Raw genomic sequence first — 57,045 nt, forward strand, 5'->3', positions numbered from 1 at the left:
TGGCGCTTCATCAACCCGCTGATGAAGGCGCAGTATGGCGTCGATGCGATGCCGGAGACCGGCGAGAATGTCGCACAGGATTTCCAGATCTCGCGCGCCGACCAGGACGCCTTCGCCATCAACTCGCAGCAGCGCGCCGGCAAGGCGATCGCTACCGGCTACTTCGCCGAAGAAATCATCGCGGTGCAGGCGCCGGGCGGCAAGGCCGGTCCGATCACCGTGGACAAGGACGAGCATCCGCGCCCGGAAACCACGCTGGAAGGTCTGTCCAAGCTGAAGCCGATCGTGCGCAAGGACGGCACCGTCACCGCCGGCAATGCTTCGGGTGTTAATGACGGAGCCGCCGCGATGATCCTCGCCTCCGCCAAGGCCGTCGCGAAATATGGCCTCACCCCGCGTGCCCGCATTCTCGGCCTCGCTTCGGCGGGCGTCGCCCCGCGCATCATGGGCATCGGCCCGGTGCCGGCGACGCAGAAGCTGATGGAGCGCCTCGGTCTCAAGATCAGCGACTTCGATCTCATCGAGCTCAACGAAGCTTTTGCCTCGCAGGGCATCGCGGTGCTGCGCCAGCTCGGCGTCAAGGAAGATGCTGATTTCGTGAACCCGCATGGCGGCGCCATCGCGCTCGGCCATCCGCTCGGCATGAGCGGCGCCCGCCTCGCGCTGACCGCTGTGCACGGCATGGAGAAACGCGGTGGCAAGCTCGCGCTCGCCACCATGTGCGTCGGCGTCGGCCAGGGCGTCGCCATGGCGATCGAGAAGCTGAACTGAGACCTCATCCTGAGGAGCGGCCTTAGGCCGCGTCTCGAAGGATGAGTACCACATGCCCTCATGGTTCGAGACGCGCGAAGACGCGCTCCTCACCATGAGGGGACTTGTCCTTGGAGGAGACAAATGACGCTGATCTATCCCGTCGAGAGCAATGCGGCGCACGCGCCGCGCCTCTCACCCGGCTACAAGAGCACCATCAAGCGCGCGCCGCAGAAGCAGCGCATCCTGATGCCGCACACGATGTCGGAGCTGACCGGTCCGGTTTACGGTCATGAAACCGTGCGCCCCGGCGACCATGACCTCACCACCATGCATGCCGGCGAGCCGCTCGGCGAGCGCATCATCGTACATGGGACCGTGATGGATGAAGATGGCCGCGGCGTACCGAACACGCTGGTGGAACTCTGGCAGGCCAATGCCTGCGGGCGTTATGTCCATGTCTGGGACCAGCATCCCGCCCCGCTCGATCCGAATTTCACCGGCGCCGGCCGCGCCGTGACCGATGCGCAAGGCAATTACAAATTCATCACCATCAAGCCAGGCGCTTATCCGTGGGGCAATCACCACAATGCGTGGCGCCCGGCGCATATCCACTTCTCGGTGTTCGGGCATTCCTTCATCTCGCGCCTGGTGACGCAGATGTATTTCCCGAACGATCCGCTGTTCCCGTTCGATCCGATCTTCAATTCGGTGACGGACGAAAAGGCACGCCTGCGCATGGTGTCGGAGTTCGATCTCGACACCACCGAGCCCGGCTGGGCGCTGGCCTATCGCTTCAACATCGTCTTGCGTGGCCGCAACGCGACCCCGACGGAGAATCACTGATGCCTGGAATTACCCCGTCGCAGACCGTTGGCCCGTTCTACGCCTATGGCCTGACGCCAAACGGCAAATACGCCTGGAACGACGCCTTCACCAACAATCTGCTCACCCCCGACGTCACCGGGGACAAAATCCGCATCGAAGGCGTAATCTATGACGGCGACGGCAAGGTAGTGCCCGATGCCGTGCTGGAAATCTGGCAGGCCGACGCCCAGGGCCGCTTCGCCGATCCGCAAGACACACGAGGCCTGCCGAATTCGAGCTTCCGCGGTTTCGGCCGTTCCGGTACGACGGACGCCGGCGAGTATTCGTTCGACACCGTGAAGCCGGGCAGCGTACCGGGTATCGACGGCAAACCGCAGGCGCCGCATATCGTGATGGCCGTGTTCGGCCGCGGCATGACCATGCAGTCGATGACACGCATCTATTTCGACGACGAAGCGGCAACAGCGAACGATGCCGTCATGCAGCTGGTTCCTGCGGATCGACGAAGCACGCTGATCGCGAAGAAAACGGCTGCAGGCGTGTATCGGTTCGACATCCACCTGCAGGGGGATAACGAGACGGTGTTCTTCGACGTGTGATCTTGCTTCTCCCTCCCCGGAGCGAAGCGACTGGGGAGGGTGGATCGAAGCGAGCGTTCAGCGCGCTTCGAGATGCTTTCCCAAACCCATCCTGCTGTGGGGAGAGACCCCACCCGGCGCTACGCCCCCCAACGACGCGGCTGAGCAGCTTGGGGGAGGGAAATCATAGCCACCTGCTCGCTCATATCACTCCATCACCGCCGGATGCTCATCGCCGCCCGGCTTCGCAGCCTGCGCCCGGAGCTGCGCTTTCGACGATCCGATGATCAACGCCATCGGGATCGCCAGCAGCGTTACAAACATGATCAGCTGATAGTCCAGTCCGAAGGCGATGATCGACGCCTGCAACGTCACGATCGCATCCATCATCGCGCGGCCGCTCTCCGTCGCCATGTTGATGACGCCTGTCACATTCGGCATCTGCAACGCATTGTTGAACGGCGTCACATGCTCGACCAGCACCGCATGGGCCATTCGCGTGCCCGAAGTCAGGTTCGCGATCACGATGGAAATGCCCACCGAACTCGCGACGTTGCGCAGTAGCGTCAGCATCGCCGTGCCGTCCGTGCGCAGGTGGTTGGGCAATGTCAGAAACGCCACCGTCGAGAGCGGCACGAATACCAGCCCCAGCCCGAAGCCCTGTGCCACACTGACAATGATGAATTCCGGCACGCCGGTCTGATCGGTCCATTTGGCGGTGAAATACATCGACACCGTGAGCAGCGTCATGCCGGACATGATCAACGTCCGCGCCTCGATATACTTCATCATGCGACCGACCAGCATCATCGCGACAAAGGTACCGGAGCCGCGCGTGGCCAGCAACAGGCCGGCGGTGAGGATCGGATAGCCGATCACATTCTGCAGGAATGGCGACGACAGCGACATGGTGGAATAGAGCACGAGCCCCATCACGCACATGAAGATGCAGCCGCCGACGAAATTCTTGTCCTTGAAGATGGCGAACTGGATGAACGGCCTGGGAGTCGTGAAGGAATGCGCGAAGAAGTAATAGAAGCCGATCACGGCAACGATCGCCTCAACGATGATCTCGTTCGATTCCAGCCAGCCGAGCTGCTCGCCGCGGTCAAGGGCAAGCTGCATCGAGCCGATGCCGATGGCGAGCGCGAGGAAGCCGAACCAGTCGAACTTCATCTTCAGATTTAGCTCGGTCTCGTCCATGAAGACGATCAGGCCGGCCACCGTAACGATGCCGAAAGGCAGATTGACGAAGAACACCCAATGCCAGGAATAGGTTTCGGTGAGCCAGGCGCCGAGCGACGGCCCCATGATAGGACCGAGCATCACGCCCATGCCCCAGATCGACATCGCCTTGGCGCGCTCATGCAGCGCGTAGCTGTCGAGCATCACGGCCTGCGAGAGCGGCACCAGTGCCGCACCAAAAACGCCCTGCAGCAGACGAAAGCCGACCATCTGGGTGATGTCCTGCGCGAGGCCGCACAGAACCGAAGCGATGGTGAAGCCGGCCGAGCAGATGATGAACACCTTCTTGCGGCCGAACCGGTTGGCGATGAAGCCCACCGGCGCCGTCATGATGGCCGCGGCGACGATATAGGAGGTCAGCACCCAGTTGACCTGATCCTGCGATGCAGACAGCGAACCCTGCATATAGGGCAGCGCCACATTGGCGATCGTGGTATCGAGCGCCTGCATGATAGTCGCGGTCATGGCGCATACCGTCACCATGTTGCGGCGGAAGCCGGGGACCGCGCTCGAGTATGGCGCTGACGTCGTCATGGGGATCGGCCTCTGTCGGTCAGTCCTGAGCCGCCTTTGCCGATGACAGACCGAATAGACCTGCCAGCGTGCGACGATGCTCGGTGTCGATGGTCGTATAGGTGCTCATGCCAGCCTTGAGTTTCTTCACGGCAGGATCGTCATAGTCGAGATAGACGCGCACCGGCACGCGCTGCACGACCTTCACGAAATTGCCGGTGGCGTTCTGCGGCGGCAGGATCGCAAACTGCGCGCCGGTGCCGGGGCTGAGCGAGCCGACAGTTCCATGAAAAGCGTGGTTCGGAAAAGCATCGACCTCGATATCCACCTTCTGACCGACGGCCACATAGGTCAGATCCGATTCCTTCAGATTGGCGTCGACCCACGGACGTGCGTCATCGATCACCGTAAGGATCGGTGTCGAAGCCGCGACGAAGCGGCCGAGCTGGATGTTGTCGACTTGCGTCGCAACACCGTCGATCGGCGCCTTCAATACGGTGTGATCGAGATTGCGCTGCGCATCGCCGAGCGCCGCCTTGGCTTGTGCATAGGCAGGGAACTGCTCGAGGGGCAAATCGGGATTGCCGAGCAGCTTGTCTTTGGCATTGGCAAGTTGCTGCTGCAGCAATTCGAGCTGCGCCCGCGCCACCACATAGTTGGTCGTCGCCGTATCGAGATCGAGCTGCGAGCCGGAATTCGACTTCACCAACGTCGTCTTGCGCTCGACATCGCGCTGCTTGAGCTCCACGCCCTGGCGCGCGAGTTCAAGCATATCGTTATAGGAAGTGATGTTCGACTTCAGCGTCGCGAACGAGACCTTGGCATCGTCGAGCTTCGCCTTCGCCTGCTGCAGAGCAAGTTCGAACGGCACGGGATCGATCTCGAACAGCGTATCGCCGGCCTTCACATGCTGCCCTTCGCGCACAACCACGCGCGAGACCTTGCCGGCGATTTCCGGCGTGATCAGCACCTTCTGGGCGCCGACATAGGCATCGTCGGTGCCGACATAACGGCCGCCGGAGAGATAGAAGGTGAAACCGCCGATGAGAACGATGGCCGGCAGAACGACCAGCAACAGCGGACGCCGGTAGCGCGTCAAAAAGCCTTTCACGCCCTGGCGCGGCGCCGTTGCGGTGCCTCCTGGCTCGCCCTCGGACGGATCCTTGTCCGGAAATTTCAGTACGGGGTCAGCCGCTGACTTGTTCATAGACTCTTTCCTTGGTCTTGGCGGCCGCGGGATTCAGTGCAGCACGGATGTTGTCTTTGATGGTTTCGAGGCGATCGACGAGGCGGTGCATCTCGGCTTCGCTCAGCCCCGCGAACGCGACCTGCATCAGATCGCTGCGCAGTACGGCGAGCTTCGCCATCAGCGGGCGCGCAGCCTCGGTGAGATATAGCCGCTTGATGCGGCGGTCGGTGTCGTCATTGCGACGTTCGATCAGCCCGTTGTCGCACAGCTTGTCGATCAGCCGCGTCAGGCTGATCGGCGCCATCTCCATGGCGTCGGCGAGCTCGGTCTGTTTCTGTCCTTCATTACGCTCGACCTTGGCCAACACTGCCCACTGGGCGCGGGTCATGCCCAAATGGCGCGCTTCCTTGTCGGCAAGCTGCCGCAGCATGCGCTGGGTTTCGAACAGGGCGGACAGGAAATCTGTGCCCGTATCGGGCTGGCAAGACATCGATATGCTCCCTAAGCTGGCATAAAATAAGCTAGCTTATATTTTCGGCCACCCTGTGCGAAAGTGTCGCAGGCATGCGCTGAACGCATGGATTTGAACGTCTTCTTGGGGAGCTTCGCGTGGCTGCCATGGGCGAACCGCGGCAAAGCGACTACATTGCAGCGATGAACGCGCCAAGGCCGACATTCCCCGCTCCGGACCATGATCACGACCGCTGCACCGCGGACGCACTTCGTCATGCGGAGCAGGTTTGTGCCAGACGATCCCAGAAGCTCACCCCCATCCGTCGCCAGGTGTTCGAGGCGCTGCTGGCCAGCCACCGGCCGCTCGGCGCCTATGAGATCATCGAGGAACTGGCCAAGACCGTCGCCCGGCCGGCACCGATCACGATCTATCGCGCGCTCGATTTCCTGATGGCCAACGACCTCGTGCATCGCATCGAGAGCCGCAATGCCTTCCTCGCCTGCGTGCACGATCACGGCACAACATCGATGGTCGCCTTCCTGATCTGCGACAAATGCGGGTCGGTCGGTGAAGTGCCTGCGATACAAGTCGCGCAAAGCCTCAATGACGCCGCGCGCTTGACAGGCTTCACCCCGAAACTGTCTGTTGTCGAAATCACAGGCACCTGCGCTCACTGCCAGCACTGAGCGTCACATAACAACACGGCGACAAGCCGGCCCGAGGTTCAATGTCCGCAGAGCCAAGTCCCATCCCGCCCGGCGGTCGCCCGCTGACCGTCGGTGCCATTGCTCTGGTGCTGATGCTCTGCCTTACCTGGGGCTTCAACCAGATCGCCATCAAACTGGTGCTGCGCGAGATCCCGCCCTACACACAGGCCGCGCTCCGCTCCGCCGGCGCACTACTGGTGATCTTCGCCATCGCCAGGTTTCGCGGCGTGAAACTGTTCGAGCGCGACGGCACGCTGGGTGCTGGCCTGTTTGTCGGCGCAATCTTCGGCTTCGAATTCCTGCTGATCTATCACGGCCTCGAGCTCACATCGGCGAGCCGCGCCGTCGTCTTCCTTTATACGATGCCGTTCTTCGTTGCCTTCGGCGCCTATCAGCTCCTCGGCGAACGACTTGGCACCATGCAATGGACGGGACTGGCGGTCAGCTTTGCCGGCGTCGCCGTCGCCATCGGCGTCCCGCAGCCGAATGTCACCGCAAGCGTCCTGCTCGGCGATCTCCTGATGATCGCCGGCGCGGCCATGTGGGCGGCCACCACGCTGATCGTGAAACGCACCAGGCTTATTGGGGTCCCGCCCGAGAAGGCATTGGGATACCAGGTCGGCCTGTCAGTCCCGATCCTCGGTATCGGCGCGCTGGTCGCGGGCGAACGAATCCCCGCGGTTCCCGGCGCCCTGACCATCTCGCTGCTGGCATTTCAGGCCTTCTGGGTGGTCGGACTCACCTTTTTGCTCTGGTTCAGTCTGATCAGGACATACTCTGCCAGCAAATTGGCGGCTTTCACCTTCATCACCCCTTTATTCGGCGTCGTGGGGGGCTATTTGATTCTGGACGATCATCTCACACCTGCCTTCGGCTTGGCTGCGTTATTGGTCATCGCCGGGCTCATTCTCGTTAACCGCCCGGCCAAGGCTGCAGCCACTAACGCATTGCTGAATGTCACTAAAACCTGATATTCGAGACCCCATGAACAAGCTTGAAATTCCGCAGGATGTCGCTGGCCCGGCGCCGCGACACCACACCACCCAGGTCATGGTCGGCAATGTCGCCGTCGGCGGCGGCGCCCCGATTGTCGTGCAGTCGATGACCAACACCGACACCGCCGACATCCAGGGCACCGTCGAGCAGGTCGCAGCGCTGTCGCGCGCCGGCTCGGAAATGGTCCGCATCACCGTCGATCGCGACGAAGCCGCTGCCGCCGTTCCGCACATCCGCGAACAGCTCGACAAGCGCGGCATCACTACCCCCCTCGTCGGCGACTTCCACTATATCGGCCACAAGCTGCTCGCCGAACATCCGGCCTGTGCCGCTGCGCTCGACAAGTATCGCATCAATCCCGGCAATGTCGGTTTCAAGAGCAAGCGCGACAGCCAGTTCGCCGACATCATCGAGATCGCGAACAAGAACAACAAGGCCGTCCGCATCGGCGCCAATTGGGGCTCGCTCGATCAGGAACTGCTCACCAAGCTGATGGACGAGAACGCGCTTTCGGCCAATCCGAAAGACGTGCGCGCGGTGACGCGCGAGGCCATGGTGCAATCGGCGCTGCTGTCAGCGGCCCGCGCACAAGAACTCGGCATGCCGAAGAACAAGATGATCCTCTCCGCAAAAGTCTCGGCGGTGCAGGACCTCATCGCGGTTTATCAGACACTGGCCTCGCGCTCCGACTATGCGATCCATTTGGGTCTGACCGAAGCCGGTATGGGCTCGAAAGGCATCGTCGCCTCCTCGGCCGCGCTCGGCATCCTGCTGCAGCAGGGCATCGGCGACACCATCCGCATCTCGCTCACTCCCGAGCCCGGCGGCGATCGAACGCTGGAAGTGCAGGTCGCGCAGGAACTGCTGCAGACCATGGGCTTCCGCACATTTGTGCCGCTGGTCGCTGCGTGCCCCGGTTGCGGCCGTACCACCTCGACCACGTTCCAGGAACTGGCGCGCTCGATCCAGGATTTCATCCGCGACGAGATGCCGGTCTGGAAGACCCGGTATCCGGGCGTCGAGAATCTCAATGTCGCCGTCATGGGCTGCATCGTCAACGGCCCCGGCGAATCCAAGCATGCCAATATCGGTATCTCGCTCCCCGGCACCGGCGAAAGCCCGGCCGCTCCGGTGTTCGTCGATGGCGAGAAATTCCGCACCCTGCGCGGCCCGACCATCGCTGCCGACTTCAAGGCGCTGGTGATCGACTATATCGACCAGCGCTACGGCGGCGGCACCAAGACGCCGGAGATCGTGACCGCGGCGGAGTAAGCCCGGTCATCGAACGTCAATTGAAACGGCCGGGCATTGCCCGGCCGTTTTCTTTTCGCCGCTGACGGCAACTAAAGCGGTATCCGCCGATACTCCCGATTGATCAGCCCCGCTTCTTCCAGATCCAGATCGCGCTCGATCCGTCTGCGGCTTTCATCGGTGATCTTGCCGTCGCGCAATTGCATATGGATGAACTTGCGCTCTTCCTTGATCAGCTCGCGCACCAGATCGGTTCCGAGTGCCGAGACATCAACCTCGGGATCGAATTCATCGGGCAACTGGTTCGACCGGCTCTCATGCCGCGCGCGCAGGATCTTCACCACCTCGTCCGATAACTCGCGGTCGTCGGTCATGGCGTCGAGCGAGGCCAGTGCCTTCGCCAACGCCTCGCGGCGTGCGCGCAGCTCGGCCTCATGCTCGGCAATGTGCTCCCGGCGTCCGATCTTGCCGATCTTCATCCACTTCACCACCAGCGGCAGGCCGAGGCCGAAGCCGACCAGCGTGATCAGGATGACGTTGAACGACACGAACAGGATCAGGTCACGCGCCGGAAACGCCGCGCCCGACATCATCGTGAAGGGCAGCGCCAGCGCGGCGGCGAGGGATACCGCCCCGCGCACGCCGGTGAAAGCGACCACGAACGTCCATTGCCAGTTCGGCGCGGGATCGCGCTTGCGCAAACCGGCGCTCAGCATCCGCGGGACATAGATGGCGGCATAGACCCAGACGAACCGCGCGGCGATGATAACGGCCATCACCAGCGCCGTGGCCGCCACGATCTCGGCGAGGGGAAAAGCCTTCGACTTTTCCAGGATCGCCCGCATCTGGAAGCCGGTCATCAGGAACAGCAAACCTTCGACGAGATAGATGATCAGATCCCAGAAGAAGATTCCTTGCAGGCGCGTCGCCGCCGAGATCAGCAGCGGGCCGTTCCACGAGATGTAGAGGCCGCAGGCGACGGTGGCGATGACACCGGAACCGCCGAAATGCGCGGGAATGAGATAGGCCACATAGGGCGTCAGCAGTGACAGCGTGATCTCGACCTGCGGGTCGCGTGTCCATTGGCGCAAACGCAGGCTGAGCCAGCCGATGGCAAGGCCGAAAGCGAGCTCGCAGGCAAGGATGGCGACGAAGGTACCGGCGGCTTTCGGAAACGAGAACGCGCCGGTGGTGATCGCGGCGACGGCGAAGCGATACAGGATCAGCGTGGTCGCATCATTGGCGAGCCCTTCGCCTTCCAGCACGACGAGCAACCGCCGCGGCAGACCCAGCTTTCGTGCCACCGCGAGCGGTGCCACCACATCCGGCGGCGCGACGATCGCGCCGAGCAGGAAGCCGACGCCCCAAGGGAGACCGATCAGATAATGCGTGGCGGTCGCGACCAGACAGGCGGTGAAGATCACGCAGCCGACGGCAAGCAATGTGATCAGCCGCAGGCTGAAACGGAACTCCCGCCAGCTCATGGCGACCGATGCCGAGTAGATCAGCGGCGGCAGCACGCCGAGCAGCACCACTTCGGGCGGCAATTCGAGGGCCGGCATGCCCGGCACGAAAGCGAGCGCGATACCGGCGAGCAGCAGCAAAATAGCCGGCGCGATGTTGATCCGCTTGGCCAGCAGTACGGTGGCGGCCAGCACTGCGATCAAGGTCAGGAATATAGAGAAGCTGGCTTCCACGCGGGCGGCACCTGTTGCTGCGACACTTTGCCCGGATGCGGCGAGAGGTCAATGTCGCGATCTCCCTTGTCGTCACCGGGCTCGACCGGGTGACCCAGTACACGCCGCCGCGTCGGTGTTTACCGGATCGCCCGGTCGAGCCGGGCAACCACAGTAGGGGCAGGCCTATATCGCACTCGCCGCGATGTTCACCATCAGTGCCACCAGCGCCGTGTTGAAGATAAACGATACGATGCCATGTGCCGTCGTGGTGCGCCGGATGCTCTTATCGGTGATGCCGACATCGGAGGTCTGCGCCGTCATGCCGATGACGAAGGCGAAATAGACAAAATCCCAATAATCGGGATGCTCGGGCGTGTCGCCTGCAGGAAAAGCAAGCCCGCCGGGCTTTGGCCCGCGATAGAACTGATGGGCGTAATGCAGCGAAAAGGTCGTATGCACCGCGGCCCAGGATGCCGCGATGGTGATCACCGCGAGCGCAAGCTCCGCAGTATTCTTGCTGGCACCGAGCTCGAACACGATCGCCGCGATGCTGGCAAAGGCGCCAAAGGCCGCCACCATCAGGATGACGAAACTGCCGTCGTCCTGAAGAGCGGCGTTGCGACGGATATGCTTGCTGCCGCCCCGCATCATCATGCCATAAACCAGCAACAGATAGATCGCGATGAACGTATCCCAGCCGATCAGGAGCCGCGTCACCATCCGCAGCGAAGACGGCAACAGCAGACACACGACGATGCCGACGGCGAGCGCCGCGAAGGTACGAGGCCGCCCATAGACGAGGCGATAAGCCAACGGCATCGTGCGGAAGCGGGCAAGGAGGTCGTCAAGGTCCCTGCCCGTTTCCGCCATGTCATTGCGCCTAGTTCTTGCGCTCGGCCACGAAGCGGGCGGCAGCGCGAAGCACATCGCCCTTGTTGCCGAAGATCGACAACGAACTATCAGCCGTCGCGATCAGATCGGCGACACGCTTCTTGGCGCCATCGACGCCAAGCTGGGTGACGAAGGTGGTCTTGTTGAGCGCGGCATCGGCGCCGGCCGGCTTCCCGAGGGTCGCGGCATCGGCCTCGACATCGAGCAGGTCGTCGGCGATCTGGAAGGCTTCGCCAAGCGCGCGACCGTAATCGTCCAGCGCCTTGTATTCCTTCGGCGTCGCCTGGCCGAGCAATGCGCCGGCGATGCAGCCATAGCGCAGGAGCGCACCGGTCTTCATTTGCTGCACGCGGGCCACGTCCACCGGGCCGGTGTCGCCGAAGCGACCCTCGCCGGCGAGGTCGAGCATCTGGCCGCCGACCATGCCGCCGAGGCCGGCGCAGCGCGCCAGCGCGCGGGTGAGCAGCAGACGCACATTGGCGTCGGAATGGATTTCGTCGCGGGTGACGATGTCGAAAGCCAGCGTCAGCAGCGCATCGCCGGCAAGGATCGCGGTGGCGTCGTCGGTCGCCTTGTGCAGGGTCGGCCGTCCGCGGCGCAGGTCGCTATTGTCCATGGCCGGCAGATCGTCATGGATCAGCGAATAGCAATGAATGCATTCGAGGGCCGCGCCGACCAGCAGCGCCGGCTCGCGATGCACGCCGAATACGGCGGCGCTTTCCACCACCAGGAACGGGCGTAGCCGCTTGCCGCCGCCGAGCGACGAATAGCGCATGGCGTCCATGAGGCGCTTCGGCCGCGCGATCTCGTCCGGCAGCACGCCGTCACCAAGCACCTTGGTCAGGACGGCTTCGGTATCGTCTGCGGTCTGGTCCAGGCGGGAGGCAAAATCTTTGGTGGAAGCACCGGTCGACATTAAGAATAGCTCCAGATCAATTTGGCGGGACAATCCTCCATGGCAGTGTCCACGTCAATTGCGCCCGCGGCGTCCCGCCACGATTGGTCGCGGCAAGCTTAACTGGCTTGAAAACAGTGCGAAAACTCCGCTTTATCAGCGGGATAGCTGTGAGCAGGGAACCCGCCTTTGCGACTCGTCCGCCGCCTCATCCTGATCGGGCTCCTGCTCCTCCTGATCCCCTATCTGCTCACCCCGCTCTATGCGACCGGCCAGCCGGTCTCGACCCTGATGGTCTGGCGCTGGATCACCGGTGCCCCGGTGGAGCGGACCTGGGTGGATCTGAAAGCCATGTCCCCGGCCCTGCCGCGCAGCGTGGTAGGTTCCGAGGACGCCAGATTCTGCAGCCATCAGGGCATCGACTGGGCCTCGCTCCAGAGCGCCATTGACGATGCGCAGGAAGGCGAGATTTCCGGCGGCGGCTCAACCATCACCCAGCAGGTGGCGAAGAACCTGTTCCTGTGGCCGGGCCGCAGCTTCATCCGGAAGGGCTTGGAGATCCCGCTGGCCATGTGGATCGACTTCGTTCTTAGTAAACAACGAATTCTGGAACTCTATCTCAATATCGCCGAGATGGGACCGACCGGCCAGTTTGGCGCAGAGGCCGGTTCCCGGTTCGCTTTCGGGCGGTCCGTTTCGGCGATTTCGGCCCGGGAAGCCGCTCTTTTGGCCGCGATTCTGCCCAATCCGGTTACCAGAAGCGCAAAAACGCCGGGACCAGGCGTCCGCCGGCTGGCCTCGCGCTATATGGCGAGGGCCCAGTCGGCAGAACTCGGACGATGCTGGTGACCAAAACTCGTCGTTCCGGGGCGGCGAAGCCGAGCCCGGAACCTTATTGATAGAACCGCACGAGGCTCTGGGTTCGCGCCTTTGGCGCGTCCCGGAACGACGAGTTTCGGATTCCCCGAAATTTCCACCTTTCCCGCCCTAGCAATGGCGTCACGCATCCGTTATAAGCCCGGCCTTATCAGCGATTTTGCCCGCGCGCTTTGTGCTGGCCGCCCGATACCGGGCGCCGATCGAAACCATCTGCCATCTGTTTTGCAAGGACTAACCAATGGCCGTTCCGAGAAGAAAGACATCGCCGTCGCGGCGTGGCATGCGTCGTTCGGCTGACGCGATCAAGAGCACTGCTTATGTCGAGGACAAGGATTCCGGCGAACTGCGCCGTCCGCATCACCTCGACCTGAAGACCGGCATGTATAAGGGCCGCCAGGTTCTCAAGGTGAAGAAGGACGCCTGATTTCAGGCTGGCAGGCGGCCGCGCTACGGCATCGCCTCCATCGTCCGGCAACGGACTGGTCCAACTACGGATACGCTGACCCCGCCTCTGGCGGGGTTTGTCTTTTCCGGGATTGGACATCGCGTCAGGCTTATCCAGTCCGAATTGCCGCCCTGGTGCCACGCGAAGCGCCCAAGGGGCCTGCACGCTTTCGCCAGGCATGCTTGTCGCACACGAAGTTTATTTCTGAACTGTACTTCCGCCCGATTTCGCTCCAACACTAGCTGCGACGCGTTCCCTGGTACGATGCGCCCGCATCGGCATGCGCGTTCTGGTTCTCTCGCGCGAAGAAGGCTTCCCCGATGATCGGTTTTCCGCTGCTGCTGATTCCGGTGGCGATCTGCAACATCATCGTTTTCCTGATGCCCGACCTGTCACTCGCAGGCCCGGTGCAGCTTTTCTCCATTACCCTGCCGTCGCAGGACGTCCTCTACATCTCGCTGAAGGACGTGCTGGTCTCGCTGTCGATCCTGCTGCTGCTGCTCGAAGTGATGCGCGCAGCGAAGCCGGCGTCGAAATATTTCACCGATCACCTGCTGTCGCTGCTGGTGTTTGCCGGCGCCGCCTATGAATTCGCGATGCTGCCGAAATTCGGCAATGCCACCTTCTTCACCATCACCCTGGTCGCACTCGTGGATTTCCTGGCAGGCGTGTCGCTGCGCGCGCGCCGTCCGCGCCGGGTCGCCACCCCCGTCTATGCGCCGGAGCCGGCCGCGCAATATCATCCGCCCGCGCCGCCGCCCGCCGCTCCGGCGCCCGCACCAGCTCCGATCCCCGTGCCCGCCGCAACCTCGGTCGCTGAATCCGTGCTGACCGAGAAGGTCGAGCCGAAGCTCGAGCGCATCGACCCCAAATTTGAGCCGAAGATCGAAACGAAAACCGAGCCGCAGATCGATACCAAGGCCGTGCCGCCTGAGATCGTCGCGCATACGTCGCCGCAGATCACCTCGCCCGATCTGCAGCCGGATGGATCGACGGAAAAGCCGAAGAACTGAGGTCCTGTCCCTTCCCCAAGCGGCGAAGCCGCGCAGCGGGGAGGGACAAGATCAGGCCACCCGCATCATGCGGCTCGCCGGCGATCCCGTCCCATAGACATCGGCGGCCTTCCGATACGCCGCCTCCACATCGACGATCTCCGCACGCCGCAGCGCACGGGTCTGTGGTACCTGCTCCGCCGTCGCGATCAGATGCGTGATGAAGGATGGATCGGGCCGCGCGATGCGCAGCGAAGCCGGAATGGCGCGTGACACCGGCTCGGTCGAGGCGACCGCATGACTTTGCTGCTGCGGCTCCCGTTCGATGACGATATCGCCCGCCCGCCGCATCGGATGCGGCGTGGTGGGGGATACTCGGCTGGTCGCCGTGATCGACATGGTCAAGCGCGCTCGCGTCTCAAATCAGGACAGAGGGTGGTCCCTCCGGTAGCATTGTCGCAAGTCCCGTGCCTGATCTCTCCACAGTTGTATCGGCTTACGCGGGCCTTGCCTAAATGCGCCACACCGCTACGATTTCTTCGTCCGATGGGAACTTCGACTCACTTTCTTGAGCAGTCAGGCCGTATTGTCGTGGCACGAATCACCGCAAGCGGCGTCCCGAAACGAGGCGACATTTGACATCCGCCCCACCCGATCAGACTCCTGCCCAACTGCCCGCCATTTCCGAAGCGGACATCCTGGCGCGGCTCGGCCAGGCCGCCTTCGTCTGGGACATTGCCAGCGACGCCATCAGCTGGACCGCGGCCGCAGCGGCGATCTTCACCGACATTCCCGGCGAAACGCTCCAGCGCGGCAGCGACTTCGCCGCGCTGATCGAGCCGCACCGCGCCGTGCGCAGCGAGGCGCTGGTCTCGGCGCTGCAATCCGGCGGTACCTATCGCATCGACTATGGCCTGCGTGCCTCCACCACCGCGCCGCTGCTGTGGATCGAGGAGAGCGGCAACGTCCGCACCGGCGCCGACGGCCGGCCGCTGCGTGTCGAAGGCATCGTGCGCATCAACAACGAGCGCCACGCCCATGACCAGCAGCTCCTGAAGCTCTCGCAGCGCGATCCTGTCACCGGCGAACTCAATCGCACGCATCTGCTTGCAGCGCTCGCCGAGTCCATCGAGGAAGCCTCGCGCTTCCGCGCCAGTTTCGCCTTCATGCTGATCGCCATCGATCATCTTGGCCGCATCAACGATGCGTTCGGCTTCGACGTCGCCGACGATGTCATCGCCGATCTCGCCAGACGCGTTCGCCTGCGGCTGCGTGGCGGCGATATCCTGGGACGCTTCTCCGGCAACAAGTTCGGCCTGGTGCTGAAGAACTGCACCGCCGACGATGCCAATGTCGCTGCCGAGCGTTTCCTCGCCGGCATTCGCGACGAGGTGATTCCGACCAAGTCCGGTCCGGTCTCCGTCACCGCCACCATCGGCGCGGTGAGCATTCCCCGTTATGGCCGCGACGTCAACGAGGCCGTCAACCGCGCCCAGGAAGCGCTCGACAGTGCCAAGCGCCGTCGCCGCGGCAGCTTCAACCTGTGGCGGCCGAACGTGGAGCGCGATGCCCAGCGCCGCGTCAATATCCGCGTCACCGACGAGATCGTGACCGCGCTGAACGAACGCCGCATCGTCTGCGCCTTCGAACCCGTGGTGCATGCCGACCGCAGCGGCCCCGCTTTCTACGAAGCGCTGGTGCGGATGAAGCAGGACGACGGCCAGTTGCTGCTGGCCCCGGACATCGTGCCGGTGGCCGAACAACTCGGACTCATTCGGCTGGTCGATCACCGCATCCTCGAACTCGTCATCGCCGAACTCGCCGCCGCGCCGCAGGCGCAGCTCTCGCTCAATATCTCGCCGGCCACCACCACCGATCCGGACTGGTGGGCGACCATCGAATCCATGATGCGCGCGAATCCCGGCGTCGCCGGGCGGCTGATTGTGGAAATCACCGAAACGGTAGCCATTCACGACCTTGACGACATCAGAAGCTTCGTCAATCGCCTCAAGGCCCTCGGCAGCCGCATCGCCATCGACGATTTCGGCGCCGGCTACACCTCGTTCCGCAATCTGCGCAAGCTGGCCGTGGACATCGTCAAGATCGACGGCGCCTTCGTGCAGAACATCGCCCATTCCGCCGACGACCGCGCTTTCGTACAGACGCTGATCGATCTCTGCCGCCGCCTCGACATTGCGACCGTGGCCGAATGGGTACAGGACGAGACGAGCGCCTCGATGCTGCGCGACTGGGGCTGCAACTACATCCAGGGCCGCCTGACCGGCCTGGCTTCGGCAGACCGCCCGTGGCTGACAACGCCGCTGCCGCAAGGCGCGGTGCGTTAGTCTTCCTTACCTCTCCCCGCTTGCGGGGGGAGGTCGACCGTAACATGCGAGGCGCGTGGAGGTCCGGTGAGGGGACTATTCATTCGCTCCGAGTTCGTGGAGAGTCTTCTCATCCGACCGCGCTACGCGCGGCCAGCTTCTCCCCGCAAGCGGGGAGAAGGCAATAACGGGGGCACCATGAATCTCATCGGCAATCTCCTCACCGCGCTCGTCGCGCTGCTGCACATCTACTTCCTCGTGCTGGAGATGTTTTTCTGGCAGAAGCCGCTGGGCCTGAAGACCTTCAGAAACACACCGGAAAAGGCCGAAATCACCGCCGTGCTGGCCGCCAATCAGGGCCTCTATAACGGCTTCCTCGCCGCCGGCCTGATTTGGGGCCTGCTGCATTCCGCGCCCGCCTTTGCATTTCAGATCAAGGCGTTTTTCCTGCTCTGCGTGATCGTGGCCGGTGTCTACGGCGCCATGAGCGTGAGCAAGCGCATCCTTTATGTGCAGGCCGCCCCCGCGGCACTGGCGCTGCTGGTATTGTGGCTGGCGAGGTAGTCGTTACCTACTCTTCCCCTCGTCCTGAGGAGCCGCGCAGCGGCGTCTCGAAGGATGGCCATGTGCTCCGAGCCCGGCCATTTCATGGTTCGAGACGCGGCCTGCGGCCGCTCCTCACCATGAGGGACGGAGGGCTTCCGCGTTCATCTTGCCAATCCCACAACCTTCCCTCACACTCCTCATCAACGATGGCGCCCCTCGGGAAGACCGTCGACACATCATCAGGGAAGGCAACAATATGAGAGCTTCGCTCGTTCATTGGATCGCCACGTCTGTGCTGGCGACTGCGCTATCGGCCACTGCGGCACATGCCCAGAAGAAATACGATGCCGGCGCCTCGGATACCGAGATCAAGATCGGCCAGACCGTGCCGTTCTCCGGCCCCGCCTCGGCCTATTCCTCCATCGCCAAGACCCAGGCGGCTTATTTCAAGATGATCAACGATCAGGGCGGCATCAACGGCCGCAAGATCAACCTGATTCAGTATGACGACGCCTATTCGCCGCCCAAGGCCGTGGAGCAGGTGCGCAAGCTGGTGGAGTCGGACGAAGTCCTGCTTACCTTCCAGATCATCGGCACCCCGTCCAACGCCGGTGTGCAGAAATATCTCAACACCAAGCAGGTGCCGCAGCTGTTCGCCGCCACCGGCGCCACGCGCTTCACCGATCCGAAGAACTTCCCCTGGACCATGGGTTACAATCCCAACTACCAGACCGAAGGCCGGATCTACGCCAAGTACATTTTAAAGAACCACCCGAACGCCAAGATCGCCATCCTCTGGCAGAATGACGATCTCGGCCGCGACTATCTCACAGGCATGAAGGCCGGGCTCGGTGACAAGGCGGCGTCGATGATCGTCTCGGATGCCTCCTATGAACTCACCGACCCGACCATCGACTCGCAGATCGTCAAGCTGAAGTCCTCCGGCGCCGACCTGCTGTTCAACGCCTCGACGCCGAAATTCGCCGCCCAGGCGATCAAGAAGGTCGCCGATCTCGGATGGAAGCCGACCCACATCGTCGACATCAATGCGACCTCGGTGGGCGCGGTGCTGGTGCCCGCCGGGCTGGAGAACAGCAAGGGTCTCATCTCTACCAATTACGGCAAGGACCCGCTCGATCCGCAATGGAAGGACGATGCCGGCATGAAGCGCTATCTGGCCTTCATGGAGAAATACTACCCGGACGGCGACAAGAATTCGAACTTCAACACCTATGGCTACGGCAATGCGCAGCTCATGGTGGAAGTGCTGAAGCGCTGCGGCGACGACCTCACCCGCGCCAATGTGATGAAGGTCGCAACCTCGCTGTCAGGCCTGGTGTTCGATCTTAACCTGCCCGGCATCGTCGGCTCCACCTCACCCACCGACTACCGCGTCAACAAGCAGTTGCAGATGATGAAGTTCAACGGCGAGCGCTGGGAGCTGTTCGGCCCGATCATCGAGGATGATTCGGCGGGCTAGTTGGGCGATCAGTAACTGCGCGACTTCGCCATTACTCACTTGTCGCCACCCGCAAAAGCGGGTGGCCCAGTAGACACCGTCGATACGGCTTGAGCACTACTGCCAGCGCTTACTGGATCGCCCGGTCAAGCCGGGCGACGACAGCAAGCGAAATATAGCTTTGGCGTCTCGTCTCACGCCGTCTTCGTAAACATCGTCAACACACCATCGGCGATGTTCACGGCGACGACCTGTGCCGACGTCACACCCTTTTCCTTCAGCGCGTTGGCGGCGGCCGGCGAGGCGTCGATGGAGGCCCGCAGGCCCTTCATGTCTTCGTCGCTGGTCTTGGACACGACGTCATCGACCTGGGCCTTCACCGCCTCCGGCAGCTGCTTCACGTCGATTACCTGGATCTTGTTGATCTGCACGGTGGATTTCGGCGAACCGCTGTCCTTTGCGGTCCCCGTCCCCTGCGCCATCACCAGTGCAGGCGTACCGAAAGACAGGGCGGCGGCGAGAGCGAGAGCTGTCATGGAGCGCATGGTCGGTCCTTTCAGTTGATTGGACGCCCAGCGGTAACCGAGAAGTGTGCGGAAGGTCTGGAGGCGAGGTGGCAGTGACGTGAGAAGAATGCGGCGATGATGTGGGGCGGCGAGCAGGTCGTTAACACCTGATCTGAAGTCCGGTCTTCGACTGCACAAAACCTACGGACTCATAGAATCGCAACGTCTCCGGCCGTTTCGACCCGTGGTAACTGTAGAGGCTCTACAGCGAACACAGATCATCCTCAACGGCTTCTCTAATATGGAGCTCCGCGCTCAAGTCGATGGCTCGCTCGATTTTCCCTCCCCCTTGTGGGGAGGGTGGCCGGCCTCTTGGCCGGACGGGTGGAGGTAGCCCAGAGCTCGAACAATCACTTCCATCACCCCTTCCATTTCCCGATCCACCTCGTGATTCCAGAACCGCAACACGCGAAATCCCTCGCCGCGCAAAGACGCATCGCGCATCTCATCCTTGCGGGCCGCCTCATCGACATGATGCTGCCCGCCATCGATCTCGATCACGAGCTTGTCGCGAAACGACACGAAGTCCACGATGATGTGCCTGATCGGCGCCTGCCGCCTGATGTGAAAGCCGAACGCCTTTAGCTCGCGTAGTCTCACCCACAGCTTCGCTTCCTGCGGCGTCAGGTTCTTGCGCAGTGTCGCGCGAATGCATTCGCCACGTCGACCTCGCTTGCTGTACCACCCCACCCGTCTCGAAGCTCGCTGAACGCTCGCTTCGATCCACCCTCCCCGTCGCTGCACGCCGGGGAGGGAGAAGATCCGCGCTTCACTCGTAATACATCGCAAATAGAAGCCGCCCGTTCCCCCCAGCCGCGCGGGAGAGATCAAGAGCCCTGCGCCACTTTCTCCATCGGCACGCGGAACATCGCGCGAAAACCGGATGCGTCGTAGCTCTTGCTGACATTGCCTGCACCGGCGATGCCAAGATCGATCAGACGCGTACCGAGCCCCTTGCGCGATGGCGTCGTCACTTCGGGACCGCCGGTCTCCCGCCAATCCAATACCAGCGTGCCGCCTTCCGTCGCCCAGGACACGGCAACGTGGCCGCGATTATTGCCGAGCGCACCATATTTCACTGCATTGGTCGCGAGCTCGTGCAGCAGCATAGAGAATGACAGCGCCGCCTTCGGATCGAGACGGATATCCGGACCATCGAGCCGAACACGCGATTTATCCGCATGAGCCGCCAGCACACCGGCGAGCACCTCGCGCAGGCCTGCCGATATCCAGCCCTGTTGCTGCAGGATGTTGTGCGCGCGGCTGAGCGCATCGAGACGGCGTTCGAAGGCGTCGACAGCATAGCGCTCCGTGACATTGCGGAGCGTCTGGTTTGCGATCGCCTGCACCAAAGCCATCGCATTGTTCATGCGTTGGCCAAGTTCGGCATTGATCGCTGCATCCGTTCGATCGCCCACCGCAGGCGGCGCGGGATCGTGATGCCGCGCCTGCGCATAGGCGCGGACGAGATCGCGGCGCAGTTCAAGTTGCGTCATCACCTGCCGCGCCAGCGCTTCCAGCGCGATGAGCTGATCGGATAGCAAGCCGCCCGGCCGCGGCACGGTGTCGATGACGCAGACGGTACCGATGGCGACGCCTTCGGCTGCAATCAGCGGGGCCCCCGCATAGAACCGTAGATACGGCTCGCCGGTGACATGCGGATTGTCCTTCGTTCGCGGATCGCGAGTCAGGTCGGGAATATTGAGCGTCTCCGGCATCGCAAGCGCATGGGCGCAGACCGACTGCTCGATGGAGGTTTCGCAGATCTCGAGGCCGGACACCGCCTTGAACCACTGCCGCTCGGCATCCACGAGGGAGATCAGCGCCACCGGCGCGTCGCAGATCTGGCGAGCCAGCATGACGATGTCATCGAATTCGGGCTCGGGCCCGGTATCGAGCATGCCGTAGCTGCGCAGCACCGACAGGCGCTGCGGGTCAGTGACCGCCGCCGGAATTTTGCCGGTACTCGCCTGATCGACACTCAACCTCGGCTCGTCCTTCCCACGGCGGAGTGCTCCCGCGCTGCCCCTCACTTCAGCGAATTCCGCACGCCAGTTCAATCGGTTCCTGCGCGGGCGTCCGCGCCTTCGACGACGCACGAGATGGAACCGCGTTTCCGATACGTTAATCTTCGCTTTACGGCACTTTAAACCGGCCCCGATACGCTCGCTGCAACGGAGCTTGGTGTTTGCGTATGGCGTGGGGCAAGAAAAAGGGCGGCGGACGCAAGGAGCCGACATTCGGGCTTGGCGCAGCGCTCTCCGATCTGCGGCTTTCGGCCGCCGATCGCGTGCCGGGCGGCGAGGAAGAACGACCAAAAAAAGCGCCGAAGCGCGAGCCGGCGGAGAAGCCGCGCAAGGGCCGCACCTCCAGCAAGGCGCGCAGCAAGAGCCGCGGCGGATTTACACGCGGGTTGAAGCGCATGGCCTATTGGGGCGCCGTGCTCGGCCTGTGGGCGGCGATCGCCATTGGCGGCGTCATCGTCTATGTCGGCGCGCATCTGCCGCCTATTCAATCTCTGGAAATCCCGAAGCGTCCGCCGACCATCCAGATCGTCGGCATGGACGGCACGGTGCTCACCACCCGCGGCGAACAGGCGGGCGACAATGTCGCGCTGAAGGATCTGCCGCCCTACCTGCCGAAGGCCTTCATCGCCATCGAGGACCGCCGCTTCTATTCGCATTGGGGGGTCGATCCCATCGGCATCGCCCGCGCCGCCGCAGCCAACCTGATGCATCGCGGCGTGTCGCAAGGCGGCTCGACGCTGACCCAGCAACTCGCCAAGAACCTGTTCCTCACGCAAGAACGCACCATGCAGCGCAAGCTGCAGGAAGCGGAGCTCGCCTTCTGGCTGGAACGCAAGCACAGCAAGAACCAGATCCTCGAACTCTATCTGAATCGCGTCTATTTCGGCTCCGGCGCCTACGGTGTCGAAGCCGCCGCGCAAAAATACTTCGGCAAGAGCGCGAAGAACGTCACCATCGCCGAAGCGGCCATGCTCGCCGGCCTGGTGAAATCGCCCTCCCGCCTCGCGCCGAACCGCAATCCTGAAGGCGCCGAGGCCCGCGCCAAGGTGGTGCTGGCCGCGATGCAGGATGCCGAATTCATCACCGCGGCACAGGCCAAGAGTTCAACGGGCACGCCGCAGTACAATGTGAAGCCGGTCGGCGCCGGCACGGTGAACTATGTCGCCGACTGGATCGGCGAAGTGCTGGACGATCTCGTTGGCCAGATCGACGAGAGCATCGTGGTGGAAACCACGATCGATCCCAAGCTGCAAAGTTTTGCCGAGGGCGCCATCATCGACGAACTGGCCGCCAAGAGCGTGAAGTTCAACGTCACGCAAGGCGCGCTGGTGGCGATGACGCCGCAAGGCGCCGTGCGCGCCATGGTCGGCGGCCGTAATTACGCCGAAAGCCAGTTCAACCGCGCGGTCACCGCCAAGCGCCAGCCCGGCTCGTCATTCAAGCCCTTCGTCTATCTCACCGCCATCGAAAGCGGCATGACGCCGGAGACGATCCGCCAGGACGCGCCCATCGACATCAAAGGCTGGAAACCCGAGAACTACACCCACGAGTATTTCGGCGCGGTCACGCTGACCCAGGCGTTGTCGATGTCGCTGAACACCGTCGCCGTGCGCCTCGGTCTTGAGGTCGGCCCGGCCAGCGTGGTACGCACAGCGCATCGCATGGGCATTTCCTCGAAGCTGGAGGCGAACGCCTCCATCGCGCTCGGCACTTCGGAAGTGTCGATGATGGAGCTGGTCGGCGCCTATGCGCCCTTTGCCAATGGCGGCTATGCGGCGGCACCCTACGTGGTGACGCGTATCCGCACGGTCGAAGGCAAGAAGACGCTCTATACCCGCCGGAGCGAGGCCCCGAGCGCCGTGATCGACGCCCGCGCCGTCGCCGCCATGAACACGATGATGCAGCAGACCATCCTTTCCGGCAGCGCGAAGAAGGCGGAGCTACCCGGCTGGTTCGCTGCCGGCAAAACCGGCACCAGCCAGGATTTCCGCGACGCCTGGTTCATCGGCTACACTTCGCAGCTGGTCACCGGTGTCTGGCTCGGCAATGACGACAATTCGCCGACCAGGAAAGCCACCGGCGGTGGCCTGCCCGTCGATATCTGGTCGCGCTTCATGAAGGTCGCCCATCAGGGGCTCACGCCCGAGCCGGTGCCGGGTCTCGCGCCGTCGAGCGCGTTCAGCACCAATCCGATCGGCCAGGCGCTGTCGAACCTGCTGCCGGGATCGAGCGCACCCCAGCAACTGCCGCCACCGCAGCAGCGCGAACTCCCCCCCGAGCGCGGCTATGTGCCGAGTGCGCCTGTCTATAACGGCTATCGCCAGCAGCCGAACGACGCTCCGCCGACGCAGGCCGCCTATCCGGCTCCGCGGCCGCAGCCGCGCCAGCAGAACGTCCGCCCGGAAGCGGCGAGCGGGCTGGATGGCTGGCTGTCGGAGCGGTTGTTCGGCCGGTAGGCCTGCAGCATCGCTTCTCCGGCACTCTGCCCTCACCTCAAGGCAATCGCATATTCCGTTTGAGCCCATGAGGACAGGACTCGGCCTGCATGGTTCGAGACGCCCGCGTCGCGGGCTCCTCACCATGAGGGTCTTCTATAGCAACATACTCTGCCCTCATCCTGAGAGTCTGACTGGAAATGCAGTCAGTAGTTTGGCGCTACTGGTCGCCCATATGGAGCGCAACAGACTCTGTCCCTCATGGTGAGGAGGCGCGCAGCGCCGTCTCGAACCATGAGCTGGCTGGGCGCGGCGCTCTTCGGCCATCCCTTGCGAATGGCTACGCCATTCGCTGGGAGACGCCGCTACGCGGCTCCTCAGGATGAGGGGAGGAGAAGCGTGATACTGAGTTGAACGGGCATTGTCCGAGCAAAAGCAGTCGAAAATCACCTCGACCACTTTATGAGTAAGACCTGAGGAGCGCGCTCTTTGCGCGCGTCTCGAAGGATGGATGCGATCACCGGCACCTGGCGATCTCATGGTTCGAGACGCGCGCAAGGGCGCGCTCGTCACCATGAGGGACGGAGAGCTACTCGCTCACCCCGAACCGATGCAGGTCATTTCCATGCGTATCGAGCCACTTCTTCGCGCGCTCGGTTGCCGGACAGATCCTCCCGACCAGCCGCCAGAACTTCGGCGAGTGGTTCATCTCCACCAGATGCGCCACTTCATGCGCGGCGAGATAGTCCAGCACATAGGTCGGCGCGAGGATCAACCGCCACGAGAAGGACAGCGAGCCTTCAGCGGTGCAGGACCCCCAGCGGCTCGACTGGTCGCGAATCTGGATGCGCTTCACCTTCACGCCGAGCTGCGCGGCATATTTGGCCGACGCCTTGGCAAGATCGGCCTTGGCCTCGCGCTTGAGGAAATCGTGGACACGTCGATCGATGTGCTCGATATCGCCGGCGACACAGATGATCTTCTCACCGCTGTCGCGGACCTCGGTCCACACGGTTCCGCGTCCTGCACGATGAACGATCTTATGATCGACGCCGCGCAGCGGAACCACCGTGCCATGCTGAAAGGGCGCAGCCTTCGGCAAACGACCGAGACGCGCCGCGATCCATGCGCCATGGCGCTGCGCGAAGTCTTTCGCATCGATCAACGTGCCACGCGGCGGCATCGTCAGAATGGCTTCGCGATCGCTTGGATGAATCCTGAGTGTATATCTCGTCGCGCGACGATGACGGCGCAGCCGAATGGCGAAGATTTGCGAGCCGTGCTTGACCGCAATGGTGTCTGGTTCCGTAGGACGGCGATAAAGTAGTGCGCGAAAGGCCATGTCAGGAGTTCCGGTCGTCAGAAGATCGACCGGAGTCTGCCATAACCGCCGCCATGAGAACGGCTCGGCGCAAAAACAAATCATTTGCCCAAGATAAAGGGTCTCGCGCTGATTTGTCCCCTACGGAATGTAGCTCGGAACACGAATCTTGATTCAAAAATACGGTCAAGAACCGAGTTTAGAATTGAATCGCGCACCACCCTTTCGGGATAGGTGAAAAATCCGGTTTACCGTCAATTTTTCAAGGGTTTAACCGATTTATTTCTGTCATCTCGCAAGTCGTGAGCGCGCGATTCAAGACGATCGACACGCATCGCCGCGCGATCCCACGCGACGATGCGCAAACTCATTCACTCGGCAGCAGCGTTACGACGCGCATGTGCGGCGCTCGCTTGAAAATCGCAGATGCGCGGCACGATCTCGGACTTGAATCGCGATCCATTGAAGACGCCATAGTGTCCGACTCCGGGCTGCACATAATGCACGCGCCGTTCGTCAGGGATTGAACTGCACAGACCATGCGTCGCTTCGGTCTGGCCGAGACCGGAGATATCGTCCTTCTCACCTTCGACGGTCATCAATGCGACGTTGACGATCTTCGAGGGATCGACGGGCTTGCCGCGGTGAGTCATCTCGCCTTTCGGCAGGGCGTGCTTGATGAACACGGTGTCGACGGTCTGCAGATAATACTCGGCCGTCAGATCCATCACCGCGAGATATTCGTCGTAGAACTCGCGATGTTTGTCGACGAGATCGCCGTCGCCCTTCACCAGATTCTCGAACAGCTTCTTGTGCGCGTCCATATGACGGTCGAGATTCATGCTGATGAAGCCGTTCAGCTGCAGGAAGCCCGGATAGACGTCGCGCATCACGCCGGGATGCGGGAACGGCACCTTGGTGATGACATTGTTGCGGAACCAGTCGATACCCTTCTCGGCCGCGAGATCGTTCACCGCGGTCGGATTCTTGCGGGTGTCGATAGGGCCGCCCATCAGCGTCATCGACAGCGGCACATAGGGATCGTTCTCCGCTTCCATCACCGAAACGGCGGCGAGCACGGGCACGGCAGGCTGGCACACCGCCAGCACATGCACATTGCCGCCGAGCACGTGGAACATCTCGATGAGGTAGTCGATGTAGTCTTCCAGATCGAAGCGGCCGGCTGCGAGCGGCACCTGGCGCGCATCGGACCAGTCGGTGATGTAGACCTCATGGGTCGGCAGGAAGGCTTCCACGGTGCCGCGCAGCAGCGTCGCATAGTGACCGGACATCGGTGCCACGATGAACACGCGCGGCTGCGGCGTGCGGAGGGGGCGGGGGTGCTTGCGGTCGAAATAGAGTAAACGGCAAAACGGTTTTTCCCACACCGAGCGGATCTCGATGGGCGTGCGGACGCCGTTCACCTCGGTGTCCTTGAGGCCCCATTCCGGCTTGCCATAGCGGCGCGTGGTGCGCTCGAACAATTCGCAGCCGGCGGTGATCTGCCTGGCGAGATCGGTCTGCCCGAACGGATTGAGCGGATTCTGCAGCATCATCCGCGTGGCATCGCTCATCGCGCGTGCCGGACCGAGCGACGCATAGGCCATCTCATACATCCAGTACATCGGCGCGGTGAGCCCGGGGCTCGTTTCCGACGCTGGCGGCCGGCCAAATTCACCTATCGGCATCTGTCCTCACATCCGTTCCGCGATGTTTTCGCACTGCAGTATAGTGGAGACTGACTTCAAATGCGTCAATGTGTCTGTCCTTCGGGCAGGACGGGAACAAGGTAAAATCAGCTCTTTTCCTATGAGCAAATGGTTGAATTCTCCGCCCCGCATGGTGAGGAGGCGCGGAAGCGCCGTCTCGAACCATGAGCTGGCCTGGCTCCCGCGCATTCCGCCATCCTTCGAGACGCCGCTGCGCGGCTCCTCAGGATGAGGGCGGAGTCATAGAAGAAGAACCCTCATGGTGAGGAGCGGCCACTTGGCCGCGTCTCGAACCATGAGATGGCCTGGCTCCGAAAGCGCGACCATCCTTCGAGACGCGTGCGCGCTCCTCAGGATGAGGGACGGAGTGGGTGGCAACGTCGCCTCACTCCCCGCCGGAAATCAGCGATCCCGCGCGCTTGGCGCTGTTCAGTAGCATGAGAAATGCCGCGAATGACGCCGCGAACAGCACTGCATTGATGGCCAGCGCGCCCAGCATCAGATCGGTGCGAAACACCTGATCGAACAGCAGCGCCCGCATGCCCTCGAACACATAGGTCGGCGGCAGGCTCCACGCGACCGGCTGCAGCCACACCGGCAACACCGCCACCGGGTAATAGACGCAGACCAGCGGCATCAGGCCGAACATGACCGTCCAGACGATGCTCTCCGCGCCCAGTCCATTGCGCAGCACGAGGCCCGACACAAAGATGCCGAGCGACCAGCTCGTGAAGATCAGGTTGCAGAAAAAGGCGATCATCGGCAGGCCGAACGACAGCAGATTGAAATTGAAGAACATTGCCGCAAGGATGACCATCGGGATGATGCCAATCGCCAGGCGAACGAGGCTCATGAGCATCAGCGCGATCAGGAATTCGATCGGCTTCAGCGGACTCATCATGAGATTGCCGAGGTTCCGCGCCCACATCTCCTCCAGAAACGAGATGGAGAAGCCGAGCTGACCGCGAAACAGGATGTCCCACAGGATAACGGCGCCGATCAGCGTGCCGCCCGCCTGCGCGAAGAAGCCGGCATTCTGCGAGATGTAGTTCTGCAGGAAGCCCCAGGTGACGATCTGCAGCGCCGGCCAGTAGATCAGCTCCAGCATCCGCGGCCAGGAGGAGCGCAAAAGATACCAGTAGCGCAGCACCATCGCATTGATGCGATGCAGGGCGAGGCCGCGCGTGTGCATGACGCCACTCATTGCGCCGCCTCCCGGTTACGCCCGCGCGCGACGTCGAGAAACACGTCCTCCAGCGTGGTGCGGTTATAGCGCTGCAGGATGCCGTCGGGGCTGTCGTCGTCCTCGATGCGTCCCTTCTTCATGATGATCACGCGGTCGCACAGCCGCTCGACTTCCAGCATGTTGTGCGAGGCGAGCAGGATCGTCGCGTTGTGACTGCGGCGATAGGTTTCCAGACGCTGGCGGATCCAGTCCGCCGTATCGGGATCGAGCGAGGCGGTGGGCTCGTCGAGCAGCAGCAGTTCCGGTTCGTTGATCAGCGCCTTCGCCAGCGCCACGCGCGTCTTCTGGCCCGCGGAGAGCTTGCCGCTGGCACGGTCGAGAAAATCCGTGAGGTCGAGGTCTGCGGCGAGCTGCGCGATGCGCTCGCGCAGGTTCCGCACCGCGTAGAGCTTGCCGAAGACCGTGAGGTTCTGCCGCACGGTCAGCCGCATCGGCATATCGACATAGGGGCTTTCGAAATTCATCCGCCCGAGCACATCGGCGCTCTCGTCCGGCATGGCATGGCCGAGCACCGCTACCTTGCCGGAGGTCGGCAGCACCAGGCCCATGATCATGGCGATGGTCGTGGTCTTGCCGGCGCCATTGCCGCCGAGCAAGCCAGTGATGCTGCCGCGCGCGATGGAGAACGAGATGTCGTCCACGGCGCGGGTAGTCTTGTAGACCTTGACCAGATGCGCAACCTCGATCGCGGCCGGAGCGTCCGGACGGCGCAGCGCGGAGTGGCTTAGCGGGATGTCATCGGCGGTCATTGCACGCGTTGTGTGCGGCATCATGGCGCCGAACGCAAGGCGAAGCGGTCCGCAGCCATCCTTCGAGACGCGGCCGAAGACGGCCGCTCCTCAGGATGAGGCAGAGTTTTGGGCACCATAGAAGACCCTCATGGTGAGGAGCCCGCGAAGCGGGCGTCTCGAACCATGCAGGCCCAACACTATCCTCATGCATATGCGGTAGCGTTCCGGTGGAGAGCGGCGACTTTGCCGCATCGCCCAAGGTTTGTCGTCTCCCTACCAACCCTTTAAAACCCTGATATGACCGACATTTCCGTTTCAGACTTCCGCCACCCGCGCCGCTATGTGCGTCTCGACACGATCCTGCGCCTGCGCTGGCTGGCCGCGCTCGGGCAGCTCGCCGCCATTTTCGTGGTGGTGCAGGGCCTCGAATATGACATGGCGATCATCCCCTGCGTGACGATCATCGGCCTGTCGGCGGCGCTGAACCTGGTGCTGCAGACGCTGTTCAACCCGGTGCATCGCCTGGAGGCCATCAGCGCGGCAGGATTGCTGGCGCTGAACATCATCGAGCTCGCCGGCCTGCTCTATTGTACCGGCGGCCTGCAGAACCCGTTCTCGTTCCTGTTCCTTGCGCCCGTGCTGATCTCGGCGACGGCGCTGCCGACCAACTACACGATTGCGCTGGGCGTCCTTGCCGCCACCTGCACCACGGTGCTCGCCTTCTTCCATTTGCCGCTGCCCTGGGACCCCGCCGATCCGCTGGTGTTGCCGCAGATCTATCTGCTCGGCGTCTGGTTCTCGATCATGACCGCCATCGGCGTCACCAGCCTCTATGCCTTTCAGGTCACCGAAGAAGCGCGCAAACTGTCCGACGCCCTCGCCGCCACCGAACTGGTGCTGACGCGCGAGCAGCATCTGACCCAGATCGACGGCCTCGCCGCTGCCGCCGCGCACGAGCTGGGAACCCCGCTCGCCACCATCTTCCTGATCTCGCGCGAACTGGTGAAGAACGTCGATAAAAATCCGGAACTCGCCGCCGACCTGCGCACCATGAGCGAACAGGCGCAGCGCTGCCGCGAGATCCTGTCCAAGATCACCCAGCTGAATTCCAGCGGTGCGCCGTTCGACCGCATGCGCATCTCGCAACTGATCGAGGAATCCGTCTCGCCGCATCGTGACTTCGGCGTCGCCATCAAGGTGCGGATCGCCGTCTCCAGCGCACCCGAGCCGGTCGGCATGCGCAATCCCGCGATCCTTTATGGCGTCGGCAACATCCTCGAGAATGCGGTCGACTTCGCCCGCGAGCGGGTCGAGGTGAATGCCTGGTGGAATGCCGACGCCATCGTGCTGTCGATCTCCGATGACGGCCCCGGCATTCCGCCCGATCTCCTGAAGCGCATCGGCGAGCCCTATCTCTCGCGCCGCCGCAACACCGAAGACGGTCCCCGCCGCGGCCTCGGCCTCGGCGTCTTCATCGCCCGCACCCTGCTCGAGCGCACCGGCGCCAAGGTGACCTTCAGCAACCGCACCTTCCCCGACCACGGCGCCGTGGTGCAGATCGCCTGGCCGCGCGATGCGTTCGAAACCGCGGGGCAGCTGGCGGAAGTGGATTAGTGAAGGAAGACGGCGATCATGACAACAATCCGACTTTCCCGCCCGGGTGAGGGCGACCGCGCCATCGAAATCTGGCGAGGCGCCGTTGACGCGACGCACGATTTTCTCACGCCCGAAGATCGCCTCGCCATCGACGAAATGGTGTGCGGCTTCCTTCCTCAAGTTCCGCTCTGGCTCGCCGTGGATTCGAACGATAATCCGTTGGCCTTCATGATGCTCAACGATCGACATATGGAGGCGCTGTTCGTCGATCCAGCTCATCGCGGGGCCGGCATCGGTGCAGCGCTCGTGCGCCACGGGCTCACGCTTCATCCCAATATGACGACCGATGTTAACGAGCAGAATGACCAGGCTCTTGGCTTCTATGAACGCATGGGATTCAGGCGGACGGGCCGTTCGCCAATCGACGGACAGGGCAAGCCCTATCCGCTGGTTCACCTGGAATATTCTAATCGATTGGCGAGCTGCTAAGTCGATCGATCCGGACGCAGCGCAGTGTTGTCGCATTCGCGACCCCCGCGCCGGCTGCTGATTTGACAATTGACAGCATACGGCGTTTGCGCGAACCTTCGTGCAGGTGGATACGACCTGCCGGTTGCGCCCTTTCGGGACGGTGAATGTATCAGCCCTTTCGGCATCTCCCTTTGCCCGAGCGACCGGGTCAGCAATGCAACCGCCTGACACGCCTGGTTCGCTCACGCAAAGGACGACGCACATGCGCGATTTTCGCGATGCCAAGGCTATGGCGCAGACACTGCGCGACTCTCTGACCTCCAAAGCGATCGATATCAGCCACAGCGAAAGCCTGGAGCTGGTCTCGAAAATGCTGGGTGTTGCCGACTGGAATACATTGTCGGCGATGCTGCAGGCGGACCACCGTCTGCCCGGCGCGACCGTCAAACCGCGAACCGCCACCGCAAGCTATCCGGCGATACCGCTGCGGGACTTCGTTCCGTTTCCCGCAACCGTCTTTCCGTTGATCGCCGGCCGTCCGAAGACCATGCGGGCCTTGCAGGATGCCTATGATCGCCAGCGCGAGGTTACTCTGGCCGTTCAGAAAGACGCCACTCTCGACGAACCCGGCTTCGACGATATCCACCATGTCGGCATCCTGGCGCAACTGCTCGACGTCCAGCATTTCGAGGACGGAACGTTGAAGGTTCTGGTACAGGGCCGACGCCGCGTCACGATCGCAAGCTTCGTTGGCGAAACCGGCGTTTATCAGGCCGAGGTCTCCGAACTCGGCAACGAGCCGCAACCCGAGGCGCCGGATCTCATCCGGGACACCGTCGCGCGTTTCACCAACTACGCCGCTGCTCATGACATCAATCTGCCGCCGATCTGGCCACCACTCGAAAAATCCGCCGATCCCGGACGGGTCGCGGACATCATCGCGTCTCACATCATTTTGCCGACCAACGACAAGCAGGACTTGCTCGCGACATTCGATCCGGTGACGCGGTTGAAGCGTATCGCCGCCGCCATGGGTGCGCCGCTGCTGCCACGGTCCCCCGCGCTGGATGCCACATGGCGCCGCGCGCTGGACCATGCCAATGCCCGCCATCATCGTTATGCGACACTGGAGCATCTTCTGCTCGCACTCGTCGACGATCCCGACGCCTCGGCGCTATTGCATGCCTGCAAGGCCGATCCGGTCGCGATCAGAACCAGCCTGCTCGGCTATGTCGACAACGAGCTGACGAATCTGGCGATCGACGCCGGCGGGCACGCCCGGCCAACGGAGGCATTCGCGCGCGTGGCCCGGCACGCCGTTCTGCTGGCCAAGGAGTTCGGCTGGCGAGAGGTTTCGGGCGGCGACATGCTGCTCGCCATTTTCTCCGAGAACCTCAGCCCGGCGGCGCGCCTGCTCGACAAGCAGGGCGTCACCAGACAGAACGTTCTCGACGTCATGCAGCAACGTGCGTGATCGGCGAGTTCAAATCGCCGGATCGGGAAACGCCGCGGCCTGTTTGAGCGCGCGGCGTTTCGCAAAGCCGGCGATCGCCAGCACCGCGAGGCCCAGCACCACCGGCGGAAAGACGACGGCATTGACGGCGTTCCAGCCGTAATTCGCCAGGAGCTGCCCGGACGAGAACGAGCCCACCGCCATCAGGCCGAAGACGAGAAAATCGTTGAAGGCCTGCACCTTGTTGCGCTCCTGCGGCCGGTGCGTTTCGAGCACCAGCGCGGAGGCGCCGACGAAGCCGAAATTCCAGCCGACGCCGAGCACGACAAGCGCGACCCAGAAATGCATCGCGGACACACCGGACATGCCGATGATCGCCGCCAGCGCTTCGAGCAGGAGCCCCACAGCCACCACCTTCGGCGCACCGAAGCGCGTGATCAGCGCGCCGGTGAAGAAGCTCGGGCCGTACATGGCAACGACGTGCCACTGAATGCCGAAGTTGGAATCGCTGAGGCTGAGGCCGCAGATCTTCATGGCGAGCGGCGCCGAGGTCATCACCAGATTCATCATCGCATAGGACACCACGCCGCAGATCGCGGCGGCGACGAAACGCGGCTGCCTGATGATCTCCGGCAGCGGCCGGCCGCCATGCATGTCCGCCGGCGCCGGCTTCGGCGCATTCACCGTGGACAGCAGCACCATCGCGATCAGCGCCACCACTGCCTGCGCGAGGAAGCTGAACGAGAACAGATAGGGCGACCAGATATCCATGGTCCATTGCACGAGCTGCGGCCCCAGCACGCCGGCGAACACGCCGCCGGCCATCACCCACGACACCGCCTTCGGCCGATAGGCCGGGCTCGCGCCATCCGCCGCAGCGAAACGATAGGACTGCGCCACTGCACCGTAAAAACCGCCGAAGAAGGTCGCGCAGCAGAACAGCGCAAACGACGACTGCAGGATCGCGATGGCACCGAGCAAGCCGCAGAGCATCCCTGCTCCGCTGCCGATGATGAAAGCCACACGGCGCCCATAGCGCCGCGAGATCATGCCGACAGGCAAGGTCGCTGCCGCAAGACCCACCACATAGACCGACAGCGGCACCGTCGCGAGAGCGACATTCGGCGCCAGCGTCGCACCGACAATCGCACCGGTGGCGAAAATCACCGCCGAATTGGCGCCGCCCAACGCCTGCGCCGCAGCGAGCCGCCACACCGTGGCGCGCGCGTGCGCATCGTCGAAAGTCTCGGGAGTCGTCGTCTCGCTCATTTGGGAAATCCGCCCGGATGAAGCCCGGTTCGATCCGGGCCGTTATTCGCGGCGACTATGGAGAGCCACCTGCGACAGATCAACACACGCCAGCGCGGCCGGCCCATGCAGCCGCGCTATTCGGCTGCACGCGCGAAGACCAGAATGAAATTGTTCGCCGGCATCTCGACGATCTCGCTCAGCCTGAGGCCGACACCATGAGCGACCGTCTCCAGCTCTTCCACATCGCGCACCCCCCATGCGGGATTGCCGTTGCGCAGGCTGGTATCGAAAGCCGCGTTGCTCAGCGCCGTATGTTTGCCGCCGCGCTTGAACGGTCCGTAGAGGAAGAGCTTGCCATCCGGCCGAAGGTAACGCGCCGCGCCCGAGATCAGCCCCTCCGCCACCGGCCATGGCGCGATGTGAACGACATTGGCGCAGAATACCGCGCGCAGCGCACCCGGGCCGTTGCCATTCGTCAATTCCGGGCACCAGCCGGGATCGGTCAGATCGATCCGCAATGGCGGACGCACATTGGGGCGCTGCACGTAATTGCGCCATGCCTCGATACTGCGCAGATGCGCCTCGTTGAGATCGCTCGGCCACCAGGTGATGCCGGGAGAATGCCCGGCAAAGTGCATGACGTGCTGGCCGGTGCCGCTGCCGACCTCCACAACATCGCCGTCGTGATGCTGCAAGAATGCCGCAAGAACTTTCCAGATCGCGGCGTGGTTTCGATGAAAAGCCGCGGCATCCAGGCGGCCATCGGGCGCGATTCTCCCGCCATCCTTGCCGAACTCGACCACATATTCCGCCATGCGCATCTCCGTCCCGCAGCATTAGGTCGCCAGGCGTCTGGAAGCAATTCTGCAGCAGAAAACATTCGCCGAAAAAGCGTTTGATAGGGTAATATTCTGACTGTTGTCGATTACATGGAATATTCGACCACAGACTACGGTGAACGGCATGATCTTCCGGCAGCTCTTCGACAGCGTTTCGGGCACCTACAGCTATCTCCTCGCCAGCCGGCCCGGCGGCGAAGCGTTGATCCTCGATCCCGTGCTGGACAAGGTCGATCGCTACTGCCAATTGCTGCGCGAACTCGACCTGCGCCTGGTGAAAGCCGTCGATACGCACCTTCATGCCGATCACGTCACCGGCCTCGCCGAGCTGCGCGAGCGCACCCAATGCGTCACGGTGATGGGCGACCAGAGCAAGGCGGATGTCGTCGCCATGCGCGTCAGCGACGGCGACAAGGTAATGATCGAGGGTGTCAGCCTGGACGTGATGTACACGCCGGGCCACACCGACGACTCCTACAGCTTCATGATGAAGGATCGTGTTTTCACCGGCGATACGCTGCTGATCCGCGGCACCGGCCGCACGGACTTTCAGAACGGCAGCGCACGGGCGCAATACGACTCGCTGTTCAATCGCCTGCTGAAACTGCCGGACGAGACCATGGTGTTTCCGGCGCATGATTACAAAGGCGACACGGTGTCCACCATCGGCGAGGAAAAGCGCTTCAATCCGCGGCTGCAGGTCAACTCCGTCGACGAATATATCGAACTGATGAGCAAGCTCAATCTGCCGAACCCGAAGCTGATGGACGTGGTCATCCCCGCCAATATGAAAGTGGGTCTCAAGCCGGACGAGCTGCTGCAACAGGGGCTTGCGCTATCGCCGCGGGACGCGATCGCGCATCTTGACGATCCCGAGATGCTGCTGGTCGATCTGCGCGAAAGCGGCGAGCGGGCGAAGTTCGGAACGCTGCCCGGCGCGCTGCATGCGCCCTATCCGACGATTTCGGACAACCTCAAGCCCGGCGGCATGCTGCGCGAGGTGGCCAACGCCAGCAGACGCCGGCTCGTTTTTTTCTGCGCCTATGGCGAGCGCTCGGCGATGGCGGTGCATGCGGCGCAGGACGCCGGCATTCAGAACGCCGCACATCTCGATGGTGGCATCGATGCGTGGAAGAAGGCCGGCGGGCCGGTGCTGGCGGCGTAGCAGCCCCATGACTTGTCCCGGGCGCGATGCAACGCGCAGCGTTGCCTCGCAGAACCGGGACCGTACCGAACTCCGAGCTTGTGGCGGTCCCGGCTCTGCGAAGGGGCACTTCGCGCCGCATCGCGTCCGGGACACAATTCATCACGACGCCTTGCCGACCTGCACCTCGATGTCGTCATAACCCTTGATGCGATAAATCAGCATCGAGACCAGCCAGCTGACGATAAAGATGGCGACGATGAGATAGCCCATCGCGCCGAGATTTTCGTTCAGCACCTCGATGGCTTCCCAGAAGCTGCCGGAGAGATCGAGCTTGCGCCCGATCAGGCCGAGCGCCTCGATGCTGCCGATCACCAGCGCGACGATCACCGACACCGCCGTGATCATCATGTTGTAATAGAGCTTGCGGATCGGTTTCACGAAGGCCCAGCCATAAGCGCGCACCATCAGGATCGAATCCGTCGCGTCCACCAACGACATGCCCGCCGTGAACAGCGCCGGGAAAACGAGGATCGACCACATCGACATGCCCTCGGCACTCTGCGAGGCGGAAATGCCGAGGATGGCGATCTCCGTCGCGGTATCGAAGCCGAGGCCGAACAGAATACCGAGCGGATACATGTGCCAGCTCTTGGTGATGACACCGAACAGCCGGCGCAGCGCGCGGCCGATGATGCCGCGCTGGGCCAGCACGGCATTGAGATCCTCCTCGATGAAGCGCTCGCCGCGTTTCACAGCGCGAAAGACACGGTAGACAGCAACGAGGATGAAGAGATTGGCGATGCCGACGATCAGCAGGAAAAAGGCCGAAACGCCGGTACCGATCAACCCGCCCACTTCCTTGAAATTGTCGAACCGCTCCTGCAGCGCCGATACCGCCAGCGCGACGAAAATCGAAGCCACGATCACCACGGTGGAATGGCCGAGCGAGAAGAACATGCCGACCGAGATCGGTCGTTTGCCCGCCTGCATCAGTTTTCGAGTGATGTTGTCGATGGCCGCGATGTGATCGGCATCGAAGGCATGGCGCAGGCCGAACGTATAGGCCAGAACCGCGGTTCCCAGCAGCACCGGCTGGTCGCGGAACGCGACCAGCGCCCAGATCCAGGCCAGCACATTGGCCGGAACGAGAATGGCGTAAATGGCGATGACGCGTCCGCGCAGATTGTCGGCGCCATCGTTGAAAAGCGTGAGCAGCATGGGAGAAAAACGGTCCGATTGACGCACGGATTGTCTCAGAGCAGCCGCATCGACGCAACTGCGGCGATGTCGCTTCGGATTCCGCGTCGTGCCTCAGAAATGGCCGATCGACGTGATCCGCTGTTGGCTGAATGGACACGGGCATTTATATAATCGCGCAACGATCGCGCAACGCGTGCCCTGTGCCGTAGCGCTGACACCCAAACCCGCAGATCCAAAACGAAGCCGAGTTGATGTCCGCAGACGATAACAAATCCACCAAGGCCGAGCGTGACGCCGCCCAGCAGGCCGTGCTCGACAATATGGCACGCCTGAAGGCGCTGCGCCTGGCGCGCGAAGCCGCGATGCCGCAGACGGCGCCGAAGAAGAAGACCGCCGCGAAATCCAGCCGGACCGCGTCGGGCGGCAAGACCCAGGCCGGCAAGCCGACCGAGAAGTCGCCAGCACTGTCGGCCTGGCTGGCGGAGCAGCGCAAGGGCGGTTTCCGGACATAATACCTGTAGGATGGGTCAAGCGCAGGCGCACCGCGCTGGAGCGAAACCCGTCATTCTGTCGTTACAGCAAGGCTCCGCTGATGGGTTTCGCTCCGCTCCGCCCATCCTACGCACCCTGCGCATCTCGATTGCCCGATTGCGGTGAAATCTGCTTCAATCACTCGCATGACGTGAGTGCGGGGAGCGCGCGATGACACCACGAACCGGCCGCGGCGAGCCGAAGACCGAATCCGACAAGCCGGCTCCGCCAAAAACGCCCGTCGATGACGACGATGAGGACGGCGACATCGCCACGCCGAAACGCGATCGCGATGACGAAGCGGAGATGTTCGAGCGACGTGACAACGACACATAAAAACGGCGCGCCAGTGACGCGCCGTTTTGCGTGAAGACAGCCTGGTTCGCTCAGGCCGCCTTGAGGCCGACATCCGGGAGGATCGGGCGTGTGCGCAGCGCCTTTGCCATGATGGCTTCGACGTCCGCCTTCTCATGCGGCAGCAATGCAAGACGCGGCGGACGGGTCAGCGCGGTGCCGCGGCCCATGATGTTCTCGCAGAGCTTGATGCACTGGACGAGATCCGGCCGCGCATCGAGATGCAGCAGCGGCATGAACCACTCATAGATCTTCATCGCCTCGGCATAGCGCCCGGCCTTGGCAAGGCGGAACAGCGTTTCGCCTTCGCGCGGAAACGCATTGGACATGCCGGATACCCAACCGACCGCGCCCATGGCGACGCTTTCGACGATCACGTCGTCGAGGCCGGCGAACAGCACGAAGCGATCGCCCACCATGTTGCGGGTGTCGATGAAGCGGCGGGTGTCGCCGGAGGAATCCTTGAAACATACCACCGTCTCGACATCCGCCAGCGTGGCGAGAATGTCCGGCGTGACGTCGTTCTTGTAGATCGGCGGGTTGTTGTAGAGCATGACCGGCAGATCGGTCGCCGTCGCCACCGAGCGGAAATGCGCAGCGGTCTCGAACGGTTTCGACGAATAGACCAGCGCCGGCATCACCATGATGCCATCGATGCCGACCCGCGCGGCTTCCTTCGCGGTTTCCACGGCGAAGGCCGTGGTGAATTCTGCAATGCCGCACAGCACCGGCACGCGCCCTTTTGCAACCGACTTGGCCGCTTCCATGATCGCGATCTTTTCCTTGCGCTCGAGCGAGGTGTTCTCGCCGACCGAGCCGCAGATGATCAGGCCGGACACGCCATCGCGGATCAGACCATCGATCACCTTGGCGGTGGAATCGATGTCGAGCGACAGATCGTCTTGAAACTGGGTGGTGACGGCCGGGAAGACGCCTTCCCAGGAGATGCGGGGACTCATGACAAAACTCCGTGTGATGCCGACGCGGGATGAGCGGCGGCTTGTGATGCTTGGTCGATCATTTGAAGTGGCGTGGTTTGATTACTTGTCCCGGGCGCCCTGCTGCGCAAAGAGCGCTGCACCGCGTCCGGGACAAGTATTCAAGCGAGAATCAGATCGTGGCGCCGACCTTGCGCAGTTCGGCAAGCACTGGCGCCTTCGGCAGCCAGAGCTTGTCGAATTCGGCGATGACGGCTTCGGTGTCCTTGGCCGCGACCTGGCGGACCGGAACCGACGTGCCCTTGAAATTCTCGATCAGCGCCGGCTCGCCGCCTGCGAGTTCGTCGATCTGCGCATCGAGCGTGGATTTCACCGCCTTGGTGATCAGCTCCTTGTCCGCGGCCGGCAGCGACTGCCAGACGCGACCCGAGACCACGGCGGCCATCGGCATGAAGACGGCGTTCATCTGCAGGATCGACTTCGACACCTTGTCGAAGCGCTGATTCCACGAGAATTCCAGATCGGCTTCGAGGCCATCGACCTGGCCATTCGACATGGCGTCGAACACCTGCGGCGTCGGGATCGGTGTCGGCGCGGCGCCGAGCGACGAATAGAAATCGCGATAGACCGGCGTCGGATTGATGCGCAGCTTCATCCCCTTGATATCGGCGAGCGTATTGAGATCGCGCACCGAGAACACCGCGCGCATGCCGGTGATGCCCCAGCCGAGACCGATGGTGCCGGTCTCCTGCGGCAGCACGTCGAACAGTTTCACCGCCACCGGATGGCGCACGAACTTCGCCACCGCCGGGGTGGAGCGCACGATATAGGGTGCGTTGATCGCGGCGATATGCGGTACGCGCGAACCGAGCTCGGCAGCCTGGATGAAGCCCATATCGAGCGCACCGGTCTGCAGCTGCTGCATCATCGCCGCTTCGTTGCCGAGCTGGCCGGAATGAAACACCGTCATGGTCAGACGGCCCTTGGTCTCTTCCTTCAGCCTGTCGGCCAGCTTCAGTGCGGCTTTGTTCCAGGAATGGCCGTTTGGCGTGATGAGGCCGAGGCGCATTTCCTTGGCCTGCGCCAGCGACAGCGACGGAGCAAATACAGATGCGGCGGCGGAGGCTGCGAGGAAGCGACGGCGTGAGATGGTCATGACGAATGCTCCTTGACGATATGAATTACTTGATGAGGGCGAGAGACAGCGACGGATAGAGCGAGAGCAGGATCAGAAGAATGCAGGAGATGAAGAAGAACGGCAGCGTCACCATGAACATCTTGCCCGGCTTGGCGCCGGTGACGGCGGCGGCGACGAAGAAACACAGCCCGACCGGCGGCGACAACAAGCCAAGCACCAGATTGATGACGACGACGACGCCGAACTGACGGGGATCGATGTGATAGATCTCGGTGGCGACCGGCAGAAGGATCGGCACCGTCATGATCAGGCCGGGCACGCCGTCGATCACCGTGCCGATGACCAGCAGGATGATGTTACACAGCAGCATGAAGCTGATCGGATCCTTCGCCACCGTCTGGATCCAGGCCGCGGTTTCCTGCGGCACCTTGCCGAAGATGAGCACCCACGAAAACACGGCAGCGGCGGCTACGAGAAACAGCACGATGGCCGAATAGATGCCCGAACGCAGCATCATCTGCGGCAACTGCGACCACTGGAATTCCTTCGTCCAGTACTTACCGATCACCGCGGACGCCACAGCGCCAACGGCAGCGGATTCGGTGGCGTTGGCGAGGCCGGAAAGGATCGAGCCGACGATGACGATCGGGATCAGCAGCGTCGGACAGGTGCGCAAAATAGTCATCACGCGCTGCTTCGGCGTCTGATATTCGGCGCGCGGATAGTTATGGATGTAGCCCATGATGGCGATGACAACGCAGAACATCACCGTCAGGATCACGCCGGGAATGATGCCGGCGATCAGCATGTCGCTGACGGACACTTGCGCGAGCACGCTGTAGACGACAAACATCACCGAGGGCGGGATGATCGGACCGAGCATGCCGCCATAGGCGGTGAGACCCGCAGCGAAGGTCTTGTCGTAGCCCTTCTTCTCCATCTCCGGCACCATGATCTGCGCCATGATGGCGACCTGCGCGGTGGCCGAGCCGAGAATGGAGGAGATGAACATGTTGGCGAGAACGTTGACGTAAGCGAGACCGCCGCGCAGCGAGCCGATGAAGGCCATCGCCATATCGACGATGCGCTGGGTGATGCCGCCGCCATTCATGATCTCGCCGATCAGGATGAACAGCGGAATGGCGATGAGGCCGTAGCTGTCGACGCCGCCGAACAGCTGCAGCGGATAGGATTGGAAAAGCACCGGATTGCCGGAGGCCATGATGTAGACGAAGCCGGCCAGGCACAGGCAGAGGCCGATCGGCACGCCGACCAGCATGATGATCATGAACGCCGCCGAAGTGATCATCTCAGTTCACCCCGTCAAGTTCGGACAGCGTGAAGCCTTTGGGCGCGACCTTGGGAACCATCCCGATATCCTCGAGCAGGTTGGCTGTCCCGTGGATGGTCATCGACACCGCGAAGATGGGCAGGATCAGATACAGCACCCAGGTCGGCCAGTTCAGCGTCTGGGTGCGCTCGGTGTAGAGGAAATTGAACGTCGCGCCGGCGAACTTTTTGGCGTCGAAGCCGGCACTGGCAATGCCGACCGGGTCCATCCACAGCACGCAGGTGACCAGCAGACCGACGGCGAACACGATCACCATGCCGGTGGCCACGAGCTTGAACAATTTCTGGGTGTTCGCCGACAGCCGCTCGGTCATCATGGTAACCGCGAAATCAAGCCGCAGCCGCGTCATCGCGGAGGCGCCGATGAATGTCAGCCACACCACCGAATAGACCGCGGATTCGTCGATCCAGTAGATCGGGAACTGGGCATAGCGGGTGACGACATTCACCAGAATCAGCGCCGTCAGAAGATACATCAGCCCCATGATGGCCAGCCGCTCGACGGCCAGCAGGCCGCGGGAGGCAGCCATCACCACATGGCTGAGCCCGACTTCTCGTGCCGATGACATCGTCTGATCACTCATGAATGCTCCCCCGCATGTCACAAAAGTGAGGTGATTTCTCAGATCGTATAATTTATACATTTTACGAGTCAAACGATTGTCTGCACAAATTCCCGGCTTGAAGCGTTTTTGTGCAGCAGCGAAGAGATTGATGGGTCGGCGGGGGCGCCGGGCAAAAAGGCTAGATATATCAATGAGCGCACCGCTAAAGCACCGCACGCTCTCGGCCATGATCACGGATCAACTCCGGCAGGCGATCCTTGACGGCACCTATCCGGCCGGCTCGCAGCTCCGCCAGGACGCGCTTGGTGAGACCTATGGCGTAAGCCGGATTCCGGTTCGTGAAGCGCTGTTTCAGCTGGAGGCCGAGGGGCTGGTACGGATCGTGCCGCAGAAGGGCGCCATCGTCTCCGAACTATCGCTCGACGAGATCAATGACGTATTCGACCTGCGCGTGCTGCTGGAGCCGCGGATGCTGGCGCAGTCTGCGCCGCATTTCCGCGCGGATGATTTTGCCGTGCTGGACGGCATCCAGAAGCGGTTCGAAGCCACGATCGCCGCCGGCAATCGCAGCGAATGGGGGCAGATCAATGCCGAATTTCACATGGCGATGTATGTGAATGCGCGGCAGCCACGCACCCAAAGCATCGTGATGGCGCTGTTGCAGACCAGCGATCGCTATACACGGATGCAGCTTTCCACGGTCGCCGCCATGGGCATCGCGGAGCGGGAGCATGCAGAACTGATCGCCCTGTGCCGTGACGGGAAAATCGAGGAAGCCTGTGGCTTCCTCGAGCAGCATATCGAGGCCGTGCGCAGCGATCTGCTGCGTGTGGTCGGCCGCACCATCGAGAAAAACGGCGCGGCCTGAACGGGCTTACGCGAGTTCCTGCTCCACCAGGCCAGCGAGATAGCTGGCGCCGATCGGCAGGAGATCGTCGTTGAAGTCGTAACCGGGATTGTGCACGGGCACGCCGCCCTTGTCGGCGCCGCGCTGGCCGAACATCAGATAGGCGCCGCGGTTCTTCTCCAGCATGAAGGCGAAGTCTTCACCGGCGAGAATCGGATTACCCTCGCGCAGCACTTCAGTGACGCCCGGCACGGCTGCGGCGGCTTGAGCGGCACGTGCGGCTTCTTCAGCGGTGTTGATGGTGGGCGGATAGGCACGCTTGTAGTCGATCTCGGCGCTGCCGCCCTGGGCCTGCGCGGTCAACGTCACAGCGCGCTTGAACAGTTCCTCGACGCGGTCGCGCACGTCGGGCTTTAACGTGCGCACCGAGCCACGCAGCTCCACCTTCTCCGGCAGCACGATATTCGACGTGCCGCCATGGATCTGGCCGATGCTGATGATCGCCGATTCCAGCGCATCGATCTGACGCGACGGGATCGCGTTCAGCGCATTGATCACCTGCGCCGCCATCGCCACCGTATCGATCCCCTGTTGCGGATGCGCGCCATGGGCGGAGCGGCCGCGCAACGTCACGGTGAAGTAATCGATCGCCGCCAGCGCCGTGCCGGTGAGCGCCTTCACCGTGCCGAGCGGCATGTCCGGGCTGTTGTGGATGCCGTAGATGGAATCGCAGGGAAAGCGTTCGAACAGTCCGTCATCCATCATCGCCTTGGCGCCGGCGAGACCTTCCTCGGCCGGCTGGAAGATCAGATGCACAGTGCCGGCGAAGTTGCGCGTTTCGGCCAGATATTTGGCGGCGCCGAGCAGCATCGTGGTGTGACCGTCATGGCCGCAGGCATGCATGCGGCCGGGATTTTGCGAGCGATGCGCGAAATCGTTGCCCTCCTCCATCGGCAACGCGTCCATATCGGCACGCAGGCCGATGGCGCGGTTGCTGCCGGCAGCGCCGTGCTTGCCACGGATCACGCCGACCAAGCCGGTCTTGCCGAAGCCGCGATGCACCTCGATGCCCCATTCCGCCAGGCGCTTTGCCACGATCTCGCTGGTGCGCTCTTCCTCGAAACCGATTTCCGGGTGGGCATGGAAATCCCGCCGCCAGGCAGTCATTTCGGCATGGAGTTCGTCGAGGCGGGTGCGCGGGCTCATGAAGGGTCTCACTGATGTTGGCCGACCAATCGTTTCCCGGACGCGGTGCAGCACCCCAGGCGAAGCGAAGCTTCGTCGCCAGTGCTGCTTCGCAGAGCCGGGATCGTGTCGGTCTCGGAGTTTGATACGGTCCCGGCTCTGCGGGGCGGCATAAGAATGCCGCACTGCGTCCGGGACACTGGGAAGATGCTGCACCAATCGCCTCTGCAACGCAAAGCGCAAAGCTGCATCACTCCGCTGAAAATCCGAACGGCACACTGAGCGTTCTGAAATCGTCGGGCAGGAGTTCGCGACCGATGGGAAGCGCCGAGCGAGCGGTACAACGTGGACGATGGCAGACGCGGCACGCCACGCCCACCGGCGTCGGCGCATCCGCACGCGGACCGGCACCATCGCGCGTATAGATCAACTGGCTCGCATGCTCGGCCGCACAGCCGACCGCGATCGCGCGCTCGATCCTCTGCGCACCGAACGAACCGCCCCCCGCCGTCACCGTGCGTGCAATGGAAAAGAAACGCTGACCGTCAGGCAATTCCAGCCACTGCGTCACCAGTTCGCGCGGTGTGCGGAAGACGTTGTGTACGGACCACAACGGACACGCGCCGCCATGTTTGGCGAACGGAAAGCCGGCGCCATCGAGCAGCTTCGAGACATTGCCGGCAGGATCGACGCGAATGAGAAAGAACGGCACCTTCTCCGCACCCGGCCGCTGCAGCGTGGTGACACGATGGGCGCATTGTTCGAAACTCACGCCGAACTGGCGCGCGAGTGCTTCGAGATCGTAGCGGCGCGTTTCCGCGGCACGCGCAAAGGCCGCATAGGGCATTACGGTCGCTGCGGCCGCGTAGCCCGCAAGCGCGCGCCGCGCGAGGAGTTCGGCGCTCTTGCTGGTAAACTTGCTGTCTTCCAGCGCCGTATTGATCTCGTTGCCGAGTTCGAGATAGGCGAGCTGCTGCGCAAGCTGGAAATTGAGGCTGGCGGTGTCGAGCGAGTCTTCCAGCAGCAATTGCCGGCGATGCAGATCGAGACGCCGCACGGAGCCGAGCATGACATCCGGCGGCATGTAGCGCACCTGCAGCTTGTGACGCGTCTTCAGTCGCTCGATGAACCCGCTCGCGCCCGACGTCGCCTGCGCGAGGCGTTCGGCGGCATCGTCGATCGCTGCAAAGTTGTTCTTGCGGGCAGCGAGGAAACGACGGACTTCGGCGACGGGATCGTTGGCGTCGTAGCCAGCGCCCTCCTCCGTCGCGCCACCGGCCGGCGCGGGCCCGCGGCGTTCGGCGAGCGCAAGCTGCTCCTCGCGATAGGCCGTGTAGAGGCGCAGAAAGGCCTCGGCCATGCCGGGATAGGAAACGGCGAGATCGCTGATTTCGAGCGAGGGAATGTCGATGTCGGAGAACATCGGCTCCTTGAGGATCGACTGCAGCCGCGCCGTCGAATCCGCGCCGCCATCGCCGGCGAGATCGGCGAGATCGATGGTGTAGGTCCGCGCGAGACGGAGCAGCATGTCAGCCGTCATCGGCCGCTGGTTGCGCTCGAGCAGCGCAACATAAGGCGCCGAAATCTCCAGATCCGCGGCCATATCGGCCTGAGTCAGGCCGAGATCGCGCCGCAGACGCCGCAGACGCGGGCCGATAAAGACCGAACGACCTCCGGATGGCGCCATTTCACCTACTCCGTCACGCCTCGCGGCAACAACTCTTGTCATCCCCCGGCTTGACCGGGCGATCCAGTAAACGCCGGCAGGGCGGTGGCTACTGGATCATTCGCTGTCACGGGTGATAACAGTCGAGTCATCTCTTTACAAGATTACAATCATTATTTGTAAAGTATGACAAGTTATCCGCGTTTCGTCTGGCCGCCAGCGATCCCGTGCTTACAACCGACGTTAGACATTTCGTCGAGAACAAGAGGGAACGGCACCATGAACTTCCAGCCACGCGGCATCAGCGACCAGATCATCCAGGGCCCCGGCTCCTATGCGAGCGAGGTCGAGGCGGCGGCGGCGCTGCTCAAGACGCAGCCGACCTGGAACGGCGTCGGCGCCGAAGCGGTCGCGCGCATGCGCCTGCAGAACCGCTTCAAGACCGGCCTCGACATCGCCCGCTACACCGCGGCGCAGATGCGCGCCGACATGGCCCGCTATGACAATGACGCGACCAAGTACACCCAGTCGCTCGGCTGCTGGCATGGCTTCATCGCGCAGCAGAAGCTGATCTCGGTAAAGAAGCACTTCGGCACCACCGACCGCACCTATCTCTATCTCTCCGGCTGGATGATCGCGGCGCTTCGTTCCGAATTCGGCCCGCTGCCGGACCAGTCCATGCACGAGAAGACCTCGGTGCCCGCGCTGATCGAAGAACTCTACACCTTCCTGCGTCAGGCGGACTCGCGCGAGCTCAACGACACTTTCCGTGCCATCGATGCTGCCCGCAAGGCCGGCGACAAGGCGAAGGAAGCCGACCTGATCGCCAAGGTCGATAATTTCCAGACCCATGTCGTCCCTGTCATCGCCGATATCGATGCGGGCTTCGGCAATGCGGAAGCGACCTATCTGCTTGCCAAGAAGATGATCGAGGCCGGCGCCTGCGCGCTGCAGATCGAGAACCAGGTCTCGGACGAGAAGCAGTGCGGCCATCAGGACGGCAAGGTCACCGTGCCGCATGAAGTCTTCCTCGCGAAGATCCGCGCCTGCCGCCATGCCTTCCTCGAACTCGGCGTCGAAGACGGCATCGTCGTCACCCGCACCGACTCGCTCGGCGCCGGCCTGACGCAGCAGATCGCCGTCAGCCACAAGCCCGGCGATCTCGGCGACCAGTACAACAGCTTCCTGGATTGCGAGGAAGTCGATGCGTCGAACATCGGCAATGGCGATGTCGTCATCACCCGCAATGGCAAGCTGATGCGCCCGAAGCGCCTGCCGAGCAATCTCTACCAGTTCCGTCCAGGCACCGGCGAAGATCGCGTCGTGCTCGACTGCATCACCTCGCTGCAGAACGGCGCCGACCTGCTCTGGATCGAGACCGAGCGCCCGAATGTCGAACAGATCGCCAAGATGGTCGACCGAATCCGCGAAGTCGTGCCGAATGCGAAGCTGGCCTACAACAACTCGCCGTCCTTCAACTGGACGCTGAACTTCCGCTGGCAGGTGTTTGACGAAATGAAGGCCGCCGGCAAGGATGTCAGCAAGTACAACCGCGCCGAGTTGATGAAGGCGGAATATGACGATACCGAACTGGCAAAGCAGGCCGACGAGCTGATCCGCACCTTCCAGGCGGATTCGGCGAAGCGCGCCGGCATCTTCCACCACCTGATCACGCTGCCGACCTACCACACGGCCGCGCTGTCCACCGACAACCTCGCCAAGGAATATTTCGGCGAGCAGGGCATGCTCGGCTATGTCAAGGGCGTGCAGCGCCAAGAGATCCGCCAAGGCATCGCCTGCGTCAAGCACCAGAACATGGCCGGCTCTGACATCGGCGACGAGCACAAGGAATACTTCGCCGGCGCCGCAGCGCTGAAAGCCGGCGGTGAGCACAACACGATGAACCAGTTCGGCTAAGACTGGCTCAAATACCAAGCGGATCGGGCCGGAGTTGTTCAGACTCCGGCCCGATCTTGTTACGAATTGAATTGCGGCGGCCTGCGGTAAGTGATTGAATTTTCGTCAAGTGGACTCGACCAGGGGACGGAGACAATCGCAGCGAGGTTACCGCCATGCTTGCCGAGAAGTTTTTTCTGGTGCTCGAGACGATCAGAAGTCACGCCTTCGATGACAAGCCATCCGATGGCTGCCGGTCTCAGGTACCGATCAGCTCTGTAGCGCAGACCCCGGTCAGACCACCGAACGAAAAGCACATCAAAACCGCCGCCTGAAGCAGCTTCTGCCTGTCCGAAGCGGGCGTTCGGACCACGCGAACAGCCGTGAGACGGTGCTGATTACGATCGATACATTTGTAATCGCAGCCGGCGACGTGATCAGAGCCCCTTCGAAGTGACGTCTCTTGGAATAGATTGTTCATGCGCCTGTCCGATGGAGTACCCCGTTGAATCTCCGGCAGCCAATCGAACCCGATCCTGCTGGCGTGGTCACTGCCATAGGCTCGGGCGAACAAGCGGAAATCGAACTCAAGCTACTCGCGCCCCAGGAGGTCCTAGAAAAGCTGTTCGAGACGCCCGTCATCGTGCAGCATGCGCGCAATCGTGGCGGCGTCCGCCGGCTGGAGACCGTTTATTACGACACCGCCGACGGCGCGTTGTTCCAACGCGGCATGTCGCTGCGCGTACGTCGCAGCGGCAAGCATTTTGTTCAGACTCTGAAGCTTCCGCCGGACATCCAAGAACCGTTGGCGCGACGGCAGTGGGAAGTGCCGGTTGAGGGCATGACGCCTGACCTGGCGCAGCTTCCCGAGATCGGCGGTTCGGTGGCGACACTTACACCCGACGCGCTCGTGCCTGCGTTTGCGACACGGGTTCGCCGCCACATCAGGCAACTCGATCTGCCCGATGCGTCCGTCGAGATTGCTTTCGATGTCGGCACGATCGAGGCGGGTACGCGCCAGCAGCCCCTGTCCGAAATCGAACTCGAATTGAAGAGCGGTAACGCCGCCGCGCTGTTCGACCTCGGAACGCAACTGCTCGACGCTGCGCCACTGCAGGTCGGCACACAAAGCAAGGCGGAACGCGGCTATGCGCTGGCGTTCGACGCCATGCCGCGGGCGAAGGACGCCGCCCCGGTCAACATCTCCGTCGACCACACAGTCGACGACGTCGTTACGCTGCTGATGGGAGCCTGCTGGCATCATCTCTTGAGCAACCATGCGGTGGCAGAACAGGCATTCGCTCCCGAAAGCGTACATCAGATGCGCATCGCCCTGCGCCGTCTTCGCACGATATGCACGCTGTTTCGGCACAAGATTCCGTCGCACGCGTTCGAAACCATCAACAGCGAAGCAAAATGGCTGATGCGACAGCTCGGCCCGACGCGCGATTGGGACGTATGCGCAACCATGATCGCTTCTCGCGTCGCGACAACGACGCCGGAGGTCGATTTCGCCGGCTTGAGCGAAGCCATCGAGCAGCAGCGCATGGCGAGCCATGGCCGGCTGCAGTCGGTTCTCGACGGTCGGCGCTATAACCGTTTTCTACTTACTCTGGGAGACTGTATCGAGCGCCGCAGCTGGCGCAGCGATATCGATGCCGATGCGCTGGCCGCCCTGTCACAGCCCATGCCTCCGCTCGCCGACAGAATTCTCTCGCGGCTGCGACGGAAGGCGCTCAAGCGTGGCACACACTTTCGTCACCTCGACATCGCTGCGCTGCACGATCTCAGGATCGAGCTCAAGAAGTTGCGCTATGCGACGGAGTTCTTCTCACCGCTTTATGCCCACCATGCACCTGTCAAGCGCTATGTAGCCCGGCTCGCCAGACTTCAAAAGAACCTAGGACGCATATGCGACATCGCAAGTATCCGCAGACTGCTCGGCTCCATCCAGCAAGACGAGCACACCGCGCTCGATCTCGCCGTCGGTACGGCGACCGGCTGGCAGACCCGCGACGGGATGGCGGCCACGAAAACGCTGCGCAAGAGATGGCGACGCTTCAAGGCGGCGCCCGCATTCTGGCGCCAGTGACATCGCGTAGCAGGCTCCTGCGCTCCAGCAAAGCAAACCACGATGGCACGATCGTCGAAGACGGATCGGAGTCTCGAGCAATGTCTGCTTTGATGGCATCGCGTCCCGGACGCATTCTTTCAAGATCGAAATACTTCTCGAAGCCGACAGCTAGGGCGCCAGAAACTGGAATAACCGTGGATCTTCGCGGATCGCGGCGGCGTCCCCGGTCATGGCAACTGTGCCCCGTTCGAGCACATAAGCTCGCGATGCAACACGGAGCGCGAGATCAAGATGTTGCTCCACGATCACCACGGCGATTTCCTTCGATAGTGCCTGCAGCCGCTCGGTGATCTCCTCGATGACACCGATCCAGACCCCCTCGGTCGGCTCGTCCAGCAACAAAATCTTCGGATCGGACAGCATGGCGCGACCGATCGCCAGCATCTTGCGCTCTCCGCCCGACAACGTCCCTGCAAACTGGTCGAGCCGCTGGCCGAGCTTCGGAAAAATCTCCAGCACACGATCGATGGCTTGACTGTCCCGATTGGTCAGCGCGCCGACTGCGAGATTGTCGCGCACCGACAGCTTGGCGAAGACCGCATGCTCCTGCGGCACATAGCCGATGCCACGGCGGATGCGCTGCTCGGTTGGCAATGCGCCCATATCGCGCCCGTCGAAACGGATCGCACCACCGAGCACCGGCAGTTCGCCAGCGATGGCCTTCATCAGCGTGGTCTTGCCTGCGCCATTGCGTCCCAGAATGGCGACACCGCCACGCCACGGGACGCTGAGATTCACGCCGAACAGCACCTGGCTGCGGCCATAGCCGGCGTCGAGATTTTGAATATCGAGGAACTTGTCGTCAGGCACGGCGGAGATAAACCTCCTGAACACGGGGACAGGACTGCACGTGCTGGACCGATCCCGTCTGCAAGATCTGTCCCTGGTCGAGCACCGTCAGCCGGTCGCAGATGTCACGGATGAAATCGAGATCGTGCTCGACGATGACCAGCGAGCAGCGCGCCTTGATCGGCTGCAGCAGCTCGCCGGTCACGCGGCGCTCCTCCAGGCTCATGCCGCCGGTGGGTTCGTCGAGCAGCAGAAGCTTCGGCTCCGGCGCGAGCGCCATGGCGATCTCCAGCCATTGTTGCTGGCCGTGCGACAGCGCAGCTGCTGGCTCCAGCGCACGATCGGCAAGCCGGAATTGCTCCAGCATCGCCATGACCTTGTCGTGCAACACACCGCGCGTCCGGGATAATGCCAGTTGCCACAGCGACGTCTGCGCCTGGAGCGCCAGCAGGATATTGTCGTAGAGCGTCAAGGCCGGCAGCACGCTGGTGATCTGAAATTTGAGGCTCATGCCGGCGCGTGCACGTTCGGCCGGCGACGCCTGAGTGATGTCGTTGCCGACAAAAGTGACGCTCCCCTGCGTCGGCACTTCGGCGCCGGCGATACATTTCATCAGCGTGCTTTTGCCGGAGCCATTCGGCCCGATGAGGCCGTGAAATTCGTTCTCGGCAACGGTGAGGGCGGCACCGTTCAGCGCCGTGAGCTTGCCGAAGACCTTCACCACGTCCCTTGCTTCGAGCAGTGCCATGGTCAGCCTTTCCCCGGCGGCCGGCCAAAACTGCCGACGCGCTCGCGTTCAGGGAGAACGAGGCTGACGAGGCCGGCCGGTCGAAACAGGATGACCAGCAATAACAGCACGCCAAGAATGATCGGCCAGATGTCCTGATAGCTGTTGGAGAGCCAAAAACTGATCGCTTCGATGACGATCGTGCCGATGACGGCGCCGATCAGCGTGCCGGAGCCACCGAAGAGCACGTAGAGCACCACCTGCGTGGAGATCACGACGCCAAGCATGTTCGGCCAGACGAAGCCTTCATGGAAGGCATAAAGGCTGCCCGCGAGCCCGGCGATGGCACCAGCCAGCGAAAAGATGATTGCCTTCAGGTGCTGCACGTTGTAGCCGAAAAAAGCGATACGCTGTTCATTCTCGCGCAAGCCGGCCAGGGCCAATCCGAACTGCGACCGCATCAAAAAACGACAGACCAGATAGACGACGACAAGGAATCCAAGGGCAACGTAGTAATAGGCCGCGCCCTCAGTGAGGTCACAACTGCCGATGGTCATCGGTGGGATGGACGGAATACCGTTCTGTCCGCCGAGATAGTACCAACCTCGCGCCAGGCGATCGCACGCATAGGAACCTGTCAACGTGCCAAGCGCGACGAAGATCACACTCGCGGGATGCCGGCCGAGCAACAGGAAACCACCGAGCAGGAGCGCGAAGGCAAAGCCGATCAGGATGCCCGCCGGCAGCACCAGCAGCATGGAGGTGACGCCGAGATCGCGCGCCAGCAAGGCCACACCATAGCCGGCCAAGCCGAAGAACGCGGCCTGTCCGAAGCTCATGATGCCCGCATAGCCCCAGACGAGATCGAAGGACAGCGCGAACAGGCAAAGGATCAGCACCCGCGTGGCATAGACGGTGAGATAGTCCTGCAGCAGGGACGGCAACACCAGCCCGATCGCAAGGACCGCGAGTTCCAGGATCGGCAGCACTGCCCATCGCCGCAATGCATCTGCAGAACGCGCCGCCGAAGCTGCGGAGAATTGTGTCATCTCGGTCATGGAACGGATTTCAGCATTCTTTCGGATCGACGAGACCGCTGCTGCGCGCCACGATGTCGTACTTCCCGCCCTTCGCCACCGCCGTGTACATGTTCATCTTACAGTGCCGCTTGCCGGGCACCATCTCCGCAGGCCCGCCCGGTCCTTCGGCGATCTTGGCATGATCGAGCGCCTTCGCCACCGCGTCGCGCTCGACACTCCCCGCTTCCTTCACCGCCGCCTCCCACAGCTTCAGGCCGCGATAAGTCCCCGTGGCAGCACTGCCCGCGGCGAACAGAAAGTTGCCGGGAAACTGCTTTTCATAGGCATCCTGCAGCTTGGCACTGAAAGGTTGCTCGGGCGTCAGCGCCTTGAAGTAATCGAGACAGCTCGCCAGCCCCTCGATTTCTGCAGGCTGATTGATACTCAAGGTATTCTCGTCATAGTAGACACAAGCCAGCCGGCCGCCATTCTTGAGGAACCCTGCCTCCGACAACTGCTTGAAGAATGGGCCGACGCCCGGCGGGATGATGGTGTTGAAGACCACATCGACTTTGTTGGAGATGATGCGGTTCACGGTGGACGAGAAATCGATCTGGTCGAGCGGGTAGTACTCCTCGAACACCACTTCCCCCCCATTGGCCTCGATCACCTTCCGTGCATAAACGTTCAACGTATGCGGCCAGACATAATTGGCGCTCGGCAGCGCAAACCGCTTGCCACCGTTCTTGATCAGCCAGGGGATGAACTCATCGCATTGCTGCGCCGGTGTCGGACCGGTGCAGAACAGATAGGGCGTGCATTCCTTGCCCTCATAGAGCTGCGGATAGATGTAAAGTGTTTTGCCGCGGGAAACGATGACGTCCTTGATGGCATTGCGCATCGACGAGGTGATCCCGCCAAGCACGAGGTCGACCTTCTCGCGCTGGATCAGCTTGCGCACATTCCCGACGGCAACGGATTCATTCGAAGCGGTGTCCTCGATATACAGTTCGAGCGGACGCCCGAGGAGGCCACCGGCGTCGTTGATTTGCTTGACCACCATTCTGGCGACATTGGCATCGGCGTTCCCGGCATAGCCCATCGGGCCAGTGAGATCCGTACCGATACCGACCTTGATCGGACCGGCCGCGGCGTTGGCCCAGTCCGCAGGAATAACCCAGCTGCCAATGCCAGTGGCGATAGCAGTCGAAGCGAAGGCGAAGTTGCCTAGAAAACGCCGACGCGTGAGATGGCTGTGGTCGCGCGACATGGATTATACCCCTTTTCCTGCAACGAGGCCCTGCGGCCGGAATTTGATGAAGATGATAGCGAGCACGAATACCGCCACGTCGGCGATGACCGGTGAGATGATCCATGGCAGCGCCGCACTCAGCGTGCCGATGACGCCGGCCCCGGCCACTGGTCCGGCGAAGGAGCCGATGCCACCGACCATAACGGCGACAAAGCCCTGGATCAGAAAACGGAGACCGAGATCAGCGAACAGCGTGAATACCGGTACGATCAACGCACCAGCGAGCCCTGCAAGCGCGGCACCGAAAGCGAAAGTGGAACCGTAGATCGCATTGGTGGAAATGCCGGAGGCACGGGCCAGTGACGGATTTTCCAGCGATGCGCGGATACGCAAGCCAAACGCCGTCTTGGCGAGCAGAAGGTAACTGCCCAGCATGACCAGCGCAGTGACAATAATGATCACCAGCCGCCAAGTGGAGAAATGCATGTTGCCGATGGTCACCGAACCACCGATCGGCTCCGGCACCGAAAGATACAGGCCACCGATCAAGCCGCGCACAACCTCGCGGATGATGAGGCCGAGCGCATAAGTGCCGAGCATCGCCACAATCGGCGCGGCATAGAAGCGCCGCACGATCAAGCGTTCGAGCACGAAGCCCAGCGCGCCGACCGCGAATGGCGCGGCCAGCATGCCGAGCCAGACCGGCGCCCCGGCGGCATGGACGATATAGGTGACATAGGCACCAAGCAGGACGAACTCGCCCTGCGCGAAGTTGAAGATTCCCATCATGCTGGCGATGATGCCGAGCCCGAGCACCACAAGCACCACGATTGCCCCGAAACTGGCGATCTCGAAGCTCGCCATCACCAGACTATCCATGCGCGATCACCACCGCCGTGCTCCGCACATCCACTTCACATGGACTTCCAGTCGCCCGCCTGTTCGAAGGCGTGGGCTGCACGGTAGATCGTCATCTCGTCGAAATGCTTGCCCACCAACATCAGGCCCACCGGCAGGCCCTCCACCATGCCACAGGGCAGCGACATGGCCGGATGATGCGAAATGTCGAATGGAGATGTGTTTGTGATCATCTCGAAAGCACGACCGATGATCTCCTCGCGCGGTGCGCCCGACTCCGGCAGCTTGGTCGCCTTCATCGGTGTGGTGGGCATCAGCAGCAGGTCGTATTTGGCCAATGCCCGATCGTAAGCCGCCGTCACGCGGCGCGAAATGTTGAGCGCCTTGCCATAGAAACGCGAGCCGAAGGTGTTGTTGATGTAGGTGCCGAACAGAAGCATCAGCTTCGTCGTCTCCGACAGCGAGTCCGCCTGTCCGCGCCAGCCGCGATGGGCATCCATCAGTGAGGTGGCATAGAGATCGCTGCGGCTGAGTCCGTAACCGTCGCCATACATCATGGTCTGCGTCATACCTTCGGTGCCGATCGGCATCCAAACGGACGCTGCGGTCAAATGCATCGGAATCGAAATTTCCTCGACCTCCGCGCCAAGACTGGCGAGGCGCTTCGCAGCCTCCCTTACACTCTCATTCACGGCCGTTTCGGCACCCGGCTGCGCAAAACCCTCTCTCACAACGGCAATCTTCATGCCACGCACGCCGCCGCCGAGGGCTTTGGTGTAATCCTGCACCACCGGCGCCTTGATGCGCGGGTCATAGCCGTCATCACCTGCGAGCACTTCGAGCAGCAGGGCATTGTCGGCGACATTCGACGTCATCGGGCCGGTGTGATCGACATAAATTTCGATCGGCATGATGCCAGTATAAGGCACGAGGCCCCAGGTCGGCTTCATGCCATAGGTGCCACTGAAGGATGACGGCATGCGGATCGAGCCGCCCTGATCGCCGCCGATCGCCATGTCGGCCTCCCCCAGCGCGACCACGACAGCGCTCCCCGACGACGATCCGCCGGCCGAATACCCCATCTTGTGCGGATTATGCACCGGCCCCGTCGAATTGGTGTGGCTTCCGCCCGACATGCAGAAATGCTCGCAATGCACCTTGCCGACGATATCCGCACCGGCATCGAGCATGCGCGTCACGATGGTAGCGTCGAAATCCGGCACATAGCCCTCCAGCGTGGAAGAGCCATTCATCATCGGCACGCCGGCCAGCATGATATTGTCCTTCAGCGCGACGGTCCTGCCCTTCAATTTGCCGCTGAAAGCTCCCTTCACCACCGTCTTGCGGTACCAGGCATTGCGCTTGTTCTCTTCTGGCGACGGCTGATAGCCCGGCGTACGCGGATACTTCACCTCCGGCACTTCATCCGGCATCGCTGCGACGGCGTTATAGGCGTCGACCGACGGCTGCATCAACGCTCGGAACGAGGTGACGTCATCATCTGACAGCGCGAGTCCGCACTGATCGGCGACGGCGAGAATCTGATCGGGGGTGGGAAGTGCAACGGCCACGACGCGGTCTCCTAATCTTCACGATGTCCGACGAAACGTCCGCTGCTGCGGCCGCATCGAAGGAAGCGACGACGATGTCGCTCCACGCACATCATAGGAAACGGAAATATTTTCTTTTTCAAGTATTATTTTGAGATCATGCGCCGAACAGGGCTGCTGGCCGCTAGAATGTCTCGATAAGTCTGAAATCGAGACCATCGGCCTCAGCGAGATAGATCGGCATTTTTGCGCGGCCCGCCGTCATCACGACCTCGCCCCGCGCCCCCCGATAGCTGCTGCAGGACGCCGCCTGCAACAGCGGCCTGACACCGATACTGCCCGCCTTGGCCGCCACGGCTTCGAGAAATCGCAGTCCTTCATAATTCGACTGTGCGACCGAGCCCGGCGACGGCGAACATCGTCCGAACATCGCCTCATACTGCGCGCGAAAGGCATCGTTCGCCGCCGATCCACGCTCGATGAAATAGCCCGACGAACAATAGAGATTTTCGGAATTATTGGCGCCGATGCCGAGCAACAAGGTCTCATCCATCGCACCGGCGAGGCGCAGCATCTTCGACATCAGTCCATGTTCGGCGAAAGCGCGGTTGAACACGATACTGTCGGTGCCGATCAGCGAAATAACGACGACATCGGGGCGAGCCGCACGAATCCGGTCGATAGCTGCGGAATGGTCGTGCTCACCCATGGCGACGAATTCCTCGCCGACCACCTGACCGCCAGCCTCGGCGATATATTTCTTGGTGGCTTTATGGGCGAGCCACGGCCAGACATAGTCACTGCCGATCAAGTACCAACGTTGCGCCTTCTTGCGCTCCGCCAGCCACTGGATCGCGGGTTTGGACTGGTCGCGCGGTGTTTCGCCGATCGCCATGACACCAGGGGTCCGCTCGCCCCCCTCATAGACGGGCGTATAGATATAGGGGATACGACTGCCGATCGCCTTGCGCAGCGCGATGCGCACGGCGCTGATGTGCGAGCCCATGATGATATCGGCTTCGCTGCACGCGACGATCTCGCGCGCCGTTCCCGCGATAGCGTCGATATCGCCGCCGGCATCATAGAAAACGGGTTCGATCTCGCGCCCCAGAATTCCGCCACGACGATTGATCTCAGATGCCGCCAGCAACATGCTGTTGGTGCCGGCAAGTCCCCAAATGCCCGCCGGCCCGGTCAGCCCGATGAAATTGACGACCCGTAATTTGCTCGCATCGCGGCGGCGCAGGAAGCCATCCACACGATCATGGAGACCGTCGTCGCCGCCTCCCGCGCCTCTGAACAGCCACGCGGGCGAAGGAGCACCTGTCAGTCCGGTCTGCACAGACGAGAGCATGCGGCTCTCCTTTCGGCATGATCAATTCTTATCGTTGTCGGCACGGCGAGCGGAAAAAAGACACGAAAAAATATCGTATCGGAAAATATTGAAATTTCAACGATTCCCGTGCATAGAGTTCGGGCATCGTCGCTTAAACTTCAACCCGTTTCCAAGCAAAGCACGAACCCGTGGCCAGGTTGCCCTCGACGCCCATTACCGAGCATCTCGCTTATCTGCTTGCGCAGGCCAATCGCGAGATAAATCGCCAGCTCGACGCACGCTTCAAGAAAGAAGGT

54 protein-coding genes (2 of these 54 only partly in view) are annotated in these 57,045 nt (G+C 62.4%); 24 read left to right on the forward strand and 30 right to left on the reverse strand.

From position 1 onward, the window contains the following. From pcaF to pcaG, 3 genes are all read left to right on the forward strand, one after another. Positions 1–771: the 3' portion of a 3-oxoadipyl-CoA thiolase gene (gene pcaF / locus E0H22_RS22600; RefSeq protein WP_233023200.1), read on the forward strand. The gene continues 438 nt to the left of window position 1, outside the view; the window shows 771 of its 1,209 coding nt (coding positions 439–1,209); the start codon falls outside the window, past its left edge; its stop codon occupies positions 769–771. Between the two features lie 123 nt (positions 772–894). Further along, the gene (pcaH, locus tag E0H22_RS22605; protein ID WP_233023201.1) at positions 895–1,596 is read left to right on the forward strand and encodes a protocatechuate 3,4-dioxygenase subunit beta; all 702 of its coding nucleotides are present in this window, start codon (positions 895–897) and stop codon (positions 1,594–1,596) included. Beyond that, positions 1,596–2,177 (forward strand): protocatechuate 3,4-dioxygenase subunit alpha, encoded by a 582-nt coding sequence (pcaG, locus tag E0H22_RS22610; RefSeq protein ID WP_233023202.1) that lies wholly within the window; start codon positions 1,596–1,598, stop codon positions 2,175–2,177. The genes pcaH and pcaG overlap by 1 nt, the downstream gene beginning before the upstream one ends. Before the next feature lie 186 nt (positions 2,178–2,363). Here pcaG and E0H22_RS22615 read toward each other — a convergent pair whose 3' ends face one another. The 3 genes from E0H22_RS22615 to E0H22_RS22625 are packed head-to-tail and all read right to left on the reverse strand — an operon-like array spanning position 2,364 to position 5,593. Further along, positions 2,364–3,935, reverse strand: coding sequence for a DHA2 family efflux MFS transporter permease subunit (locus E0H22_RS22615; RefSeq protein ID WP_233023203.1), 1,572 nt, complete (start codon positions 3,933–3,935; stop codon positions 2,364–2,366). Positions 3,936–3,954: 19 nt separating this feature from the next. Beyond that, positions 3,955–5,121, reverse strand: coding sequence for an HlyD family secretion protein (locus E0H22_RS22620; protein ID WP_233023204.1), 1,167 nt, complete (start codon positions 5,119–5,121; stop codon positions 3,955–3,957). Further along, entirely contained in the window at positions 5,102–5,593 is a 492-nt protein-coding gene (locus tag E0H22_RS22625) for a MarR family winged helix-turn-helix transcriptional regulator (protein WP_233023205.1), read from the reverse strand. The genes E0H22_RS22620 and E0H22_RS22625 overlap by 20 nt, the downstream gene beginning before the upstream one ends. 164 nt (positions 5,594–5,757) lie before the next feature. Here E0H22_RS22625 and E0H22_RS22630 point away from each other — a divergent pair, with 164 nt between their 5' ends. Genes E0H22_RS22630 through ispG form a run of 3 tightly spaced genes read left to right on the forward strand, consistent with a single transcriptional unit; the run spans position 5,758 to position 8,532 of the window. Further along, positions 5,758–6,243: a Fur family transcriptional regulator gene (locus E0H22_RS22630; protein WP_233026498.1), complete on the forward strand. Its 486-nt coding sequence runs from the start codon at positions 5,758–5,760 to the stop codon at positions 6,241–6,243. Positions 6,244–6,284: 41 nt separating this feature from the next. After that, positions 6,285–7,235 (forward strand): DMT family transporter, encoded by a 951-nt coding sequence (locus E0H22_RS22635; RefSeq protein WP_233023206.1) that lies wholly within the window; start codon positions 6,285–6,287, stop codon positions 7,233–7,235. Between the two features lie 13 nt (positions 7,236–7,248). After that, positions 7,249–8,532: a flavodoxin-dependent (E)-4-hydroxy-3-methylbut-2-enyl-diphosphate synthase gene (gene ispG, locus E0H22_RS22640; RefSeq protein WP_233023207.1), complete on the forward strand. Its 1,284-nt coding sequence runs from the start codon at positions 7,249–7,251 to the stop codon at positions 8,530–8,532. A 71-nt stretch (positions 8,533–8,603) separates the two neighbouring features. Here ispG and E0H22_RS22645 read toward each other — a convergent pair whose 3' ends face one another. The 3 genes from E0H22_RS22645 to E0H22_RS22655 all read right to left on the reverse strand — a co-directional run bounded on the left by E0H22_RS22645 (position 8,604) and on the right by E0H22_RS22655 (position 11,997). Beyond that, positions 8,604–10,208: a Na+/H+ antiporter gene (locus tag E0H22_RS22645; RefSeq protein ID WP_233023208.1), complete on the reverse strand. Its 1,605-nt coding sequence runs from the start codon at positions 10,206–10,208 to the stop codon at positions 8,604–8,606. Positions 10,209–10,373: 165 nt separating this feature from the next. Beyond that, positions 10,374–11,060, reverse strand: coding sequence for a DUF1345 domain-containing protein (locus E0H22_RS22650; RefSeq protein WP_233023209.1), 687 nt, complete (start codon positions 11,058–11,060; stop codon positions 10,374–10,376). Between the two features lie 10 nt (positions 11,061–11,070). Beyond that, positions 11,071–11,997 (reverse strand): polyprenyl synthetase family protein, encoded by a 927-nt coding sequence (locus E0H22_RS22655; protein ID WP_233023210.1) that lies wholly within the window; start codon positions 11,995–11,997, stop codon positions 11,071–11,073. 168 nt (positions 11,998–12,165) lie between these two features. Between E0H22_RS22655 and mtgA the strand changes: the two genes are divergently transcribed. The 3 genes from mtgA to E0H22_RS22670 all read left to right on the forward strand — a co-directional run bounded on the left by mtgA (position 12,166) and on the right by E0H22_RS22670 (position 14,313). Then, positions 12,166–12,825: a monofunctional biosynthetic peptidoglycan transglycosylase gene (gene mtgA, locus E0H22_RS22660; protein ID WP_233023211.1), complete on the forward strand. Its 660-nt coding sequence runs from the start codon at positions 12,166–12,168 to the stop codon at positions 12,823–12,825. A 268-nt stretch (positions 12,826–13,093) separates the two neighbouring features. Further along, on the forward strand, positions 13,094–13,279 hold the full coding sequence (gene rpmF / locus E0H22_RS22665) for a 50S ribosomal protein L32 (RefSeq protein WP_211911819.1): 186 nt from the start codon (positions 13,094–13,096) through the stop codon (positions 13,277–13,279). Positions 13,280–13,620: 341 nt separating this feature from the next. Beyond that, positions 13,621–14,313 (forward strand): hypothetical protein, encoded by a 693-nt coding sequence (locus E0H22_RS22670; protein WP_233023212.1) that lies wholly within the window; start codon positions 13,621–13,623, stop codon positions 14,311–14,313. Between the two features lie 51 nt (positions 14,314–14,364). On the opposite strand, the gene E0H22_RS22675 is transcribed toward E0H22_RS22670, so the two are convergent. Beyond that, a complete protein-coding gene (locus E0H22_RS22675) occupies positions 14,365–14,691 on the reverse strand; it encodes a hypothetical protein (protein WP_347340837.1) in 327 nt (108 codons plus the stop codon). Positions 14,692–14,927: 236 nt separating this feature from the next. Here E0H22_RS22675 and E0H22_RS22680 point away from each other — a divergent pair, with 236 nt between their 5' ends. The 3 genes from E0H22_RS22680 (at position 14,928) to E0H22_RS22690 (ending at position 18,642) form a co-directional block, all read left to right on the forward strand. Continuing rightward, complete coding sequence (locus tag E0H22_RS22680) at positions 14,928–16,637, forward strand: bifunctional diguanylate cyclase/phosphodiesterase (protein ID WP_233023214.1); 1,710 nt, start codon at positions 14,928–14,930, stop codon at positions 16,635–16,637. Between the two features lie 177 nt (positions 16,638–16,814). Beyond that, on the forward strand, positions 16,815–17,180 hold the full coding sequence (locus E0H22_RS22685) for a DUF1304 domain-containing protein (RefSeq protein WP_233023215.1): 366 nt from the start codon (positions 16,815–16,817) through the stop codon (positions 17,178–17,180). Positions 17,181–17,418: 238 nt separating this feature from the next. After that, positions 17,419–18,642, forward strand: coding sequence for an ABC transporter substrate-binding protein (locus tag E0H22_RS22690; protein ID WP_233023216.1), 1,224 nt, complete (start codon positions 17,419–17,421; stop codon positions 18,640–18,642). Between the two features lie 173 nt (positions 18,643–18,815). On the opposite strand, the gene E0H22_RS22695 is transcribed toward E0H22_RS22690, so the two are convergent. The 3 genes from E0H22_RS22695 to E0H22_RS22710 all read right to left on the reverse strand — a co-directional run bounded on the left by E0H22_RS22695 (position 18,816) and on the right by E0H22_RS22710 (position 21,172). Then, complete coding sequence (locus tag E0H22_RS22695) at positions 18,816–19,157, reverse strand: hypothetical protein (protein WP_233023217.1); 342 nt, start codon at positions 19,155–19,157, stop codon at positions 18,816–18,818. A 285-nt stretch (positions 19,158–19,442) separates the two neighbouring features. Further along, positions 19,443–19,877 carry an endonuclease domain-containing protein gene (locus tag E0H22_RS22705; protein WP_233023218.1) on the reverse strand — a complete coding sequence of 145 codons (435 nt, stop codon included), beginning with the start codon at positions 19,875–19,877 and terminating at the stop codon, positions 19,443–19,445. 137 nt (positions 19,878–20,014) lie between these two features. Beyond that, positions 20,015–21,172 carry a sensor histidine kinase gene (locus tag E0H22_RS22710; RefSeq protein ID WP_233023219.1) on the reverse strand — a complete coding sequence of 386 codons (1,158 nt, stop codon included), beginning with the start codon at positions 21,170–21,172 and terminating at the stop codon, positions 20,015–20,017. 209 nt (positions 21,173–21,381) lie between these two features. Between E0H22_RS22710 and E0H22_RS22715 the strand changes: the two genes are divergently transcribed. Continuing rightward, the gene (locus E0H22_RS22715; protein WP_233026500.1) at positions 21,382–23,670 is read left to right on the forward strand and encodes a transglycosylase domain-containing protein; all 2,289 of its coding nucleotides are present in this window, start codon (positions 21,382–21,384) and stop codon (positions 23,668–23,670) included. A gap of 568 nt (positions 23,671–24,238) precedes the next feature. On the opposite strand, the gene E0H22_RS22720 is transcribed toward E0H22_RS22715, so the two are convergent. From E0H22_RS22720 to E0H22_RS22735, 4 genes are all read right to left on the reverse strand, one after another. Next, positions 24,239–25,075 (reverse strand): M48 family metallopeptidase, encoded by an 837-nt coding sequence (locus E0H22_RS22720; protein WP_233023220.1) that lies wholly within the window; start codon positions 25,073–25,075, stop codon positions 24,239–24,241. A 266-nt stretch (positions 25,076–25,341) separates the two neighbouring features. Next, positions 25,342–26,658: a polyhydroxyalkanoate depolymerase gene (locus E0H22_RS22725; RefSeq protein WP_233023221.1), complete on the reverse strand. Its 1,317-nt coding sequence runs from the start codon at positions 26,656–26,658 to the stop codon at positions 25,342–25,344. 406 nt (positions 26,659–27,064) lie between these two features. Next, complete coding sequence (locus E0H22_RS22730; RefSeq protein WP_430715180.1) at positions 27,065–27,883, reverse strand: ABC transporter permease; 819 nt, start codon at positions 27,881–27,883, stop codon at positions 27,065–27,067. Then, a complete protein-coding gene (locus E0H22_RS22735; protein ID WP_233023222.1) occupies positions 27,880–28,674 on the reverse strand; it encodes an ABC transporter ATP-binding protein in 795 nt (264 codons plus the stop codon). The genes E0H22_RS22730 and E0H22_RS22735 overlap by 4 nt, the downstream gene beginning before the upstream one ends. A gap of 279 nt (positions 28,675–28,953) precedes the next feature. Here E0H22_RS22735 and E0H22_RS22740 point away from each other — a divergent pair, with 279 nt between their 5' ends. The 3 genes from E0H22_RS22740 to E0H22_RS22750 all read left to right on the forward strand — a co-directional run bounded on the left by E0H22_RS22740 (position 28,954) and on the right by E0H22_RS22750 (position 32,197). Continuing rightward, positions 28,954–30,270 (forward strand): ActS/PrrB/RegB family redox-sensitive histidine kinase, encoded by a 1,317-nt coding sequence (locus tag E0H22_RS22740; protein WP_233023223.1) that lies wholly within the window; start codon positions 28,954–28,956, stop codon positions 30,268–30,270. A gap of 18 nt (positions 30,271–30,288) precedes the next feature. Next, positions 30,289–30,741, forward strand: a complete 453-nt coding sequence (locus E0H22_RS22745; RefSeq protein WP_233023224.1) for an acetyltransferase — start codon at positions 30,289–30,291, stop codon at positions 30,739–30,741. Positions 30,742–30,985: 244 nt separating this feature from the next. Then, on the forward strand, positions 30,986–32,197 hold the full coding sequence (locus E0H22_RS22750) for an LON peptidase substrate-binding domain-containing protein (protein ID WP_233023225.1): 1,212 nt from the start codon (positions 30,986–30,988) through the stop codon (positions 32,195–32,197). A gap of 9 nt (positions 32,198–32,206) precedes the next feature. Here the strand turns inward: E0H22_RS22750 and E0H22_RS22755 are convergent, their stop codons facing one another. Then, the gene (locus E0H22_RS22755) at positions 32,207–33,445 is read right to left on the reverse strand and encodes an MFS transporter (RefSeq protein WP_233023226.1); all 1,239 of its coding nucleotides are present in this window, start codon (positions 33,443–33,445) and stop codon (positions 32,207–32,209) included. Positions 33,446–33,561: 116 nt separating this feature from the next. Next, entirely contained in the window at positions 33,562–34,242 is a 681-nt protein-coding gene (locus tag E0H22_RS22760) for a DUF938 domain-containing protein (protein ID WP_233023227.1), read from the reverse strand. 148 nt (positions 34,243–34,390) lie between these two features. Between E0H22_RS22760 and E0H22_RS22765 the strand changes: the two genes are divergently transcribed. Beyond that, a complete protein-coding gene (locus E0H22_RS22765) occupies positions 34,391–35,431 on the forward strand; it encodes an MBL fold metallo-hydrolase (RefSeq protein WP_233023228.1) in 1,041 nt (346 codons plus the stop codon). Positions 35,432–35,572: 141 nt separating this feature from the next. Here E0H22_RS22765 and E0H22_RS22770 read toward each other — a convergent pair whose 3' ends face one another. After that, a complete protein-coding gene (locus tag E0H22_RS22770; RefSeq protein WP_233023229.1) occupies positions 35,573–36,631 on the reverse strand; it encodes a HoxN/HupN/NixA family nickel/cobalt transporter in 1,059 nt (352 codons plus the stop codon). Between the two features lie 233 nt (positions 36,632–36,864). Here E0H22_RS22770 and E0H22_RS22775 point away from each other — a divergent pair, with 233 nt between their 5' ends. Then, positions 36,865–37,125, forward strand: a complete 261-nt coding sequence (locus tag E0H22_RS22775; protein WP_233023230.1) for a hypothetical protein — start codon at positions 36,865–36,867, stop codon at positions 37,123–37,125. Positions 37,126–37,315: 190 nt separating this feature from the next. Continuing rightward, complete coding sequence (locus E0H22_RS22780) at positions 37,316–37,480, forward strand: hypothetical protein (RefSeq protein ID WP_233023231.1); 165 nt, start codon at positions 37,316–37,318, stop codon at positions 37,478–37,480. Positions 37,481–37,530: 50 nt separating this feature from the next. On the opposite strand, the gene E0H22_RS22785 is transcribed toward E0H22_RS22780, so the two are convergent. From E0H22_RS22785 to E0H22_RS22800, 4 genes are all read right to left on the reverse strand, one after another. After that, on the reverse strand, positions 37,531–38,457 hold the full coding sequence (locus E0H22_RS22785) for a dihydrodipicolinate synthase family protein (RefSeq protein WP_233023232.1): 927 nt from the start codon (positions 38,455–38,457) through the stop codon (positions 37,531–37,533). 151 nt (positions 38,458–38,608) lie between these two features. Beyond that, the gene (locus tag E0H22_RS22790; RefSeq protein ID WP_233023233.1) at positions 38,609–39,592 is read right to left on the reverse strand and encodes a TRAP transporter substrate-binding protein; all 984 of its coding nucleotides are present in this window, start codon (positions 39,590–39,592) and stop codon (positions 38,609–38,611) included. 25 nt (positions 39,593–39,617) lie between these two features. Further along, positions 39,618–40,883 (reverse strand): TRAP transporter large permease, encoded by a 1,266-nt coding sequence (locus tag E0H22_RS22795; RefSeq protein ID WP_233023234.1) that lies wholly within the window; start codon positions 40,881–40,883, stop codon positions 39,618–39,620. A 1-nt stretch (position 40,884) separates the two neighbouring features. Then, positions 40,885–41,508, reverse strand: coding sequence for a TRAP transporter small permease (locus E0H22_RS22800; RefSeq protein WP_233023235.1), 624 nt, complete (start codon positions 41,506–41,508; stop codon positions 40,885–40,887). Between the two features lie 172 nt (positions 41,509–41,680). On the opposite strand from E0H22_RS22800, the gene E0H22_RS22805 reads away from it, so the two are divergent. Then, positions 41,681–42,358 (forward strand): GntR family transcriptional regulator, encoded by a 678-nt coding sequence (locus E0H22_RS22805; protein WP_233023236.1) that lies wholly within the window; start codon positions 41,681–41,683, stop codon positions 42,356–42,358. Between the two features lie 6 nt (positions 42,359–42,364). On the opposite strand, the gene E0H22_RS22810 is transcribed toward E0H22_RS22805, so the two are convergent. Beyond that, positions 42,365–43,543, reverse strand: a complete 1,179-nt coding sequence (locus tag E0H22_RS22810) for a M20 aminoacylase family protein (protein ID WP_233023237.1) — start codon at positions 43,541–43,543, stop codon at positions 42,365–42,367. A gap of 229 nt (positions 43,544–43,772) precedes the next feature. Continuing rightward, complete coding sequence (locus E0H22_RS22815; RefSeq protein WP_233023238.1) at positions 43,773–45,209, reverse strand: helix-turn-helix domain-containing protein; 1,437 nt, start codon at positions 45,207–45,209, stop codon at positions 43,773–43,775. Between the two features lie 258 nt (positions 45,210–45,467). On the opposite strand from E0H22_RS22815, the gene E0H22_RS22820 reads away from it, so the two are divergent. The 3 genes from E0H22_RS22820 (at position 45,468) to E0H22_RS22830 (ending at position 49,176) form a co-directional block, all read left to right on the forward strand. Further along, positions 45,468–47,105 (forward strand): isocitrate lyase, encoded by a 1,638-nt coding sequence (locus tag E0H22_RS22820; protein WP_233023239.1) that lies wholly within the window; start codon positions 45,468–45,470, stop codon positions 47,103–47,105. Positions 47,106–47,260: 155 nt separating this feature from the next. After that, positions 47,261–47,419 carry a hypothetical protein gene (locus E0H22_RS22825; protein ID WP_233023240.1) on the forward strand — a complete coding sequence of 53 codons (159 nt, stop codon included), beginning with the start codon at positions 47,261–47,263 and terminating at the stop codon, positions 47,417–47,419. Positions 47,420–47,589: 170 nt separating this feature from the next. Further along, positions 47,590–49,176: a CYTH and CHAD domain-containing protein gene (locus E0H22_RS22830; protein WP_233023241.1), complete on the forward strand. Its 1,587-nt coding sequence runs from the start codon at positions 47,590–47,592 to the stop codon at positions 49,174–49,176. A gap of 150 nt (positions 49,177–49,326) precedes the next feature. On the opposite strand, the gene E0H22_RS22835 is transcribed toward E0H22_RS22830, so the two are convergent. The 7 genes from E0H22_RS22835 to E0H22_RS22865 all read right to left on the reverse strand — a co-directional run bounded on the left by E0H22_RS22835 (position 49,327) and on the right by E0H22_RS22865 (position 56,767). Then, positions 49,327–50,028 carry a branched-chain amino acid ABC transporter ATP-binding protein gene (locus tag E0H22_RS22835; protein ID WP_233023242.1) on the reverse strand — a complete coding sequence of 234 codons (702 nt, stop codon included), beginning with the start codon at positions 50,026–50,028 and terminating at the stop codon, positions 49,327–49,329. Further along, positions 50,021–50,755 carry an ABC transporter ATP-binding protein gene (locus tag E0H22_RS22840; protein WP_233023243.1) on the reverse strand — a complete coding sequence of 245 codons (735 nt, stop codon included), beginning with the start codon at positions 50,753–50,755 and terminating at the stop codon, positions 50,021–50,023. Before E0H22_RS22840 ends, E0H22_RS22835 begins: the two co-directional genes overlap by 8 nt. Positions 50,756–50,757: 2 nt before the next feature. Beyond that, positions 50,758–51,783, reverse strand: coding sequence for a branched-chain amino acid ABC transporter permease (locus tag E0H22_RS22845; RefSeq protein WP_233026504.1), 1,026 nt, complete (start codon positions 51,781–51,783; stop codon positions 50,758–50,760). Positions 51,784–51,802: 19 nt separating this feature from the next. Then, on the reverse strand, positions 51,803–53,023 hold the full coding sequence (locus E0H22_RS22850; RefSeq protein WP_233023244.1) for a substrate-binding protein: 1,221 nt from the start codon (positions 53,021–53,023) through the stop codon (positions 51,803–51,805). A 3-nt stretch (positions 53,024–53,026) separates the two neighbouring features. Beyond that, on the reverse strand, positions 53,027–53,884 hold the full coding sequence (locus E0H22_RS22855; protein ID WP_233023245.1) for a branched-chain amino acid ABC transporter permease: 858 nt from the start codon (positions 53,882–53,884) through the stop codon (positions 53,027–53,029). A 35-nt stretch (positions 53,885–53,919) separates the two neighbouring features. Further along, positions 53,920–55,434 carry an amidase gene (locus E0H22_RS22860; RefSeq protein ID WP_233023246.1) on the reverse strand — a complete coding sequence of 505 codons (1,515 nt, stop codon included), beginning with the start codon at positions 55,432–55,434 and terminating at the stop codon, positions 53,920–53,922. Between the two features lie 163 nt (positions 55,435–55,597). Then, positions 55,598–56,767: a substrate-binding domain-containing protein gene (locus tag E0H22_RS22865; protein ID WP_233023247.1), complete on the reverse strand. Its 1,170-nt coding sequence runs from the start codon at positions 56,765–56,767 to the stop codon at positions 55,598–55,600. A gap of 170 nt (positions 56,768–56,937) precedes the next feature. Between E0H22_RS22865 and E0H22_RS22870 the strand changes: the two genes are divergently transcribed. Then, positions 56,938–57,045, forward strand: the 5' portion of a protein-coding gene (locus tag E0H22_RS22870; protein ID WP_233023248.1) for a MarR family winged helix-turn-helix transcriptional regulator. Its footprint extends 330 nt past the window's final position; only the first 108 of its 438 coding nucleotides appear in the window; its start codon is at positions 56,938–56,940; its stop codon lies beyond the right edge, outside the window.

It is taken from the genome of Rhodopseudomonas boonkerdii, assembly GCF_021184025.1.
Classification (GTDB): domain Bacteria; phylum Pseudomonadota; class Alphaproteobacteria; order Rhizobiales; family Xanthobacteraceae; genus Tardiphaga; species Tardiphaga boonkerdii.

Bases quoted from the DNA above. Each gene is read 5' to 3' on its own strand.
- E0H22_RS22865 (WP_233023247.1), bottom strand. From the start codon at position 56,767: ATGCTCTCGTCTGTGCAGACCGGACTGACAGGTGCTCCTTCGCCCGCG.
- E0H22_RS22780 (WP_233023231.1), top strand. From the start codon at position 37,316: ATGACACCACGAACCGGCCGCGGCGAGCCGAAGACCGAATCCGACAAG.
- pcaG (WP_233023202.1), top strand. From the start codon at position 1,596: ATGCCTGGAATTACCCCGTCGCAGACCGTTGGCCCGTTCTACGCCTAT.
- E0H22_RS22755 (WP_233023226.1), bottom strand. From the start codon at position 33,445: ATGAGCGAGACGACGACTCCCGAGACTTTCGACGATGCGCACGCGCGC.
- E0H22_RS22765 (WP_233023228.1), top strand. From the start codon at position 34,391: ATGATCTTCCGGCAGCTCTTCGACAGCGTTTCGGGCACCTACAGCTAT.
- E0H22_RS22625 (WP_233023205.1), bottom strand. From the start codon at position 5,593: ATGTCTTGCCAGCCCGATACGGGCACAGATTTCCTGTCCGCCCTGTTC.
- E0H22_RS22630 (WP_233026498.1), top strand. From the start codon at position 5,758: ATGAACGCGCCAAGGCCGACATTCCCCGCTCCGGACCATGATCACGAC.
- E0H22_RS22820 (WP_233023239.1), top strand. From the start codon at position 45,468: ATGAACTTCCAGCCACGCGGCATCAGCGACCAGATCATCCAGGGCCCC.
- E0H22_RS22775 (WP_233023230.1), top strand. From the start codon at position 36,865: ATGTCCGCAGACGATAACAAATCCACCAAGGCCGAGCGTGACGCCGCC.
- E0H22_RS22695 (WP_233023217.1), bottom strand. From the start codon at position 19,157: ATGACAGCTCTCGCTCTCGCCGCCGCCCTGTCTTTCGGTACGCCTGCA.
- E0H22_RS22845 (WP_233026504.1), bottom strand. From the start codon at position 51,783: ATGACACAATTCTCCGCAGCTTCGGCGGCGCGTTCTGCAGATGCATTG.
- E0H22_RS22720 (WP_233023220.1), bottom strand. From the start codon at position 25,075: ATGATTTGTTTTTGCGCCGAGCCGTTCTCATGGCGGCGGTTATGGCAG.
- E0H22_RS22840 (WP_233023243.1), bottom strand. From the start codon at position 50,755: ATGGCACTGCTCGAAGCAAGGGACGTGGTGAAGGTCTTCGGCAAGCTC.
- E0H22_RS22740 (WP_233023223.1), top strand. From the start codon at position 28,954: ATGACCGACATTTCCGTTTCAGACTTCCGCCACCCGCGCCGCTATGTG.
- E0H22_RS22635 (WP_233023206.1), top strand. From the start codon at position 6,285: ATGTCCGCAGAGCCAAGTCCCATCCCGCCCGGCGGTCGCCCGCTGACC.
- E0H22_RS22810 (WP_233023237.1), bottom strand. From the start codon at position 43,543: ATGAGCCCGCGCACCCGCCTCGACGAACTCCATGCCGAAATGACTGCC.
- E0H22_RS22650 (WP_233023209.1), bottom strand. From the start codon at position 11,060: ATGGCGGAAACGGGCAGGGACCTTGACGACCTCCTTGCCCGCTTCCGC.
- ispG (WP_233023207.1), top strand. From the start codon at position 7,249: ATGAACAAGCTTGAAATTCCGCAGGATGTCGCTGGCCCGGCGCCGCGA.
- E0H22_RS22620 (WP_233023204.1), bottom strand. From the start codon at position 5,121: ATGAACAAGTCAGCGGCTGACCCCGTACTGAAATTTCCGGACAAGGAT.
- E0H22_RS22770 (WP_233023229.1), bottom strand. From the start codon at position 36,631: ATGCTGCTCACGCTTTTCAACGATGGCGCCGACAATCTGCGCGGACGC.
- E0H22_RS22690 (WP_233023216.1), top strand. From the start codon at position 17,419: ATGAGAGCTTCGCTCGTTCATTGGATCGCCACGTCTGTGCTGGCGACT.
- E0H22_RS22745 (WP_233023224.1), top strand. From the start codon at position 30,289: ATGACAACAATCCGACTTTCCCGCCCGGGTGAGGGCGACCGCGCCATC.
- E0H22_RS22730 (WP_430715180.1), bottom strand. From the start codon at position 27,883: ATGAGTGGCGTCATGCACACGCGCGGCCTCGCCCTGCATCGCATCAAT.
- E0H22_RS22685 (WP_233023215.1), top strand. From the start codon at position 16,815: ATGAATCTCATCGGCAATCTCCTCACCGCGCTCGTCGCGCTGCTGCAC.
- E0H22_RS22670 (WP_233023212.1), top strand. From the start codon at position 13,621: ATGATCGGTTTTCCGCTGCTGCTGATTCCGGTGGCGATCTGCAACATC.
- E0H22_RS22825 (WP_233023240.1), top strand. From the start codon at position 47,261: ATGCTTGCCGAGAAGTTTTTTCTGGTGCTCGAGACGATCAGAAGTCAC.
- E0H22_RS22795 (WP_233023234.1), bottom strand. From the start codon at position 40,883: ATGATCACTTCGGCGGCGTTCATGATCATCATGCTGGTCGGCGTGCCG.
- E0H22_RS22750 (WP_233023225.1), top strand. From the start codon at position 30,986: ATGCGCGATTTTCGCGATGCCAAGGCTATGGCGCAGACACTGCGCGAC.
- E0H22_RS22805 (WP_233023236.1), top strand. From the start codon at position 41,681: ATGAGCGCACCGCTAAAGCACCGCACGCTCTCGGCCATGATCACGGAT.
- E0H22_RS22785 (WP_233023232.1), bottom strand. From the start codon at position 38,457: ATGAGTCCCCGCATCTCCTGGGAAGGCGTCTTCCCGGCCGTCACCACC.
- E0H22_RS22760 (WP_233023227.1), bottom strand. From the start codon at position 34,242: ATGGCGGAATATGTGGTCGAGTTCGGCAAGGATGGCGGGAGAATCGCG.
- rpmF (WP_211911819.1), top strand. From the start codon at position 13,094: ATGGCCGTTCCGAGAAGAAAGACATCGCCGTCGCGGCGTGGCATGCGT.
- E0H22_RS22615 (WP_233023203.1), bottom strand. From the start codon at position 3,935: ATGACGACGTCAGCGCCATACTCGAGCGCGGTCCCCGGCTTCCGCCGC.
- E0H22_RS22715 (WP_233026500.1), top strand. From the start codon at position 21,382: ATGGCGTGGGGCAAGAAAAAGGGCGGCGGACGCAAGGAGCCGACATTC.
- E0H22_RS22800 (WP_233023235.1), bottom strand. From the start codon at position 41,508: ATGAGTGATCAGACGATGTCATCGGCACGAGAAGTCGGGCTCAGCCAT.
- E0H22_RS22815 (WP_233023238.1), bottom strand. From the start codon at position 45,209: ATGGCGCCATCCGGAGGTCGTTCGGTCTTTATCGGCCCGCGTCTGCGG.
- E0H22_RS22850 (WP_233023244.1), bottom strand. From the start codon at position 53,023: ATGTCGCGCGACCACAGCCATCTCACGCGTCGGCGTTTTCTAGGCAAC.
- E0H22_RS22855 (WP_233023245.1), bottom strand. From the start codon at position 53,884: ATGGATAGTCTGGTGATGGCGAGCTTCGAGATCGCCAGTTTCGGGGCA.
- E0H22_RS22675 (WP_347340837.1), bottom strand. From the start codon at position 14,691: ATGTCGATCACGGCGACCAGCCGAGTATCCCCCACCACGCCGCATCCG.
- E0H22_RS22735 (WP_233023222.1), bottom strand. From the start codon at position 28,674: ATGACCGCCGATGACATCCCGCTAAGCCACTCCGCGCTGCGCCGTCCG.
- E0H22_RS22655 (WP_233023210.1), bottom strand. From the start codon at position 11,997: ATGTCGACCGGTGCTTCCACCAAAGATTTTGCCTCCCGCCTGGACCAG.
- pcaH (WP_233023201.1), top strand. From the start codon at position 895: ATGACGCTGATCTATCCCGTCGAGAGCAATGCGGCGCACGCGCCGCGC.
- E0H22_RS22725 (WP_233023221.1), bottom strand. From the start codon at position 26,658: ATGCCGATAGGTGAATTTGGCCGGCCGCCAGCGTCGGAAACGAGCCCC.
- E0H22_RS22790 (WP_233023233.1), bottom strand. From the start codon at position 39,592: ATGACCATCTCACGCCGTCGCTTCCTCGCAGCCTCCGCCGCCGCATCT.